Genomic DNA, 57,105 nt, shown 5'->3' with positions numbered 1-57,105 from the left:
GCGTAGCCCAGCTGGGTGGGCGTCCACTGGTCGGGCAGCGCGTTGCTGGAGACCTGGTCGAGCAACTGCGGCTCGAGGAACAGCTGGAACCCGTAGGCCAGGTTCATCAGCGCGGCGTAGCCGATCCAGGGCTTGATGATCGGGAGCTTGACGTGCCAGGCGAGCTGCCAGGCGTTCGCGCCGTCGAGGCTGGCCGCCTCCAGCGTCTCCTCGGAGATGCCGTTGAGGCCGCCGTTGACCACGATGATCCAGGAGCCGACGCCCTGGAAGAACATCATCGCGGTGAGGATGAAGGGCAGGTGCCCGGGCGTGGCCACGGCCTGCTTGATCGTCTCGATGCCCAGCGCGTTCCAGAAGCCCTCGATCGGCGACTGGGCGGGGTTGAGCAGGTAGACCCAGAGGACGAAGTTCGCGATGCCGGCCAGCGCGCCGGGGATGTAGTAGACGAAGCGCATCGTCGAGCCGAACCGGCCCGGGCTGGCGTGGATCAGCAGGGCCAGGCCGACGATGCCGAGCATCATGATCGGCAGCCAGACCACGAGCGTGGCGAAGACGTTGGTGAAGGTGTCGAGGAACCGGTAGTCGGTGAAGACGGTCTTGAAGCTGTCGACGCCCCCGAAGCCCGTGGTCGGGTCGAGCGGCGTGGGCGAGCGCTCGAGCGAGGTCTTCACGGCGTACCCGACCGGGATGATGCCGCCGATCATCAGCAGCACGACGTACGGCGCCATGAGCGTCCAGGCGCCCCGGGTCTCGCTCGGCCGCGACACCCGTCGGGTGCGTGGGCGCTTGGCCGGTGGGGTCGGCGCAGGGGCGCCGGCCGCCCGCTCCTCGGTGAGCGCGGTCGTCATGCTGGGGTCTCCTCGCGTGGTCGTGCGGGCGCTGCCCGGCGGGCGGGCCGGGGCTGCGGGGTCTCCGCCGCCCCGGTCCGCCCGGGTGAGGTCACTTGACCGTGTAGCCCATGGCCTTGGCCTGGTTCAGCAGCTCGGTTCCGAAGTCGCTCCAGGCGGCGTCGAGCGGCTGGCCGTCGACGAGGGCGGGCGCGATCGTCTCGGTCCAGACGCTGCCGGTGTTGTAGAGCATGTAGGCGTGGTCCGGCTTGACGTGGCTGATGGCCGCCTTCATGGCCTCGAACGTCGTGTCGTTGTCGGCGAAGTACTTCGCCTCCGCCTGCTTCTCGGCCCAGGCGTCCTGGACCGGCCCGTACGCCGGGAGGCCGGTGGAGAGCTCGACCTGCCAGGCCGGGTCGGTGGCCACGAAGCGGGCGAACTCCAGGGTGTTCTCCAGCTGCTTGCCCTTGATGTGGGACGAGACGCCCCACAGGCCGCCGCCCTCGTTGCCGGTGGACGGCGAGTCCTCACCCTCCCAGGCCAGCGGCTCGACTGCGGTCATCTCGCCGGCCGGGATCTTCCAGGTGGTGCGGAAGAGGTAGTCGCCCCACCAGGCGGCACCGGGGCTCATGACCAGGTCCTTGCCGACACTCGCGGCGTCGGCGTCGAAGATGCCGAGCGGGGAGGCCGCGTCGGCCTCGACCATCGTGGTGAGCAGGTCCTTGGCGCGGACGCAGGTCGGGTCGTCGAGGTCGATGACGACCTCGGTCTCCGACTGGCGGGCGTTGGTCGGGCAGCCGGAGGCCCACAGGTAGCGGTCGGGGGCGTAGGCGTCACCGGTGAAGCCGCTGATCTTGCCCGGGTGCTCCTCGGCGATCTGCACGGCCAGGTCGCCGTACTCCTCCCACGTGGTGGGGACCTCGTAGCCGTTCTGCTCGAAGAACTTCGCGTTGTACCAGAACACGTCCGGGGCGGCGTCGTTGCGCAGGCAGCGGATCTCCCCGTCGATCGCGCAGGGGGCGATGACCGCCTCGTCGTAGCCCTCGATGACGTCGGGCAGCAGCTCGGTGAGGTCGGCGGCGTAGTCGATCTGGGCGCCGCTCGCCCAGGCGATGTCGTCGTTGGAGGGGAAGAAGATCGCGTCGGGCCAGCCCTTGCCGGCCTGGTTGAACTGCGCGAACTGCTGCTGGAGCGACTTGCCGCCCACGGTGCCGTCGATCTGGTTGATCGTGATGTCGATGTCCGGGTGGGCCTTTTCGAAGGCCTCGGCCGCCGGCACGCGCGGCGGGTCGACCCACACCGTGATCGCGCCGCCGGAGTCGGTCTGCGAGTCGGCGGCGGACGCGCCGCCTCCGTCGCCGTCGCCGCCGCCGCATGCGGCGAGCAGCGAGAGCGCGGCCAGCAGGGAGACAGCTCCCGCAGCACGCTTCTTCCCGAGACGAGCACCGGGTGACTTCATGGGCCTTGCTCCTTCGCGATTTCGGGGGACTCCGCGCGCTCGGGGCGACGTGACGTCCGCAACTGCTCAAACGTTAGACCTGACACATTCGGTTGGTCAATCGTTTGACGTGATCGCGTTCACTCCGGGACCGGCGCCGCTGATCGAAACGTTTCAAGAGCGATCCGTCAAGGGCTCCGTCGGAGCGCGCCCGTCTGGACCAGACTCTCCGGGCGACGGTCCGGGGTCGCCTCCGAGGGCTCGGGCGAGGACCGGGGACGGGACCGGGGACGGGACCGGCGCGTCAGGCCGGCGGTGCGGTGGACTCGCGCACGACCAGCTCGGGCGCGGGGTCGGTGATCGTCGCGTCGACCATCTCGCCGTGCTCGATGCGCGCGATGACGCTGCGGACCGCGGTCCGGCCCATCGCGTAGAACTGCATGCGCACCGCGGTCAGCGGCGGCCAGGTGTTCTCCGCGGTCCAGGAGTCGTGCACGCAGACCACGGAGAGGTCGCGCGGCACCGCGATCCCGGCAGCACGCGCCTCGGCGAGCATGCCGACCGCGGCGTTGACGTTCGCGGCGACCACGGCGGTCGGCCTGGGCTCGAGCGCCAGCAGGCGGCGCAGCGCCGTGCGCCCGTTCTCCGCGGTGTAGCCCAGCCGGGTCTCGTAGCCGCGGGGGACCGCGAGGCCCGCCGCCGTCATCGCGGCCTTGTAGCCGACCCGTCGGCGCTTGGCCGTGAACGAGCGCGGCAGCCCGTTGGCGAAGGCGATCCGCTCGTGCCCGAGGGAGAGCAGGTGCTCGGTCGCGATCCGGGCGCCGGTCTCGTCGTCGAGCGCCACCGAGCCGACGTGGCCCGGGTAGGCCGAGTTGATCAGCACGATCGGCGCCTGCGAGGCGAGCAGCTCCCCGAGGCCGGCCGGCGGGACGCCGTCCCCGACCTGGACGACCATGCCGTCGACCCGGCCCTCCCCGATCAGCCGCGCGATCACCTCGCCGCCCGGGCGCACGTCGTCGGAGCGACCAAGGAGCACGGTGTACTTCCGCTCGGCCGCCTCGTCCTCGGCGCCGTGCATCAGCTCGGTGAACAGCGCGTTCGTGAGGTCGGGGACGACCAGGCCGATGACCTGGGTGCGCGCGGACTTCAGGGCACGGCCGGCGAAGTTCGGCCGGTAGTGCAGCTCCTTGGCCGCGTCGAGGATGCGCTGGCGCGTCCCCTCGCTGACCCTGGCGGAGGGTGCGTCGCTGAGCACCCGGGACACCGCGGAGATCGACACGCCGGCACGCGCGGCGACGTCGCCCAGGGTGGCCATGGATCGCACCCTACTGCCGCCCGCGACGCCGATCGCCGGCTTCGGCGAGCTCTCCGGGCCGGCCGGGGTCGCGGGTGTCGCCCGTCGACCGGGCCCGTCCACGCGCGTGCCGCCTAGCCGTCGCCGTGCGCGGCGAAGGGGTCGGCGAAGGGGTCGGCGCCGTCGGCGAGACGACCCTGGGCCCCGAGGCGGGGTGCCGCGCGCCCGGAGGTCAGCACCTCGCCGTCGATCCGGATCGGGCTGCGCGTGGTGGTGAGCCGCACGGGCTCGCCGCCGGGCTCGGCCGGCGGCCGCTCCACCACCTGGGTCATGCCCACCGCCTCGAAGGCAGGGTGCTCGATGAGCTGCTCGAGGGTGAGCACCGGCGCGCACCACACATCGGCGGCGTCGAGCACCTCCAGCCACCGGCGCGTCGGCGCGGTCCGCAGCCGGTCGGCGAGGAGCCGCTCGATGCGCGCGCGGTCGTCCCACCACGCGGCCGGGTCGGCGCGCGCGGCCAGCTCCTCGACCCCCAGCAGCCGGCCGAGCCGGTCGACCGGCGCCATCGCGATCGCGAGGTGGCCGTCGGCGGTCGGGTAGAGGCCGTACGGCGCCGGGAGGTAGCCGTGCGCCGAGTGCGGCCCGCGGCCCGAGGCAAGCGCCGGGTCGTTGAGCCGGGCGGTGAGGAGCTCGACCTGCAGGTCCAGGACCCCCTCGAGCAGGCTGGTCTCCACCAGGCCGCCGCGACCGGTCCGCGCCTTGCGGACCAGCAGCGCGGTCACGCCCTCGGCGATGTGGCAGCTCATCAGGTGGTCGGCGATCGCGAGCCCGACGGGCACCGGTCGGTCGCCGGTCGCGGTGACCCACGGCAGGGCCGCGACCGACTGGGCGAGCAGGTCCTGGCCGGGACGGCCGGCCCACGGGCCGTCGGCGCCGTACCCCGACGCACTGGCGTAGACCAGCCCGGGGTTCAGCGCCATCGCGGCGGCGGGATCGAGGCCGATCCGCTCCATCACGCCCGGACGGAAGTTCTGGATGAGCACGTCGGCCCGCGCGACGAGCGCCTTGACCCGGGCCAGGTCGCCGGGGTCCTTGAGGTCGGCCACGACCGCCTCCTTGCCACGGTTCATCGCGTGGAAGGACAGCGTGTCGCCGTCCTTCCAGCGGCCGGCGAAGGCGAGGGTCCGGCCGATCTCGCCGGTCACCGGCCTCTCCACCTTGATCACCCGCGCGCCGAGGTCGGCCAGGCGCAGCGCCGCCACCGGGCCGGCCAGGAACTGGCTGAAGTCGAGGACCGTCGTGCCCGCGAGGGGGAGGTCGTCCGGCTCGAGCACGACACCTCCTCCACCGCCGCGTCCCTTGACACGTGCTCAATCGTTTGCGCAACAATAGGCCCCCTGCCGCGTCCGGGGCAACCGCTTCCGCCAGACCCGCGGCCTCACCCCCAGGAGCAGCATGCTGACCGCGGCGTACGTCGGAGACCGGACCATGACCGTCGAAGAGGCGGAGCCCGCACCCCCGGGTCCGGGCGAGGTGCAGGTCGAGGTGGCGTACGTCGGCATCTGCGGCACCGACCTGCACATCCTGCACGGGTCGATGGACGCCCGGGTCTCGATGCCCGCGGTCATCGGCCACGAGATGTCCGGGCGGGTCGCCGCCGTCGGCGAGGGCGTCACCGGGTGGGCCACGGGCGACCCGGTGACGGTCATGCCGCTGGACTGGGACGGCACCTGCCCCGCCTGCCGGGCCGGGCACCAGCACGTCTGCCAGAACCTCGACTTCGTCGGGATCGACTCCCCCGGCGCCCTGCAGGGGCGTTGGAACCTCCGTGCCGACCTCCTCGTGCCGCTGCCGCGGGAGCTCTCCCTCGAGCACGCCGCCCTGGTGGAGCCGGTGGCCGTCGCGGTGCACGACGTACGCCGCTCCGGGCTCGGCGCCGGCGACCGCGTCGTCGTGCTCGGCGGAGGTCCGATCGGTGTCCTCATCGGCATCGTCGCCCGCCACGCCGGCGCGGAGGTGCTCGTCTCCGAGCCCGACCCGGGCCGGCGCGCGCTGGTCGAGGGGCTCGGGCTGGAGACGCTCGACCCGACGGCGGCCGACCTCGTCGGCGCCGTCGACGAGCGGACCGGTGGAGCCGGCGCCGACGTGGTGTTCGAGGTGTCCGGTGCCGCACCCGCCGTCCTCGCCGCCACCTCGGTCGCCAAGGTGCGCGGCACGGTCGTCGTGGTGGCGATCCACCCGCGGCCGGTCCCGGTGGACCTCCAGCGCGTCTTCTGGCGCGAGCTGCGCCTGCTCGGCGCGCGCGTCTACGAGCGGACCGACTTCGAGCGCGCCGTGGAGCTCCTGGCCGCCGGGGTCGTGCCGGCCGCGGGCCTGGTCACCGAGGTCGTCGGCATCAGCCGCGTCGCCGACGCGTTCGCCGCGCTGGAGTCCGGCCAGGCCATGAAGGTCCTCGTCGACTGCCAGGAGGCCGGCGCATGAGCACCGGTCCCTTCGACCTCACCGGCCGCCTGGCGGTCGTCACCGGCGCCCGCCGCGGCATCGGCCGGGCGATGGCCGAGGCCCTCGCCGCGGCCGGGGCCGACGTCATCGGGGTGAGCGCCCAGCTGGAGGAGGACCCGCAGGCCTCCGAGGTGGGCCGGGCCGTGACCGCGGCCGGTCGCCGCTTCGAGGCGGTCCGCTGCGACTTCGCCGACGCCGCGGCCGTCGAGGACCTCGGTCGCCGGCTCGCGGAGCGGGCACCCGACATCCTCGTCAACAACGCCGGCACCATCCGCCGCCAGCCGGCGGTGGAGCACGCCCGCGAGCTCTGGGACGAGGTGCTGCAGGTCAACCTCAGCTCGCAGTTCGCGCTGACCCAGGCCCTCGCCGGCCCGATGCTCGAGCGGGGCTCGGGGAAGGTGGTCTTCACCGCCTCGCTCCTGAGCTTCCAGGGCGGCATCAACGTCCCCGGCTACACCGCCTCGAAGTCCGGCGTCGCCGGGCTCACCAAGGCGCTCGCCAACGAGTGGGCCGGACGCGGGGTGAACGTCAACGCGATCGCGCCGGGCTACATCGCGACCGACAACACCCAGGCCCTCCAGGACGACCCCGACCGCTCGCGGTCGATCCTCGAGCGGATCCCGGCGGGTCGCTGGGGCCGGGCCGACGACCTCGCCGGCGCCACCGTCTTCCTGTGCAGCCGCGCCTCCGACTACGTCGACGGGATCGTGCTCCCCGTCGACGGCGGCTGGCTGGGGCGGTGACCGGCTTCCGCGACCTGCTCGCCCGCGACCGGGTGCTGCCGGTGGTGACCCCCGCGTCGGTGGACGACGCGCTCGCCGCCGTCGACCGGCTCGGGGCGACCGGCACCGGGACCCTCGAGGTGGCGCTGCGCACGGGCGTGGCCGAGGCGGCGCTCGCGCGGGCCGCCGGCGGTCCGGTGCTCGCGGGCGCCGGGACCGTGCTGGTGCCCGAGCAGGTGGACCGCGTCGTCGACGCGGGCGCCGCCTTCGTCGTCACGCCCGGGTTCAGCGCCCCGGTGGTCGAGCGCTGCCTCGCCCTCGGCGTCCCGGTCCTGCCGGGCGTCGCGACGCCCGGCGAGGTGATGGCCGCGCTCTCCCTCGGCCTCGACCTGGTCAAGCTCTTCCCGGCGCGCGAGCTGGGCGGGCCGGCCATGGTCCGCGCGCTCGCCGGGCCGTTCCCCGGGCTGCGCCTGGTCCCGAGCGGCGGGGTCACCGCAGCGTCGGCCGCGGAGTACCTCGCGCTCGACGCCGTCCTCGCCGTGAGCGGCAGCTGGCTCCTGGCGGACGCCTCGTGACGCCCCGGTCCGGCTCGTCCGTGGTGACGCTCGGGGAGACCATGGCGCTGGCCAGCTCGTCGACCGCGCTCCCGCACGCGGCGGCGCTCGAGCTGGGGATCGGCGGCGCGGAGAGCAACGTCGCGATCGGCGTACGCCGCCTGGGGGCCGCCGCCACCTGGGTCGGCCGGGTCGGTGACGACCCGCTGGGCGCCCGCGTGCTCCGCGAGCTGCGCGCCGAGGGCGTCGACCTCGCGGCGGTGCGCGACCCCGACGCGCCGACCGGGCTGATGGTCAAGGAGCGACGGTCCGCGGTGTCCTCGAGCGTCTGGTACTACCGCGCCGGCAGCGCCGGCAGCCGGCTCTCGCCCGCGGACCTGCCGCCGGGCCTGGTCGCCGGCGCCGACGTGCTGCACCTGACCGGCATCACCCCGGGCCTGTCCGCCTCGGCGGCCGCAGCCGTGGACGCCGCGCTGGCCGAGGCCGTGGCGGCCGGGGTCCCGGTCTCCTTCGACGTCAACCACCGCGACGGGGTCTGGCGCGGGCGCGACCCGCGCGCGTCGTACGCGTCCCTCGCCCGCGCCGCCTCGGTCGTCTTCGCCGGGGAGGACGAGACGCGGCTGCTCACCGGTACCTCGGCCACCGACCCGGCCGACCTGCTCGACGCCCTGGCCGAGGCGTCGGGCGGCGACGCGGTGCTCAAGCTCGGGGAGCGCGGCTGCGCGGCCGTGGTCGGCGGCGAGCGGCTGGTGGTGCCGGCGGTGGCGGTGCCGGTCGTGGACACGGTAGGGGCGGGCGACGCGTTCGTGGCCGGCTACCTCGCCGACCTGGTGGCCGGCCTGCCGGCCGCCGACCGGCTGCGGACGGCCGTGCGGTGCGGGGCGTTCGCGTGCACGAGCCCCGGTGACTGGGAGGGGCTGCCGACCCGCGACGACCTCGGCCTGCTCGACGGCGGGGAGGCGGTCCGGCGCTGAGGCCGGTCGCCGCGGGTCAGCGGTGGGCGCGGAAGAAGTCCTCGAGCAGGGCGGCCGACTCCTCGGCGAGGACGCCCCCGACGACCTCGGGGCGGTGGTTGAGCCGGCGGTCGCGGACGACGTCCCAGAGGCTGCCGACCGCGCCGGCCTTGGGGTCCCAGGCGCCGAGGACGATCCGCTCGACGCGGGCGAGGACGGCCGCGCCGGCGCACATGGTGCAGGGCTCGAGGGTGACCACCAGCGTGCAGCCGTCCAGCCGCCACTCGCCGCGGGCACGGGCGGCCTCGCGCAGCGCGACCACCTCGGCGTGGCCGGTCGGGTCGGCGTCGGCCTCCCGCACGTTGCGACCCGTGCCGACCACCGCGCCGGAGGGGTCGAGGACGACCGCGCCGATCGGTACGTCGCCGGTGGCCAGCGCGGCGCGCGCCTCGGCCAGGGCGGCGAGCATGGGCCCGCGCCAGCGCAGTGCTGCGGTCACGCCGAGGTGAGCCCCACGGCGTCGTCGAAGAGCTCGCCGAACCCGAGCCGCCGCGCGACGTCGGAGAGCACCTCGTCGGGGTAGAGGTCGGGGTCGTCGAGCAGGGCGGCCAGGTCCATCGCGGGCACACCGAGGTCGCCCAGCAGGTCGAGGTCGCCGGCCGGGACCTGGTCGTCCTCGTCCTCGGGCATCGGCAGGCGCAGGAACTCCACCGCGGAGGTGGCCAGCTCCCACTCGTCGGCCGCGGTGATGTCGGAGAGCAGCACGCGCGTGCTCGGGCCCGCCACGCGCACGACGAGGAAGAAGTCCTCGTCGACGGCGACCATGCCGACGGCACCGGCGTCGCCGGGCAGGCGGCGCAGCCCGCTCGCCAGGGTCGTGACGTCGTCGAGGTGGTCGTGGACGAGCTCGGCGACGGTCCACCTGCCGTCCTCGCGGTACGCAGCCACGGCGAAGTCGACGGCGTCGAGCTGGTCGAGCGGGTCGGGCATGTCGTTCCTCCTCCGGCGCGGCGAGGGTGCGAGGTCCTCCAGCGTCGCAGACCCCTGCCGTGCGGCCAACCCCCTTCCGGTGGGGACCTCTAGAGTTCGGCCCATGCGCACCCACGTCGTGGACCACCCGCTCGTCGCCCACAAGCTGACCGTCCTGCGCGACGAGCGCACCGACTCACCGACGTTCCGGCACCTCGCCGACGAGCTGGTGACGCTGCTGGCCTACGAGGCCACGCGCGACGTGCGCGTCCAGGACGTCGAGATCCGCACGCCGGTCTCGCCGACCACCGGCGTCGCCCTCGCCTCCCCCCGGCCGCTGGTCGTGCCGATCCTGCGCGCCGGCCTCGGCATGCTGGACGGGATGATGCGCCTGCTGCCGACCGCCGAGGTCGGCTTCGTCGGCATGGTGCGCGACGAGGACACCCTCAAGGCCTCGACGTACGCCGAGCGGCTGCCCGCCGACCTCTCCGGGCGCCAGTGCTACGTCCTGGACCCGATGCTGGCCACCGGCGGCACCCTCGCCGCGGCGATCAAGTTCCTCACCGACCGCGGCGCGGACCACATCACCGCGATCTGCCTGCTCGCCGCCCCCGAGGGCTGCGAGCGGCTCGAGCGGGAGCTCGCCGACCTCGACGTGCCGGTCACGGTCGTCACCGCGGCGGTCGACGAGCGGCTCGACGAGAAGGGCTACATCGTCCCGGGCCTCGGCGACGCCGGCGACCGGCTGTACGGCGTCGCGGGCTGACCCGGCAGGCCAGCCGCCGTCCCTCAGCCGTCGGCCGGCCCCAGGGGCAGCTCGGCGACGACCTCGTGGCGCGGGCGGCGTCGCGGCCCCTCCCCCAGGTGCGACTGCACGAGCGTCACCCGGTCGGCCGTCCAGGCCGGCCCCGCGTAGGCGTCCAGCAGCCGCACCCACCGGGTGACCTCGGCCGGGCGGCCGAGCCGGGCCAGCGTGACGTGCGGGACGAACCGCTGGCCGTCGACCTCGACCCCGCTGGCCACCGCGGCCGCGCGGCACCCGACGGCCAGCCGGTCCAGCTCGGTGGCGCCCGGGTCGTCGAGGTCGAGACCGGTCCACAGCACCCGCGCCCGGGCGGGGTCGGGGAAGGCTCCGCCCCCGGCCACCCGCGCCGCGAACGGGGTGCGCCGCGCGGCGGCCGTGCCCAGCCGCTCCACGAGCTCGTCGAGGCAGCGGTCGGGCACGCTGGCGTAGAACGCGAGCGTCACGTGCAGCTGCTCGGCCGAGGCCCAGCGGAAGCGGCCCGCGTCGCGCCGCGGCTCGAGGAACTCCTCGAGGTGCTCGAGGGCGTCGTCGGGCGGGACCAGGGCTGCGAACATCCGCACGCCGCGAGGGTACGACGGGGTGGCAGCCGCCTGCGGCCGGCGGCGCCGGGCGGCGTACGTTGAGGGGCGTGAGCGAGGGGGCCTGGGACGAGATCGTGCGGCGGTTCCTGCTCGAGCACCGCTTCGGCATGGACGAGGTCGTCACCAAGCTCTCGATCCTGCGCGACGAGTTCGCCCACCTGCACGACTACAACCCCATCGAGCAGGTCAGCTCCCGGCTCAAGTCGCCCGAGAGCCTGCTGGAGAAGATGGAGCGGCGCGGGATCGACCTCGACGGCCCCGACCCGCTGTCGCTGGTGCGCGAGCGGATCACCGACGTCGCCGGCGTGCGGGTGACCTGCAGCTTCGTCTCCGACGTCTACCACGTCGTCGACCTGCTGATGGCCCAGGAGGACGTCCGCACGCTCGAGCTGCGCGACTACATCGCCGAGCCGAAGCCCAACGGCTACCGCAGCCTGCACGCGCTGGTCGAGGTGCCGGTCTTCCTCTCCGGCGGCACCGTCCCGGTCGTGGTGGAGGTGCAGTTCCGCACCATCGCCATGGACTTCTGGGCCAGCCTCGAGCACAAGATCTACTACAAGTACCGCCGCGACGTCCCGGCCGAGCTGCTCGTCGGGCTCAAGGAGGCCTCGGACACCGCCTACGCGCTCGACGCGACCATGGAGCGGCTGCACCAGGAGGTGCAGGGCCTCGAGCCGCTGGCCGGTGGGCTGGTCGAGCGCCTCCGGTCCGGCCCGGGGTCGTTGCCGGCGACCGACCTGATCGACTCCCTGCGCCGCCTGGGGAGCGCTCAGACGTCGACGTCGAGGAGCGACCCGACCGCGTAGGTCACCGCCATCGCGAGCAGTCCGCCGCTGACGTTGCGGACGACCGCGCGGCCGGGCGGTGCGTGGCCCAGTCGCGCGCTGCTCCACCCGGTGAGCACCAGCGCCAGCGCCACCGCGAGGACGGTCACCGCCACCCGCGCGCCGGCCGGGACGAGCAGGATGGTGAGCAGCGGGAGCAGCGCCCCTACCGTGAACGCCGCCATCGAGGCGAGCGCCGCCCGCCAGGGGCTGGTCAGGTCCTCGGTGTCCAGGCCGAGCTCGGCCTCGGCGTGCGCGGCGAGCGCGTCGTGCGCGGTCAGCTGCTCGGCCACCTGGCGGGCGAGGTCCTCGGTCAGTCCCTTGCCGACGTAGATCCCGGCCAGCTCGGCCAGCTCGTCCTCGGGGTCCTCGCGCAGCTCGCGCTCCTCCAGGGCCAGCAGCGCCTCCTCGGAGTCGCGCTGGGTGGAGACCGAGACGTACTCCCCGGCGGCCATGCTCATCGCGCCGGCGAGCAGACCGGCGCTCCCGGCGACGACGATCGCGCCCCGGTCGGTCGTCGCGCCGGCGACGCCGACCACGATGCCCGCCGTGGAGACGATGCCGTCGTTGGCGCCGAGCACGGCGGCGCGCAGCCAGTTGAGCCGACCCCGCAGGCCCCCGCCGTGCGGCTCGCGCTCGTGCGGCCCGGGGGCGGGGGGCGGGGTGGGGCCCGAGGTGGGGCCCGGGGTGGGGCCCGGGGTGGGGATCGGCCGACCCTCGGTCACTCAGTCGACCGCCGTCGAGCGCGGCGCGCCGTACATCAGGTGGTGGTAGTCGGGGTGGCGACCGATCCAGCCCTTGATGAAGGGGCAGATCGGGAGCACCTGGCGGACTCCCTCGGCACGCACCTCGTCGAGCGCGGTCCGCGCCAGCGCCGACCCGACGCCGCGGCCCTCGAAGCGCCGGTCCACCTCGGTGTGGGTGAAGACGATGATCTCGTCGGTCAGCTGGTACTCCGCGAAGCCGGCCGACTCACCGTCGACCGTCGCCTCGTAGCGGCTCTTGCCCGGGTTGTGCGTGATCGCGACACCAGTCATGCCCCGAGCGTAGTGAGGGTCCGCCCGGGACGGACGGGTGCGGCTGGGTCGGACGGGTGCGGCAGGGTCGCCGGGCGGTGGCGGTTCTCCGGCCCGCGCCCCGCCCGGCACGCCCCAGCTCGCTCAGAGGCCGAGGTCGCGGCCGATGAGCTCCTTCATGATCTCGTTCGAGCCGGCCCAGATCCGCGAGACGCGGGCGTCGCGCCAGGCGCGGGCCACGCGGTACTCGTTCATGAACCCGTAGCCGCCGTGCAGCTGCACGCAGTGGTCGAGGATCCGGTTCTGGATCTCCGAGGTCCACAGCTTGGCCTTGGCCGCGTCGGTGGGGGTGAGCTCGCCCTTGTCGTGCAGCTCGACGCACCGGTCGATGAAGGCCTGGCTGACGTCGATCTGGGTGTCGATGTCGGCCATCAGGAACTTGTTGTGCTGGAAGGAGCCGACCGGGGCGCCGAACGCGGTGCGCTCCTTGGTGTAGGCGACGGTCTCCTCGAAGATCTGCTTGGCGTGCGCCAGGTTGCAGATCGCGCAGCCGAGCCGCTCCTGGGGGAGCTTCTGCATCATGTGGATGAAGCCGGAGTCGACCTCGCCGATGATGTGGTCGTCGCCGAGGCGGACGTTCTCGAAGAACAGCTCCGCGGTGTCGGACTCGGGCTGGCCGACCTTGTCCAGCTTGCGCCCGCGGCTGAAGCCCTCGGCGGTCGCCGGGATCGCGAACAGGGTGATGCCGCGCGCCTTCTTCTCCGGGCTGGTGCGCACCGCGGTGACGACCAGGTCGGCGGAGTAGCCATTGGTGATGAAGGTCTTCGAGCCGTTGATGACCCAGTCGTCGCCGTCGCGCACCGCGGTGGTCTTCAGCGCCGCGAGGTCCGAGCCGCCGGAGGGCTCGGTCATGCCGATCGCCAGCAGGATCTCGCCCGAGGCCACGCCCGGCAGCCAGCGCTGCTTCTGCTCCTCGGTGCCCAGCTCGACGAGGTACGGCGCGGTGATGTCGGCGTGGATGCCCCAGCACGACCCCAGCGCGGCGTTGACCTTGTTCAGCTCCTCCATCAGGACGGCGTTGAAGCGGTAGTCGCCCGCGCCCGCGCCGCCGTACTCCTCGGGGATCTCCAGGCCGAGGAAGCCCTGCTTGCCCGCCTCGAGCCAGAACTCCCGCGGGATCGCCTTCGCCTCGGCGTGCTCCTCCACGTGGGGGAGGACCGAACGCTCGAGGAACTCACGGACCGAGCCGCGGAACGCCTCGTGGTCCTCGTCGTAGATGTCGCGCTTCATGGCGGCGATCCTACTCGCCAGTAGCACGCCCGGACAGGTGACGGGTGACCCGTGGACGGAGTGGGTAACGGGAGCGCCCGGGGGTGCTTCTCCGCGCCCTGGGATTCGATCGATCCAAAGCCACCACCACGAAGGGCACCACATGACCGAGGTCTGGCCCGGCCAGCCGTACCCCCTGGGTGCGACGTTCGACGGCACCGGCACGAACTTCGCCCTCTTCAGCGAGGCCGCCGAGCGCGTCGAGCTCTGCCTCTTCGACGAGGACGGCACCGAGACACGCATCGACGTGACCGAGGTCGACGCGTTCGTCTGGCACTGCTACCTCCCGGCCGTCCAGCCCGGCCAGCGCTACGGCTACCGCGTGCACGGCCCGCACGACCCGGCCGCGGGGCAGCGCTGCAACCCCAACAAGCTGCTGCTCGACCCGTACGCGAAGGCCACCAGCGGCGACATCGACTGGGACCAGGCGCTCTTCGGCTACGACTTCGGCGACCCCGACTCCCGCAACGACCTCGACTCGGCCCCCCACATGACCAAGGGCGTGGTGATCAACCCGTTCTTCGACTGGGAGGGCGACCGGCCGCTGGGGATCCCCTACAACGAGAGCTTCATCTACGAGGCGCACGTCAAGGGCCTGACCCAGCTGCACCCCGACATCCCCGAGGCCCAGCGCGGCACGTACGCCGGCCTCGCGCACCCCGCCGTCACCGAGCACCTGCAGAAGCTCGGCGTGACCGCGATCGAGCTGATGCCGGTCCACCAGTTCGTGCAGGACAGCACGCTGCTGGAGAAGGGGCTGCGCAACTACTGGGGCTACAACACCCTGGGCTTCCTCGCCCCGCACGCCGACTACGCCTCCACGAGCGAGCCCGGCCAGCAGGTGCAGGAGTTCAAGTCGATGGTCAAGGCGATGCACGCCGCGGGCATCGAGGTGATCCTCGACGTGGTCTACAACCACACCGCCGAGGGCAACCACATGGGCCCGACGCTGAGCTTCCGCGGCATCGACAACCAGGCCTACTACCGCCTCGTCGACGACGACAAGCGCTACTACATGGACTACACCGGCACCGGCAACAGCCTCAACGTCGGCCACCCGCACTCGCTGCAGCTGATCATGGACTCGCTGCGCTACTGGGTGACCGAGATGCACGTCGACGGCTTCCGCTTCGACCTGGCCTCGACCCTGGCCCGCGAGTTCTACGAGGTCGACCGGCTGGCGACGTTCTTCGAGCTCGTCCAGCAGGACCCGGTCGTCTCGCAGGTCAAGCTGATCGCCGAGCCGTGGGACATCGGTCCCGGCGGCTACCAGGTCGGCGGCTTCCCGCCGCAGTGGACGGAGTGGAACGGCGCCTACCGCGACACGGTCCGCGACTTCTGGCGCGGCGAGCCCGCGCTCGGTGAGTTCGCGAGCCGCCTGGCGGGGTCCTCGGACCTCTACGAGCACTCCGGCCGGCGACCCTTCGCCAGCATCAACTTCGTCACCGCCCACGACGGGTTCACGCTGCGCGACCTGGTGTCGTACAACGAGAAGCACAACGACGCCAACGGCGAGGACAACAACGACGGCGAGAGCCACAACCGCTCCTGGAACCACGGCGTGGAGGGCCCGACCGACGACGAGGGGATCCTCACCGCCCGGGCGCGCGAGCAGCGCAACTTCCTGGCCACGCTGCTGCTGAGCCAGGGCGTGCCGATGCTGCTGCACGGTGACGAGATGAGCCGCACCCAGGACGGCAACAACAACACCTACGCCCAGGACTCCGAGATCGCCTGGATGCACTGGGACCGCGCGGACACCGCGCTGCTGGAGTTCACCGCGGCGATCGCCCAGCTGCGCAAGGAGCACCCGACGTTCCGCCGCAAGCGCTTCTTCACCGGGCGCGAGGTGCGCACCGGCGACGGCGAGCGCCTCAACGACATCGTCTGGCTGCACCCCGAGGGCCGGCCGATGGAGGACGGCGACTGGGAGGGCGGCCAGCACGTCATCGGCATGTACCTCAACGGCGACGGCATCGCCGGCAAGGACGAGCGCGGCCAGCGGATCGTGGACGACCACTTCCTGCTCTACTTCAACGCCGACGGCCCCACCGACGTGGTGCTGCCGGCCGACGAGTACGCCGACGCGTGGGACGTCGTCGTCGACACCGGTCGCGACAGCGACGCCACGGGCCTCCAGCCCGGGTCGACCCTCTCCCTGGAGACCCACAGCCTCGTCGTGCTGCGCCAGCACGCCGCCCCCGAGGCCGAGGTCGACACCTCCGTCGCCGCCTCCGTCGCGGCGCTGATCGAGAGCGAGCAGGAGTGAGCACGGAGGGCAGGCACCGCGACGCCGGACCGGCGGACGGGCAGCGGGTCCCGGTCAGCACCTACCGGCTGCAGATCAGCGAGGACCTCGACCTGTTCGAGGCGACCCGCCGGCTGGGGTACCTGCGCGACCTCGGCGTCGACTGGGTCTACCTCTCCCCGCTGCTCGCGGCCGAGCCCGGCAGCACCCACGGGTACGACGTCGTGGCGCACGACCACATCGACCCCTCCCGCGGCGGCGAGGCCGGCCTCGCCGCCCTCTCGGCCGAGGCCCGGCGGCTCGGCATGGGGGTGCTCGTCGACATCGTGCCCAACCACGTCGGCGTGGCGACCCCCTCGGAGGACGCCTGGTGGTGGGACGTGCTCAAGCACGGCCGCGAGTCCGAGCACGCCTCGGCGTTCGACATCGAGTGGGCGGCCGGCGACGGCCGGATCCGGGTGCCGGTCATCGGCGACGACGACCTCGAGGACCCGGCCGCGGAGGGTGGGCGGATCCGCAACCTCCGTGTCGTCGACACCCCCGACGGCGCCGAGCTGCTCTACCACGACAACCACTACCCGGTGGCTCCCGGCACGTGGACCGAGGGCGACGACGCGAACGACGTGCACGCCCGCCAGGCCTACGAGCTGGTCCACTGGCAGATGGCCGACGAGAACCTCAACTACCGACGGTTCTTCGCGATCAACACCCTCGCCGCGGTGCGGGTGGAGGACCCCGAGGTCTTCGCCGAGTCGCACAAGGAGATCCGCCGCTGGTTCGAGGAGGGGCTCGTCGACGGCCTCCGCGTCGACCACCCCGACGGCCTCCGGGACCCCAAGCGCTACCTCGACGACCTCGCCGAGCTCACCGGCGGCGCCTACGTCCTGGTCGAGAAGATCCTCGAGCCCGGCGAGGAGCTGCCCGAGACCTGGGCCACCGCCGGCACCACCGGGTACGACGTGCTCGCCCACATCGACCGGGTGCTCACCGACCCGGCCGGCCAGGAGCCGCTCGACGACCTGGAGGCCCGGCTGCGCGGCGGCCGCGTCGACTGGCACCGGATGATCCACGGCACCAAGCGGGAGGTGGCCGACGGCATCCTCAACAGCGAGGTCCGCCGGATCACCCGCGAGGTGCGGCGGATCGTCCCGGCCGGCCCCGACGCGACCACCGAGCGGGTGGTGGACGCGATCGCCGAGCTGCTGGCGTGCTTCCCGGTGTACCGCTCCTACCTGCCCGAGGGCCGCGAGCACCTCGACCAGGCCTTCGCCGCGGCGCGCGAGGAGCGGCCGGACCTGGCCGCGACGTTCGACGTGCTCCTGCCCGTGCTGGGCGACCCGTGGACGCCGCCGGCCCGGCGCTTCCAGCAGACCAGCGGCATGGTGATGGCCAAGGGCGTCGAGGACTGCGCGTTCTACCGGTACTCCCGGCTCACCTCGCTCAACGAGGTCGGCGGCGACCCGAGCGTCTTCTCCCTCGACCCCGCGACCTTCCACGAGCACATGACGGTGCGCCAGGGCCGCTGGCCGCACGCGATGACCACGCTCTCCACCCACGACACCAAGCGCGGCGAGGACGTGCGCGCCCGGATCACCGCCCTCGCCGAGGTGCCCGGGGCGTGGGAGCAGACGCTGGACCGGCTCCTGGGGCTGGTGCCGCTGCCCGACCCCGGTTTCGCCTCGCTCCTGTGGCAGGCCGTCGTCGGCGCCTGGCTGCCCTCCGACCCCGACCTGCGCGACCGGCTGCACGGGTACGCCGAGAAGGCGATGCGCGAGGCCGGCGACCGGACGACGTGGACCGACCCCGACGCGGCGTACGAGGCGGCGGTCCACGCGGCCGTCGACGCGGCGTTCGACGACGAGGAGGTCCGCGCGACCATCGAGGCGTTCCTGCCCCGCGTCGTCGGGCCGGGCTGGGTCAACGCGCTGTCGGCGAAGCTGCTGTCGATCACGCTCCCCGGCGTCCCGGACGTCTACCAGGGCAGCGAGCTGTGGGAGCAGTCGCTGGTCGACCCCGACAACCGCCGCCCGGTCGACTTCGACGCCCGCCGCACGATGCTCGAGATGGCCGAGTGGTCCCCGCTGGGCGAGGCGCTCGACGACCCGGGCTCGGCGAAGCTGCGCGTGGCCCACGCCGCGCTGACGCTGCGCCGGGACCGGCCCGAGCTGTTCGGCTCCTACGCCGCGGTGCCGGCGACCGGCTCGGCCGCCGACCACGTGCTCGCCTACGACCGCGGCGGCGCGATCGCCGTCGTCACGCGGCTGCCCGTCGGCCTGGCCTCCCGCGGCGGCTGGGGTGACACCACCCTCGACCTGCCGCCGGGCCGTTGGCGCGACGTCGTCACCGACCGGCCGGCCTCGCCCCGGCTGGCGGAGCTGCTCGACGGGTACCCCGTCGCCCTGCTCGTCCAGGAGGACTGAATGACCCGAGGCACGACCCCCACCCCCGCCCGGGGCCCCTTCGACCTGTGGGCCCCCAAGCCCTCCCGGGTCCGTCTCGCCCTCGGCCCGGCCGACGCCACCGAGGTCGTCGAGATGACCCGGGGCGACGACGGCTGGTGGACGCCGGCCGAGCCGGTTCCCGCGGGCGGCGAGGTGGACTACGGCTACCTCGTCGACGACTCCGGGACGGTGCTGCCCGACCCGCGCTCGCGCCGCCAGCCGCAGGGGGTGCACGAGCGGTCGCGCACCTACGACCCCGCGACGTACACCTGGGGCGACGCGGCCTGGACCGGCCGCCAGCTGCCGGGCTCGGTGGTCTACGAGCTGCACGTCGGCACCTTCACCCCCGAGGGGACCCTCGACGCGGCGATCGGCAAGCTCGGCCACCTGCGCGACATCGGCGTGGACCTCGTCGAGCTGCTGCCGGTCAACGGCTTCAACGGCACCCACAACTGGGGGTACGACGGCGTGCTGTGGCACACCGTCGCCGAGCAGTACGGCGGCCCGGCGGCGTACCAGCGCTTCGTCGACGCCTGCCACCAGGCGGGCCTCGGCGTCGTGCAGGACGTCGTCTACAACCACCTCGGGCCGAGCGGGAACTACCTGCCGGTCTACGGGCCCTACCTGACGAGCGGGCGCAACACGTGGGGCGACTCGGTCAACCTCGACGGCGAGGGCTCGGCCGAGGTGCGGCGCTACATCCTCGACAACGTGCGGATGTGGCTGCACGACTACCACGTCGACGCGCTGCGGCTCGACGCCGTGCACGCGCTCGAGGACACCTCGCCGGTCCACCTGCTCGAGGAGATGGCGATCGAGGTCGCCGCCCTGTCGGCGCACCTGCGCCGTCCGCTCACGCTGATCGCCGAGTCCGACCTCAACGACCCGAAGCTCATCACGCCCCGGGAGGCCGGCGGCTACGGGCTCGACGCCCAGTGGAGCGACGACTTCCACCACGCCGTGCACGTGGCGCTGACGCGCGAGACGTCCGGCTACTACGCCGACTTCGAGCCGCTGTCGGCGCTGGCGAAGGTGTGCGAGGAGGGCTTCTTCCACGCCGGGACGTGGTCGTCGTTCCGCGAGCGCGAGCACGGCGTGCCGATCGACACCGAGCACATGCCCACCTGGCGGCTCGTCGTCGCCAACCAGAACCACGACCAAATCGGCAACCGCGCCGTCGGTGACCGGATCGCCGAGGTGCTCGACGACGACCAGCTCGCCTGCGCGGCGCTGCTCACCCTGGCCGGGCCGTTCACGCCGATGCTGTTCCAGGGCGAGGAGTGGGCGGCCTCCTCGCCGTTCCAGTTCTTCACCTCCCACCCCGAGCCGGAGCTGGGCAAGGCGACGGCCGAGGGCCGGATCTCGGAGTTCGCCAAGATGGGCTGGGACCCCGCGGTCGTGCCCGACCCCCAGGACCCCGAGACGTTCCGGCGCTCCCAGCTGGACTGGACCGAGCTCTCCTCCGGCCGGCACGCCGTCCTGCTCGACGTCTACCGCCGGCTCGGCGAGCTGCGCCGTACCGTCCCCGCGCTGACCGACCCCGCGTTCACCTCGATCTCCTGCACCGCCGACGAGGGCACGCGCGTCTTCACGATGGAGCGGGCGGGCACCCTGATGGCGATCAACTTCGGCGACTCCCCCGCCGACCTCACGGTCGACCCGGACCTCGCCGTCCTCTTCGCCACCCCCACCGGCGCCGAGCTGCTTCCCGGCGGCGCGCTCTCGCTGCCCCCGCACGTCGGGGTGCTGCTGGGGTAGGTGGTGCTGGTGGGACGTGCAACATCCCAAGTTCACTTGGGATGTTGATGCTTCCCTGCCGTTGCAACAGCCGGGAAGCGTTGACATCCAAGGTTCACCTGGGATGTTGCAGCGGCCCTCAGCGCCGGACGAGCAGCTCGTCGACCCAGGCGGGGACGAGCTCGCCGGCGCGGCCGTGGCGGGTCTCGTCGAAGAGGGTGGTGACCTCGCTGGCCTGGAGGTTCAGCTCCAGGGTGCGGGCGCCGTACGTCGCGGCCTGCTGGACGAACCCGGCAGCGGGGTAGACGGCGCCGGAGGTGCCGATCGAGACGAACAGGTCCGCGGACTCCAGCGCGAGGTAGATGCGGTCCATCCCGTAGGGGATCTCGCCGAACCACACCACGTCCGGGCGCAGGTCGGGCACGCCGCAGCGGGGGCAGGGCGGCAGGTCGGAGAGGTCCTGCTCCCACCGCGAGCGGCCGCGGCAGGCGCGGCAGACCGCGGAGAGCAGCTCGCCGTGCATGTGCAGCACCCGCTGGGAGCCGGCCCGCTCGTGCAGGTCGTCGATGTTCTGGGTGACGACGAGCAGGTCGTCGCCGAGCTCCTCCTCCAGACGCGCGAGCGCGTGGTGGGCCGGGTTCGGAGTCACCCCCGACAGCGCGGCCCGGCGGGCGTCGTAGAAGCGGTGCACCACGAACGGCTGCGCGTCGTAGGCCTCGGGGGTCGCGACGTCCTCGACCCGGTGGCCCTCCCACAGCCCGTCGGCGTCCCGGAAGGTCGGCACCCCGCTCTCGGCGGAGATCCCGGCCCCGGTCAGCACCACGACCCTCATGACGACCTCAGCTCCATGCCTGGAGTGTGTCACCTGCCACGAGCGGAGCGGGGTCAGCCCACGAGCCGGTACCGCAGCCGGACGTCGAGCCCCTCCACCGCGCGGACCGACGCCTCGACCGGCGTGGGCCGGCCGCCGTCGGGCGGGGTCGCGGTGCAGGCGACGGACTCACCGACGACGCCGACCAGCTCGGACTCGCAGACCACCTCGCCCACGACGTACTCCTCGCGGGTGAGGCCGTCGAGCACGGTCCGCGCGACCTGGTCGGCAGGGAGCACCGGCGCGGTCTCGAACACGGGGCCGGCGTCGGTCTGCTCGACGACGGTCGCCCGGACCGTCGCCAGGTCCCGGCGCACCGCCACCCGGCAGTCCTGGGTGGCTCCAACCTCGGCTGCGAGCGGCCCGGCGCAGCGCACGTCGACGCGGACGCGCTCGTCGGCGGCCGGGTAGAGCGCGGCCACCTCGGACTCGAGCCGGTCGGTGGGCAGCTCGGCGTCCTCGCTCCCGCAGCCGCCGAGTGCAGGTCCGCCGAGGCCCGCGAGGAGCAGCGCAGGCAGGACGGCGGCGAGGGAGGGGCGCACGGGGGCTCGGTGACCGGTGCGGCTCAGTAGTACCAGGGGTAGGCCGACCAGTCGGGCTCGCGCTTCTCGAGGAACTGGTCGCGACCCTCCTGCGCCTCGTCGGTCATGTACGCCAGCCGGGTGGTCTCGCCGGCGAAGATCTGCTGTCCCACCAGCCCGTCGTCGATGGCGTTGAAGGAGAACTTCAGCATCCGCTGCGCCGTCGGGCTCTTGCCGTTGACAAGCCGCCCCCACTCCAGCGCGGTGGCCTCCAGCTCGGCGTGCGGCACCGCACGGTTGACGGTGCCCATCCGGACGCCGTCCTCGGCGGAGTACTCCTGGCCGAGGAAGAAGATCTCGCGGGCGAACTTCTGGCCCACCTGGCGGGCGAGGTACGCCGAGCCGAACCCGCCGTCGAAGGAGCCGACGTCGGCGTCGGTCTGCTTGAACCGCGCCTGCTCGAGGCTGGCGATCGTCAGGTCGCACACGACGTGCAGGCTGTGCCCGCCGCCGGCCGTCCACCCGGGGACCACGCAGATGACGATCTTCGGCATGAACCGGATCAGCCGCTGCACCTCGAGGATGTGCAGCCTCGCGAGTCGTGCCTTGTCCACGGTGACCCCGGCGTCGTCTCCCTCGACCCCGTCGGCCTTCTCGTACTGGTAGCCCGCGCGACCGCGGATCCGCTGGTCGCCGCCGGTGCAGAACGCCCACTTGCCGTGCCGCTCGCCCGGCCCGTTGCCGGTCAGCAGCACGCAGCCCACGTCGCTGCTGGTCCGGGCGTGCTCGAGCACCCGGAGCAGCTCGTCGACGGTGTGCGGGCGGAAGGCGTTCAGCACGTCGGGCCGGTCGAACGCGACGCGGACCGTCCCGTGCGCCCGCGCGCGGTGGTAGGTCAGGTCGGTCAGGTCCTCGAAGCCCGGGACGACGTCCCACAGCTCGGGGTCGAAGATCTCCGACACGCCGTCGATCGCACTCATGCGCCCGACCCTAGCCGCGGCGCGACGGCGCGCCGGAGCAGGACCGGGCGGAACAGGGTGTGCCCGGAATGGGTTCTGGTAGGTCATGGACCTCCTTGACGGCGAGTACGAGCCCAGCCCCGACCAGTGGGTGCGCGACCAGGTCGAGACCTACGAGCGCACCGGCGGCCGCGAGGCGCACACCCTGATGGGCAAGCCCGAGTGGCCGATCGTGGTGATCACCTCGCAGGGCGCCAGGAGCGGCAAGCTGCGCAAGAACCCGGTGATGCGGGTCGAGAAGGACGGCGTGTACGCCGCGGTCGCCTCCAAGGGCGGCGCGCCGGAGCACCCCAGCTGGTACGCCAACTTCCTCGCCCACCCGGTCGTGCAGCTCCAGGACGGGCCGGAGCCCGCGCTCTACCGGACGCGCGTCGTCACCGGCGCCGAGCGCGCGGAGTGGTGGGAGCGCTGCGTCGCGCAGTACGCGCCGTACGCGGAGTACCAGGAGAAGACCGACCGCGAGATCCCGGTCTTCCTGCTCGAGCGCGTCGAGGACTGACGCCCGGGCGGGTCAGCCCACCCGCGCCATCGTCTGGGCGAGCCCGACGAGGTGGTCGAGCCGGGCGAGCTCGGAGTCGAGGAACTCCGGGCCGCCGCGGCGGCCGATGACGACGATCTCGTTGCCGTCGAGCCGGACCGCGGCGTAGATCGTCACGTCGTCCCCGTCGACCTCGAGCCGCTCGGTGCGGTCGATCTCGACGAAGTCCAGGTCGTCGGGGGCCGCCTCGGTGCTGTGCCGGACGCCCAGGGCGCGGTGGATGCGGACCGCCCAGTCGCAGCGGAACGTCACCGGCAGCAGGTCCACGCAGCGGTCGACGGCCTTCGCCGGGTCGGCGGTCAGCTCCTCGACGGCCTCCAGGTCGAGCACCAGGTTGCCGCCGGCGGCGTACCGGCTGATCCAGACGACCTCCACGCCGTCGATCTGGTTGCAGGCCGAGACCACCGAGTCGGGCATGGCCCCGCCGGACATCTCGAGCAGCACGTCGTCGAGGGCGGTGCCGTCGTGGCGCTTCTCGACGATCTCGATGGCCTCGATGTCGCCGCCGGCCTCACCGATCGCGGTGGCCAGGCGCCCCAGCGACCCGGGGACGTCGGGCAGCTCGACGCGCAGCAGGAAGGGCATGCTCGCGACCCTAGTGCGCCGACGTTGCGCCCTGGTTTCTCCCGCTCACCCCTCGGGCCGGCGTGTCGCGCCGCCGCGGGCGGCCTGGAGCCGCTGCCGCAGGCCGGTGGCGCGCTGCGCGCGGGTCTCGACCGCGGCCCGCACCGCGGCCTCCGAGCCCACCACGCGCACGTGCCGCTGGGCCCGGGTCACCGCGGTGTAGAACAGCTCCCGGCTCAGCAGCCGCGACCCCTCCTCGGGCAGCAGCACCGTGATCCGCCGCGCCTGGCTGCCCTGGCTCTTGTGGATGGTCATCGCGTGCATCGTCTCGACCGCGTCCAGCCGCCCGGGGGCGAAGTCGTGCAGCCCGCCGGACCCGGCGATCCAGGCGCGCACGCGCCCGTCGCCACCGAGCACCACGGCGCCGGTCTCGCCGTTGTAGACCTCGAGCGCGTGGTCGTTGGTGGTCACCAGCAGCGGCCGGCCGACGTACCACTCCTGGTGCAGGTCCTGGCCGATCTCCTCGGCGAGCCACTGCTCGACGGTCCGGTTCCAGACACGCACCCCGAAGGGGCCCTCGCGGTGCGCGCAGAGCAGCCGGTGCTCGTCGAGGGCGCGTACGGCGGCGGCCGGGTCGCCCCGCTCGGCGGCCCTCCGCACGGCGAGCGCCGAGGCCAGCGTGTCCGCGCGCAGCACGCTCGCGGGGTCGTCGGTCTCGACGAACTCGAGCTCCGCCGAGGGCGCCCGCAGCGCCGCCAGCACCTCGTCGGCCGTGCCGGTGCGCAGCGCCTCGGCCAGGGTCTTGATGTCCTGGGTGGAGCGGTAGTTCTCGGTCAGGGAGACCACCGGCGAGGCCGGGTCGCCCTCGTGCCCCGCGACGAGGTCGGAGAGCACCGCACCTGCGCCGACCGAGGTCAGCTGGCGGGGGTCGCCGACCAGCAGCAGCCGGGCCTGGGGCCGGACCGCCTCGAGCAGCCGCGCCATGAGGGTCAGCTCGACCATCGAGGACTCGTCGACCACGACCACGTCGTAGGTCAGCCGGTTGGTCCGGTCGTGCCGGAACCGGGTCGCGTTGTCCGGTCGCCAGCCCAGCAGCCGGTGCAGCGTCATCGCGTCCAGGCGGCGCAGCCGGTCGCGGTCCTCGGCCGGCAGGCCGGCCAGCTCGGTCTCGACCGCCTCCTGCAGCCGGGCGGCGGCCTTGCCGGTGGGCGCACTGAGGGCCACCGAGAGCCGCTCGCCCCGGGCGGCCGCCTGGTCGGCCAGGACCGCGAGGATCCGGGCCACCGTGGTGGTCTTGCCGGTGCCGGGGCCGCCGGTCAGGACGGTCGTCCACTGGCGCACGCTGCGCTCGGCGGCCTCGCGCTGCTGGGCGCTGAGCCGGCCGGCGCCGACCCGCTCGAGCGCGGCGGCCAGCGCGGCCTCCTCGACCTCGGGCGGCCGCTGCCCGGCCCGCGCGAGCAGGTCGTCGCAGACCTGCTGCTCGAGGCGGTGGTAGCGGTCGAGGTAGAGCAGGCCGTGCTCGAGGCGGAGCGCGCCCTGCGCCACCAGCCTCGACCCCTCCACCGCGCGCAGCCACGCCCCGGGCTCGGGCCAGTCCAGCTCGGGCGCGATCTCCGGTGCCGTCGCCAGGTCGACCGCCACCGAGCCGTGGCGGACGGCGCGGACGGCGAGGGCCAGGGCCAGCAGCACCAGGTCGGCGTCCGGCCCGGCGTCGGGACCGGTCTCGCCGGCGAGGTCGGCCACCCGGGTGGCGACGTGCAGGTCGCCGGCCTCCAGCAGACCGGCCCGGTTGAGCTCGGCGAGCCGTCCGGTCGCCCCGAGCGCCAGGCGCGGGTCCTGCTCCCCCACGGGCTCGAACAGCTCGGTCATGCCCGGACCGTCCCGTCGAGGAGGTCGGACAGCTCCGCCACGAGCGCCACCGGCGGCCGCCAGGAGAAGATCCCGCACGGCTCGCCGTCGACCAGCGGGGTGTCCGCCCCGCACATGCCGCGCAGGTAGAGGTAGAGCACGCCGCCGAGGTGGACCTCCGGGTCGTAGCCCGGCTGGCGCCACCGCAGGAACCGGTGCAGCACCGCGGCGTACAGCAGCGCCTGGAGCGGGTAGTCGGAGTGGCCCATCGCGGCGTCGAGGGCCTCGGGGCGGTAGGCGTGCGCGGTGAGCGGCTCGTCGACCGGGCCGAGCCAGTTGGTCTTGTAGTCGACGACGACGTACCTCGGGCGCTCCTGCTCGTCGCGCAGGCGGAGCACGACGTCGACCGACCCGGTCAGGTAGCCGCGCAGGCTCTGACCGCCGAGCGCCGGCTGGTCGAGGGCGTCGGCGTAGGCCCGCACCGGGTCACCCTCGGGCAGGTGCCGGCGCAGCAGGGGTGCGAGGTCGCCGAGCCGGGCGTCACGTCCGGCGGCCAGGTCGCCTCCGGAGAGGGGGAGCTCGAAGTCCATCTCCCGGAGCCGGTCGCGCAGCGGCACCTGCCGCAGGGTGGTCGGCGCGAGCGGGCCCATCGGGGAGTCGCACACCGCGACCAGGGCGTCGGCGAGCTCCTCGGGGTCCAGCGGCACGGGCCACCGCACGAGCTGCTCGCGGACGTGGCCGAGCAGCTCCGCGCGCAGGTCCGGGGCGTCCGGGTCGGCGTGCTCGAGGACGGCGTGGACGAGGGAGCCGAAGGTCGCGCCCACCGGCAGCCCCGCCATCGGCGAGGGCAAGGAGCCCTCGGCCGGGCGCGGCGTCGGGACCGGGACGTCCGGCTCGTCCTCCTTCGCGACCACCTCCGGCTCGCTGGTCACCCCTCCCGGGCCGGCGGAGGCGGCGACCACGTCCACGCGGGTGAGGGCGGAGTACGACGTGCGCCGCCAGGCCACGTCGACCTCGCGCTGGAAGCGGCGGGCCGCCAGCGCCGGCAGCGCCGGGCGGACGGGGTCGGCGCCGGGGTCGGCGTGGACCGCCGCCTCGACGGTCGGGCCACCGGCCGCCTCCCAGCGCGCGAGGAACTCTGCGGCCTCGTCGTCGGTGCGGTTCGCGAACTCCGCCGGCACCTCGGCCATGCCCGGCCGGCGGCCCAGGACCATCCGGTGCAGCGGCGAGCAGGGGGTGTTGCGGGTGGGCGACCACCAGGCGACGACCTGCGACCGGGCGCGGGTGAGGGCGACGTACAGCAGCCGGAGGTGCTCGGCGGCCTCCTCCTCGGCCCACCGGCGGACGTGGTCGTCCCAGTCGTCCCCTCCGGGTCCGCCGACCGCGAGGCAGCGGCGTCCCTGGGCGTCGTGGAAGAGCGGCATGGACGGCTTGGGGACGTTGCGGTCGGCGAGGGCGGGCAGGTAGACGACGGGGTACTCCAGGCCCTTGCTGGCGTGGATGGTCACGAGCTGGACCGCGGCGGCGTCGGAGTCCAGCCGCCGGGTGCGCTCCGCGCCGCGGCCCTCCCGGGCGTCGGCGACCTGGCCGCGCAGCCAGGCCAGCATCGCGACCAGCCCGAGCCGCTCGGTGAGCGCCGCCTCGTGCAGGGCCTCGCCGAGGTGGCGCAGGTCGGTGAGCCGGCGCTCGCCGCCCACCTCGGCCAGCACCCGGGCCGGGAGGCCCGCGACCGTCGCGGCCTCCAGGACCGCGGCGACGCCGCGCCGGGTGAACACCTCGACCCAGGACCGCAGCGTGTCGGCGACGTCGTCGGTGAGCCGGTCGCCCCCGGCGTCCAGCTCGGTCGCGGTGTGGCCGAAGAAGCAGGTCAGGGCCGCGGTCCGGACCCGGGCGCTGCGGTGCGGCTGCTCGAGGGCCTCCAGCAGCTCGAGCCACTCGGTGGCCGCCGGGGTGGCGAAGACGCTCCCGCCCCCGGCGATCACGGCGGGGACGCCCAGCTCGTGGAGGGCGGCTCGGCAGGCGGCGAGGTCGGCGTGCCGGTAGCTGATGACGGCGACGTCCCGAGGCTCCAGCGGCCGGCCCTCGAACGTCGCGCCGGAGGCGAGGAGCCGCCGCACGTCGAGCGCGAGGTCGCGTGCCACGTGGGGGCGGGTCTGGCTGACGTAGAGCGGCGCGGTGCCGCGTCGGCCGAGCTGGTCGCGGCGCAGCACCCGGAGCCGGAACGGCGCGGTGCTCGGCGCCCCCGCGAGGCGCGAGCCGGGGTGGTGGTGGGTGACGTCGTGCACCACGATCCGGGGGTCGCCGAGCTCGGCCCCGCGCAGCACGGTCTGGAACGCGTCGAGGAGGTGCTCGTCGCTGCGCCAGTTGACCGGCAGCGTCTTGGTGGTGGTCGCGGTCGCCGCCGCGTGGAGGTACGTCGTGACGTCGCCGCCGCGGAAGGCGTAGATCGCCTGCTTGGGGTCGCCGATGAGCACCATCGTGGCGTGGCCGGTGAACGCCCGGTCCAGCACCTGCCACTGCACGGGATCGGTGTCCTGGAACTCGTCGACCAGCACGATCCGCCACCGTTGGCGCATCCGGGCTCGGGCCGGCGCGTCGGGGTGCTCGAGGGCGTCGGCGAGCTGGGCGAGCAGGTCGTCGTAGGAAAGGACCCCGAGCCTGCGCTTGCGCCGCTCCATCTCCGTGCGCACCGCGCGGGCGAAGGCGACGCGCCGGCCCGCCGGGGTCGAGCGGTCCTCCTCGGCCGGCTCGAGGCGGGCCTGGGGGTCCCTGACGACGGCCCGGGCGATTCCCATCGCCTCCGCCCGGCTGAACGCCGGGGCGGTGTCGGCGAAGGCGAACGCCCGCAGGTAGAGGTCGTCGACGACCTCGGTCAGCAGGTCGTCGAGGTCCTCGACGAGACGGGCCCGAGCGTCGGTGTCGCCCGCGACCCCGAGGGAGCCGAGCACCATGGAGCAGAACTGGTGGGTGGTGGCGATCGTGGCGCCGTCGAACCCGGCGAGCGCGTCGGTCACCCGGCGGTGCCGCAGCGCCCGCTCGTCGGCGTCGCAGTCCAGCAGCAGCTCGATGAGCGCGGACGGCTCGGCCGGCGCGAGGGTGGGGTCGTCGGCGAGCGCGCGCTCGGCCTCGACCAGCTGGCCGCGGACGCGCTCGCGCAGCTCCTGGCTGGCGGCCCGACCGAAGGTCACGACGAGCATCTGCTCCAGGGGGCAGACCCCCTCCGCGACGTACCGGGTCACCAGCGCACCGATCGTCCACGTCTTGCCGGTTCCGGCGCTCGCCTCGAGCAGGGTGGTCCCGGTGGGCAGCGGGTCGCGGATGTCGAAGGCCGTCGTGCTCACAGCGCGGCCACCCGCTCCCCGCCGGTGAGCAGCGGCTCCCAGACCAGCCAGGCGTACGTCGCCAGGCCGGCGTCGAGCAGGACCGACAGCGGCGCGCGCTCGCCCCACACCCGGACGTGGTGGGGGTCGGCGTCCTCCCCCTCGATGCCCCAGCTGTTGCCCGGGTCGGTGCGCCACGCCCGCTCCGCGGCCTGGTCGGGGGAGCGGTCGTTCCCCATCAGCTCCAGGACGCGTGCCTCCGCCCAGGCGTGGGCGGTCAGGACGGGGATCGGCAGCGGGCGGGTCAGCCCGAGGTCCATCAGCTCCACCAGCTCGCGGAGCCGGTCGACCGCGCGGTGGTCGACCGGGCCGGCGAGGGCGCGCTTGGGCCCGGCCTTGTCCCGGCCGACCGCGTGGGCGGTCCAGTGCTCGTCGGGCCGGCCGGCGCTCAGCGCGAGCAGTTCGACCCAGGAGGCCAGCCGCTGCTTGGCCTTCAGCCGGGAGTAGCTCAGCGTGACGATCCGGGTGCCGTGCACCCGCTGCACGACGCCGGAGAGCCGGCGGCCGTCGCCGAGCGGCACGTCGACGTCGAGGCTGCGAGCGGGGCCGGTGCGCAGGTCGGTGGTGCTGGCCCACAGCTTCTGGGACTCCTCGACGACCTGGGTCAGGGACGCGTGCCCGAGCCGGCCCGGTGGCAGCGAGCCGCGCAGCTGCTCGGCGGTCATCACCGCCGCGGCGTCCTGCCCGGCGAGCAGCTCGTTCAGGAGCCGGTCGCCGACCTCCCACGAGCGCAGCCCGTCGAGGTCGACCGGGATCGCGTCGCTGACCTCCTCGGCCGCGCGCGGCGTGCCGATGTCGAGCCGTCGGCGCAGGAAGGTGCGGACCGGGTGCCGCAGGAAGTCGTGGAGGTCGGCGAGCGCGACGTCGTCGGTGTCGCGCTCGGCCAGCGGGGCCGCGAGGAACACCGGGCGGGGGTGGCGCTCGCCGAGCGCCGCGCGGGCGCCGGCCAGCGCGGGCTCGTCGAACCCGAACGGCCCGGCCACGCCGAGCGCGCCGTCGGCGAAGTTGCGTGCGTCGTAGGGCTGCAGCGGGTGGCGCACCAGGACCTGGTCGCGGACCGGCGCGGCGGCGGTGCGGTCGAGCGCGTCGAGCACCTCGCCCAGCGGCACCGCGGGCGGGCGGGGGGCACCGGAGTGCTCGTTGGCGCCGGTGTAGGTGACGACCAGGGTCTCCGAGGCCGCCATCACCGCGTCGAGGAGCAGCTGGCGGTCCTCGCTGCGCGGGTCGCGCTCGCCGGTGCGCGGCCGACGGGCCAGCACGTCGTCGCCGTCGACGGACCCGGTGCGCGGGAAGACGCCGTCGTCGAGGCCGACCAGGCAGACCACCCGGTGCGGCACCGAGCGCATCGGGACCATGGTGCAGACCGTCAGCGTGCCGGTGCGGAAGTTCGCCCGGGTCGGCCGGCCGCCGAGGCGGGACTCCAGCAGCGCCCGGACGTCGGCCAGCCGCAGCGGCACGTCCGCGCCCGACCCCGCCGCCTCGACCGCGCGCGCCAGCTCGCGCTCGAGCTGGGGCAGCTGCCAGGCGTCCTCAAGCGGCACGTCGGTCAGCGCGCGGACGCCGTCGTGCAGCGCGGTCATCCACTCCCCCACGAGCGCCGCGGAGCCGAGCGCCCGCAGGCACTCCTCCAGGCGCGCCAGCAGCTCGGCGAACCGGCCAACGAGGTCGATGTCGCCGCTGCCCACGTCGTCCAGCGGCAGCCCGCGACCCAGGTGCCGGTGGTCGTCGCCGCTCATCACCACGCCGAGCAGCACCCGGTCGAGGCCCGCGCGCCACGTGTTGTGTGCGAACCCGCTCATCGCGAAGCCCGCGCGTCCCTCCGCGTCCAGGCCCCAGCGCACGCCGGCGTCGCCGACCCAGCGGGTCACCCGGGCCACGTCGTCGTCGGTGAGCCGGAACCTGGCGCGGACGGCCTCGGCCGAGACCAGGTCGAGCACCTCGCTGGCCGTCACCCGGCCACCAGCGAGCGCGACGAGCCGGGCGGCGACCGACAGCAGCGGGTTGGTGCTGGTCAGGGCGCGGTCGGCCAGCCGGACGCGCAGCCGGTGCGCGGGGTGCCCGTGGTCGTCGGGCACCACGTCGGCCAGGCCGAAGCCCGCCGAGACCAGCGGGGCGTAGGTCTCGATGTCCGGGCACATCACGAGGATGTCGCGCGGCTCGAGCGTCGGGTCGTCGGCGAGGAGGCCGACGAGCACCTCGCGGAGCACGTCGACCTGTCGTGCGGGTCCGTGGCAGGCATGGACCTGCACGCTGCGGTCGTCGGGGGCCGGCCGTCGGGCCGCCCGCTCCGCGGCGTCGGGGGCCGCGTTGGCGCGGAGGTCGTGCTGCAGCCAGCCGAGCAGGGTCGCGCCCGGGGCCCCCGCCGCCGCGGGGTCGGTCGCCGCTGTCTCGTGCTCCTCGGCGTCGGCGTCGGCCAGCGCGCGCCGCAGCTCACGGGTGTCGCGCCCGAGGGAGGCGAGCAGCGGGTGCCCCACCCGCAGCGCGGTGTCGTCCTCCGCGCGGGCGACGGGGCCGCCCACCCCGGCGAGGTCTCGCCACAGGGCGGGCGAGGGCTGCGGGAGCCACAGGTGCACCTCCCGGTCGGTGCCGAGGGCGGAGAGGAGCTCGACCTCGGTGACCGGCAGCCGGGTGTGGCCGAAGAGCGAGAGCCGGTCGGGCAGGTCGAGCCCGTCACCGCCGGCCCGGAGGGCGGCGAGCGTCGCCTCGTGGCGGACGTCCGGCGGGTCGACCGGGACCCGCTGGAGCAGGCGTCGCCACAGCTCGGGCTGCCAGCGCAGGTCCTCGTCAAGCGGCGCACCCGCACCGTCGGTGTCCCGCCCCACGCGCCAGTCGGCCACGAGCGAGGGTCGCTGGACGGCGTACGACGCGAAGAGCCCGGCGAGCCGGCGGGCGACCGACCAGCGCCGGTTGCGCCGCAGGGCCGCCTCCTCGCCCTCCAGGCGGTGGCCGAGGTGGGCGGCCAGCGTCGCGCACCAGGGTTCGTCGAGGCTGTCGTCGATCACCCCGAGGAGCGGCCACACCAGCCGGTCGGGGTCCCACGGGTCGTCGCGGTCGCGGTCGAGCAGCAGCCCCACCAGCGACCGCGGGCTGAGGAAGCGGACCCCCGCGCAGACCCCGTCCCCACCGCCCGGCGACGCGCCGAGCCGGTGCGAGAGGCGCTGGGTGAGCCAGCGCTCCACGCCCCTCGCCGGGACCGCGACCACCTCCTCGGCGAAGGGGTCCGCGAGCGGGCGCGACAGCAGGTCGCCGAGGGCGTCGGCGAGCTGGTCGGTCCGCGGCGCAGAGTGCAGGTGGAGGGGCACGCGGCGCAGCATGCCACCCGGCGCCGACAGGGCCGGCGCCGTGGCCGGGGTGCGCCGTCGGAACCGCGCAATTGAACGATTGCGGCGGGTCCCGAGGCCGGGAACCGGTCAGAACCGCGCAATTGAACGATTGCGGCGGCCCGCGACCCGCTCAGGCGACCAGGCTCAGCTCGTCGGCGGAGACGGCCGCCAGGGGGGCGGGGGTGGGCAGGCGGACCAGCCGGGCGTGCACGTGCGGCGGGAGGCCGACGCGGGTGAGGATCGCGAGCGAGCCGAGGGTGGCGACGGCGGCGTAGATGACGTTGGCCTCCACGCCGGCCAGCACGCCGTACGCACCGGCCAGCAGCGCGTCGACGACGAGCATGACCCAGCCCGAGACGGCGATGGCCGCGACGTCGTGGCTGCGCCAGGCGGTCAGGGCCGCGGGGGTGACCAGCAGCGCGACCGAGCAGCCGAGGACGACGGTCACCGGTCCGTGCCCGACCCACAGCGCGGAGAGGCCCGCGGAGACCACGACGACGGCCCACACCAGCGGGAGCCACAGCCGGTCGCGGGAGCCGCCGCGGCGCCAGGCGAGGACGAGCGCGCCCGCGGTCGCCGGGATGCTCACCGCCGCGGGGAGCGCGACCCACACGTCGCGCTCGAGGGTGCCGTACAGCGTCCACGCGACGTTGCTGATGCTGGAGCAGGCGAGCGCGGCGACGCTGACGCCCGCCGCGGAGACGGTGCGGCGCAGCTTGCGGAACTGCGGCACGGTGTAGCCGAAGGCGAGGAGGGTGGCGGCGAGTCCGATGAGGCTCGCGAGCTCGAGGGGCACTGCTGGTCCGTCCATTCCTGGCGCGCCTCGGGGCGCGCACGTACGACGCGGCCGCCTCGCGCATGGCGTGGCGACCGCGTGGGTCTGCTGTGTTTCCGGGTGGAGCTGGTGGCGGCACGCCGGCGGGTCGTCAGCCGGGCCTCTCCGACGGAAATCTTATCGTCTCGGCACGGGTGCTCCGGACGATCTGCAGTGTTCGCGACGTCCGCACACCGTGATCTCGCGCACAGGACGCGCCTAACGTCCGCTCGGCCGGGTCGTTGAGCCACCAGACCCCACCCGCCACCGCAGGAGCCGCCATGTCGAACCCCGTCCTCCGCCAGCTGCTCACCGCGCTGGCCTCCGTCGCCCTCGTGGTCGGATCCGTCGTCGGGGTCGGCGTCGCGCTGACCTCCGCGGGCACCACGAGCGCCGCCGCGGCCCCGCCCGGCTGCACCGCCGAGCAGAACACCTACGACGACGCCGAGGACCGGGTGGACCGCCTCGAGCGCGCGCTGGCCACGAGGTCGGCCAAGGTCGCGCAGGCCCGGAAGGCCTACCAGCAGGCACCGAAGGGCTCGAAGAAGCGGGCGCAGGCGAAGAAGGCGCTCGCGCAGGCGAAGGCCTCGAAGAACCGAGTCAAGGTGAACCTCGCCCGGGCGCGCAGCGACCGCGACGCCGCCCGCCGCGACCTCTCGGACTGCCGTGACCGGGCGACCTCCGCGCCGACCAGCACGGCCACCAGCACCGTGACGGCCACCGTCACGGCCAGCCCCAGCGGCAGCGCGACGGCCACGCCGACGGGCACCACCAGCCCGAGCCCGACCTGCTCGCCGAGCGCCACCACGAGCCCGCGCCCGACGTCGACGGCCACGCCGACGCCCGGCCCGGGCCTGCCGACCGGCCTGCCGACGGGCCTGCCCACCGGCCTGCCGTCCACCGACCCCTGCGCGGGCGGCCCGCTCGACCCGCTGTGCGACGTGCTCGGCCCGGTCCCGCTGCCGCTGCCGTTCTGCCCGACGGCCGGGGCCACCCGCCGCTGACGGTCCCGCTCCACGCGACAGGGGAGGTCCCCCGGCCACGAGCCGGCGGGCCTCCCCTGTCGCTGTCGGCGTCCCGGGCGCCCCGGGGCACCTCAGCCCTGCTGGCGGTCCGCCCGGTCGATGTCGCGCTCGAGCGCGGCGACGGCGTCGGGGCGGCCGTGGAAGCGGCGGTAGCTGTAGACGAGCAGCGCCAGCGCGACGATCCCGGACACGACCTGCGTGATCCCCGTGGCGATGCCGCCCGGCAGCCACCACGAGTCCGCGAACGGCCACCAGGCGGGGACGTCGGGCTTCCAGATCCACAGCACGCCGGCGGCGACCAGCACGAGCGCGACGCCGGCGGAGAAGACCACGCGGACCTTGGTCTCGACCGACTCCGCGGCGCCCTTGAGCGCGCGGTACTTCACCGGGTCCAGCCGCCGCTCGGCCCACTCGTACTGCTGGCTGAGGACCGCCAGGCCGCCGAAGAGCATCAGCAGCCCGGGGCCGGGCAGGATCAGCGCGGCGACGCCCGCGACCACCAGGAACCAGCCGACGACCTCGAGGGTCACCCGGCGCGCGGCACCCTTCACGACTCGCTCTCCGTCGCGCGGGCGGTGGCGGTGTCCATGGCGTCGAGCATCCCAGAGCGCGGCAAGCCCGTCACCGGTGACCGGTGCCGCCGGTGCTCGGCCACCAGCAGCGCGAACGCCGCCACTCCCGAGACCAGCTGCCCCACGCCGGTCCAGGTCCCGCCGGGCAGCCAGGGCCAGGCCGGCCAGATCCACAGCAGGCCGGCGAGCGCCAGCACCGCCGTGCCGCCGAGGCTCACGGCCGAGCGCAGCGGGGTGCTGACCGCCTGCCGGCCCGCGACCGCCCGCACCCGCTCGACGCAGCGCCCGGCCCAGTCGTAGCGCCGGGCGAGCAGGCCGAGGCCGCAGGCGAGGAGCACCACGCCGGGCCCCGGCAGCGGCAGCAGCACCAGGCCGGCGAGGACCAGCAGCCAGCCCACCGGCTCCACGAGCACCCGCACCGGGCCGGTTCTACCCGCGGCGGGGGAACCCCGCGTGAACGCCCGGCCTCAGCCGCCCGACGTGCCGCCGTACGTCGCGACGTACGCGCGGCCCTCGTCCCCGAGCCGGCCGTGCGCCTCGGCCACGGCCGCCCAGCGCAGCGTCGTGCGCAGGAACCGCAGCGGGTTGTAGACGTCCTCCTCGCCGGAGAAGAGCCCGTCCCCGGCGTAGGTCATGATCGTCAGGTTCGACTCCTCGTGCAGCGACCCGTCCCCCGGGTCGGGCATCAGGTTGCGCACCTCGCAGACCAGCCGCGAGCGCTCGAGGTCGACCGTCGACCAGGCCAGCGGGAACCCGGTCATCACGTTGCCCGGGAAGCTCGTCATCGTCCGCACCGACCACTCGCGGATCTCCTCGCGGCCGCGGAAGGTGCCGTAGGCGTGCTCGACGTACGTCGCGTCCTCGGTGAAGAGGTCCGCGTACCCGTGCCAGTCGCCGCTCGCGGTGAACCCCTCGACCCGCGCGTGGAACGCGGCGTAGGCCTCGGTGATCTCCTCTGCGCCGAAGGTCCCGGTCCGGTCGGTGCGCTGCAGGGTCATGCTCATCCCGTCCGCTCGGCGTAGGCGGTCGCGGCGGCGTGGACGGCCGCGACGTACTCCTGCGCGTGGTTGTAGGAGAAGATCGCCGCCGACCAGCCCTCCCCGGTGGTCAGGTCGTGCCCGTCGGCGCACAGGTAGCGGACCGCCGCGAGCGCGGCGTCGTCGAGGTCGTTGGGGTCCTCGGTCCCGTCGCCGTCGCCGTCGGCGGACCAGCGCCGCCAGGTCGAGGGGATGAACTGCAGCGGCCCGACCGCGTGGTCCCAGTCGGGGTCGCCGTGCCAGCGGCTGGAGGAGGGGGTGGCCGGGATCGCGGCCACCTTGCCGCGACCGTCGAGCGCGGGACCGAGGACCGGGCTGGAGGAGTGCCCGTCCTCCCCGAGGGCACGGCCGTCGATGGTGCCGTGCTGGGACTCCACCCAGCCGATGCCGGCCAGCGTCGTCCAGCCGACCGAGCACCCGTCGGGCGCCATCAGCGTGGCCCGGCCGTACGCCGCGACGGCGGGCGCGGGGATCCCGGAGCGGTCCGCCGTGGTCGCCGCCCACGTGGGGTCCACGGCCGGCACGCCGGACCCGGCCCGGACGCCTCCGCGGCTCCCGGTGGCCGCCCGGCCGGGGGCCTCCTCGGGCGCCGCGACCTCGGGGACGGCCGCCACCAGCGGCTCGGCCGTCGCGTCCGCGCTGCGCGTCCGGGCCGGGTCGAGCACCCGCTGCTGGGCCCAGAACGCGGTGCCGGAGAGCACCGCGAGGGCGAGCAGGAACCCGAGGACCGCGGGGAGCGCGCGGACGCGTCCGGTCATCCGAACCGGCCGTTGACGTAGTCGCTGGTGCGCTGGTCGCGCGGGGCCGAGAACATCGCGCCGGTGTCGCCGTGCTCCACGATCACGCCGGGCGTGCCGTGGGAGGCCAGGAAGAAGGCGCACTGCGTGGAGACGCGTGCGGCCTGCTGCATGTTGTGCGTGACGATGACGATGGTGACCTCCCGGGCGAGCTCCAGCATGGTCTCCTCGATCACGCGTGTCGAGGTGGGGTCCAGCGCCGAGCAGGGCTCGTCCATGAGCAACACCCGCGGCTTGACCGCGAGCGAGCGGGCGATGCACAGCCGCTGCTGCTGGCCGCCGGACAGGCCGCCGCCGGGCGCGTCGAGGCGGTCGCGCACCTCGGTCCACAGGCCCGCCTTGGTCAGGCAGGACTCCACCAGCTCCTCCTTGGCCGACCGCGAGGCGCGGGTGCCGGTGAGGCGCAGGCCGGCCAGGACGTTCTCCCGGATCGACATCGCCGGGAACGGGTTGGGCTTCTGGAAGACCATGCCGATCGCGCGGCGGGCGTCGATGAGGCGCCGGTCGGGGTCGTAGACGTCCTCGCCGTCGAGCAGCACCTCGCCCGCGAGCCGGGCCGAGGGCACCAGCTCGTGCATCCGGTTCAGGATGCGCAGGAAGGTCGACTTGCCGCAGCCGGACGGGCCGATGAGCGCGGTGATGCCGCCCGCCGGCATCGTGAGCGAGACCCGGTCGAGCACCTTGCGCTCGCCGAACCACGCGGTGATCTCGTGGGCCCGCAGCTCCGCGAGCGGCGCGAGCGGCGCGAGCGGCGCCACGGGGGCGGGCGGGCCGGCCGGGACGGCGGGCAGGACGGTGGTCTCGTCGGTGGTGCTCATGGTTCGGTTCCTCGCTGGTCGACCGCGCGGCACCGGGCGGTCGTCGTACGACGACCGCCCGGTGCCGGTGGTGCGGGCTACTTCTGGGTGATGGTGAAGGACTTCGTGGCGCCGACGGCGACGCCGTTGCCGCCCCAGACCGCCTTCAGGGAGTGCTTGCCCTTGGCCAGCTTCGGCAGCTTGACCGTGGCCTTGCCGCCCTTGAGGGCGACCGACTTGAGGGTCTTGGAGCCCTCCATGACCTTCACCGTGCCGGTGGCCTGGCCGCTCGCGCCGGTGAGCGCGACGGTGACGGTGCCGGCGGCCTTCTTGCCCTTGGCGACCTTCGCGGGGAAGGTCTCGGAGACGGCGGAGCCGGCCTTGACGACCACCGAGGCGGTCGCGGTCGAGCCCTCGAAGGCCGAGCCCTGCGCCGGGACGAACTCGGCGGCGAAGGAGCGGCTGCCGAGGTCCAGGCCGGTGGCGGTGTACGTCGCGCGGCCGGAGACCAGCGGGACGCCGGTGGCCAGCGTGGTGCCGCCGGAGGTGAAGGTGACCGTGCCCTGCGGAGCGGTGCTGCCGGTGACCTGGGCGACCAGGGTCGCCGACTTCGCGCGGGTGCTGGAGCCGCTCAGCGCGAGCGTGGTCCGGACCGACTCGTTGAGCGTGAAGTTGCTGGTCGCGCTCTGGGTGGCCTGGCCGCAGACGCCGCCCTGGGCCGGGGTGGCGAGCTGCTTGAAGCCGGCGCGCTCGATGAGGGCGCGGGCGTCGGAGGAGCAGAGGTAGCCCTTCTCGCCGAAGACCGACTGGACGGCGGCCGTGGCGAGGTCGGCGCCGCGGACGACGTTGTAGAGCGCGCGGTCGGCGCGGAAGCCGGTCTCGAGGCGCAGCGTCTTGCCGAGCAGGCCGGCGCGGCCCTCGGAGAACGGCGCGACGGCGTTCGGGTCGCCCTTGATCGCGGTGTCGTCGTGCTCCTGGACCTCGGCGACCGACTTGGCGAGCGTCACCGCGACGCCGCCGTTGGCGGCCTGCAGCTGGGCGGTGAAGAAGCTGCGGGTGCCCGAGCCGGCCTGGGGGATCAGCGGCTTGATGACGCCGTCCTTGCCGCCGACCTGCGACCAGTTGGTGACCGTGCCGTCGTAGATGTCGACGATCTGGTCCTTGGTGAGCGCGGCGGGCGCGTTGGAGGCGGTCGAGCCGGAGACGGCCATGACCAGGGTGTCGAGCGCGAACGGGAAGTTCTGCAGGCCGGCCTGGACCTCGGCGGTCGAGGGGCCGGAGGAGGAGCGGGCGAAATCCACACCCGCGTTGTTGCCGGCGCCGTAGAGCAGGGCCTTGCCCGCGCCGGAGCCGTTGGGCCGCCTGAGGGCGCCGGTGTGCAGGGTGACGTCGCCGCCGCCGGTGGCGGCGTAGGTGGCGAGCTTCGCGGCCGGCGAGGTGGCGTTCCAGCCGTCGGCGAGCAGCTTGAGGGCGTGCTGGCTGGTGTCGGACCCGACGCCGACCAGGTCCGCGGCGACCGGGGCGAACGTCGTGTCGTCGGGGTCGACGGCGGCGGTCGCCGGGGCGGCCGTGAGCGCGAGCACGGAGCCGGTCACGGCCGCGGCCGCGAGACCGGCGAGGGACTTGCGTACAGACATCTCGACATCGCTTTCTTGGAGGTGGGTGGTGCGTGGTGGTGGTGCGTGGTGGTGGTGCGGGTTGGTTCAGAGGACGTTCGGCAGGAGCCGGACGGCCACGTCGGTGGTCGCCCAGGACAGGGCGAGGGCGAGCGGGGTCGCGACGACCCAGACGAGGACGGTCGACCAGCGCTGGCGCGCGGCGACCACGGCGAGGACGAGCGCCACGAGAAGCGCCAGGTGCAGGGCCAGGAGCGGTACGGCGCCGTCGTCGGCCGCCATCGCCTTCTCCGACTCCGGCACGGCGGCGGGCCGGCCCGGGGGCGCCGGGAAGCCCTCGGGGGCCTCGGCGTCGACGTAGACCGCCGAGCCCGGGGAGACCGCGGCGAACCGGCCCTCGCCCTCGGCGGTGACGAGGGTCAGCCGGGCGGCGCCCTCCTTCGCCGGCGCGGGCAGCGGGTCGCCGCCGCGGCGGACGCCGAGGACGGAGAAGGTGACCGCGCCCTGCGCACCGGTCACCTCGACCGCGTCGCCGACCCGGAGGTCGGGGAGGTCGCCGAACGGGCCGCCGTACGTCGCGGCGCGGCCGTAGACGACCGACGTGCCGACCTGGCCGGGCAGCACGGTGTCGCGCCGGTGGCCCGGCCCGTCGAGGGTGTCGCCGGAGGCGGTGCCCTCGACGACGACCTCCTCGACCCCGAGGCTCGGGATGCGCAGCAGCGCGACCGGGTCGCCGACCGGGACAACGGGCCCGACCGGGGCGGTGGCGGAGGCGATCTGGGTGCGGAGGTCGCGGTAGAGCAGCTCCTGGGCGCGCTCGTGGGACAGCGAGCCGAGGAAGAGCAGCTGCGCCGCCGTCCAGAGGCAGACCAGCGCGAGCATGGTCAGCGCCGAGGAGGCGACCGCCGTGCGCTCGTCCGGCTTCGTGGCGGGCCGCGCGGGCCGGGCCGGGCCGCGGAGGCCACGCAGGACGCCGGCCAGGCGGGCCGGGACCAGCGGACGGGCGCGGCCGGCGGACGGCGACCCGGTGTCCGTGCCCGCCGCCGCGCCCGCCTCGGGGGCGGGGCGGTCGTCGAGGGCGGTCACCGCGGCACCCGCACGAAGAAGCGCAGGCCGCTGGCGCCGAGCACCGAGACCAGCCCGACGAGCACCAGGGCCGGCAGGAGGCCGCCGCCGAGGCGGGAGCCGACCGGCTCGGTGGCCGGCATCACCGGCGCCGCGGTGGCCGGCGGGGCCGGCTCGTCCGCGCCGGGCGCCTCGTCGGCGCCGGGGACCTCGCCGGTGGGCACGTCGCCCACCGGGACGTCGCCGCCGGGGAGCCCGGTGCCGCCGCCGGAGGTGTCGCCTCCGCCGCTGCCACCGCCGGAGGTGTCCCCGCCACCGGCCGGCTCGCGCTGCGCCGCGACCGCGTCCGCGACGCGCTGTGCGGAGCGGAACAGCTTCGCGGTCACGCCGGTGCGCCGGATCGGCAGGTAGCCCTCGGGGAGCTCGCCGTTGCCGCTGCCGGGGCGCTGGCCCTCGGTGGTCGAGACCCGGATGAACTGGGCGACCTTCGTCGCGTCGGCCTTCGGCAGGTTGCGCAGGCGCGCGGCGGTGTAGACGACCATCGTGCCCGGGTAGGCCGCGCCGTCCTTGCGCACGTCGGCCTGGTCGAGGACGAACGGCTGCATCGGCTCGGCCTGCTCGGCCAGCCGCACGGCGGCGCCCAGCGAGGCGTCGGTCGGCGCGACGTACCGGCCCGGCTTCGTCTCCAGCGCCGCCGAGCGGAGGCCGTAGCGCGCCGCGTCGCCGAGGCTGGTGATGCCGAGCATGAACCGCGACCCGAAGGACTGGCGGTCGACCCGGCCGAGCTTGTACTGCTGGGCGGACTGGTCGAGCTCGCAACGGGTCTGCACGTTCGGCCAGGCGTCGAGCAGCGCCTCGGAGATCTTGCGCAGGGTGGTCACCGGAGCCGCGAGCTGGGTGAAGTAGACCGCGGGGTTCTCCTGGCGGCAGGTGTTCTCGGTCTCGGGGACGTAGGTGTCGAGCAGCGGCCACTCCGAGCGGGGCACCTCGATGCCCTCGTACTCGGGGTTGACCTTCATGCCCCACTTGTCGGGCTTGCCGGAGAGGAACGCCCGGGCGTCGGGGTCCTCGGCGAGGTACGCAGTGACCTGCTCGACCACGTCGGAGGAGTTCGACAGCGACAGCAGCGCCGCGCCGGCCTCTTGCGTGGTGGTGCTCAGCCCGGGGTTGAGCTGCTGGAACTCCGGGTCGTTCATGATCGCCAGCGGGTTGCCGCCGATGCCGGGGTGGCCACGGCCGAGGTCGGAGCCGAGGTAGCTCTGGGTCATCAGCTTGGCGACCAGCCGGGCGTTGAGCCGCAGCCGGGAGTACTCCCCGCCGTTGTCGGGCTCGTCGACGACGTAGGCGATCGAGAAGCCGGTCACCGCCGTCGGCGCGTAGCCGACCGGGTCGGTCCCGCGCCGCTGGTGCTCGGAGGAGACCGCCGCGGCCGCGCCGCCGCCGCTCTCCATCAGGTTCCAGCCGGCCTCGTCGGACATCTGGTTGAGCTGGTACTTGAACCGGTCCTTCGCCAGGCAGTACGCCGGGGACCACTGGGTCGCGGCCTGGGCGAGCAGCTCGGAGCCGTAGAAGCCCGTCGGAGGGCGCGGGTCGCGGATGTCGCAGGTGTCCGGCGGCAGGCCGAAGGTGATCGGGATCGCGAACCGGTTGCGCCAGTTCGACTCCGCCCACCACAGCGCCGGGCCGACGGCCTGGTCGATGCCCTCGTTGCTGTAGTTGCTCGAGCCCGGCGCGAACCGGCCGCCCTTGCGGCACGCCTGGTCGCCGGCGGTCGCCGGCTCCGACGGCGCGTCGCAGCTGAGGCCGACGATCGGGATGACGACGACCGAGCAGGCGACCTCGTGGTTGCAGCCGAGCGACTCGTTCTCGGTGTCGCTGCGGACCTCCAGCTGCACGCTGCCGGTGCCGTCGGGCTCGGTGAACGCCGCGATCTCCGCGGGCGGGAAGGCCGCGCCCACGGCCGCCTCGGGCGGCATGTGCTCGGCGTCGCAGGCCAGGTAGGTGCGGCCACCGCGGGCCACGAACGGCGTCAGCCGGGTGGCGTAGGGGTCGATGTCGGCGGTGGGGCACTCCTCGGCGCCGGGGAACGGCGCGACGCCGGAGACCCGCGCCTTGTCGGCCGCGTCGGCGTACAGGTCGTGGCGCCAGGTCGCCTCGCCCTCCGAGCGCGTGACCTGCGAGCGCTGGGCGACCGAGGCCGTCCAGCAGGTCTCCGGCCGCAGCCGCCTGCCGGCCGCCACGGACGGGTCGTCGACGCCGCGGCACTGCAGCACGACGACCGGGTACTCCTGGGCCAGGCCGTTCTCGCCGTACGGGTTGCTCGCCCGGCCGCCGCTGGGCTGGGCGCCCTTCCAGCTGATCCGGATCCGCTGCCGGCCGCGCAGGTTCCTGGTCTTGTCGGCGGTGACGGTCACCCGGTGGGTCGGGAAGGAGTACGAGGTCCCGTCGGCGTTGGCGAAGACGCGCGTCAGCTCCTTGGTGGCGCGGTAGCCGTCCTTCGCCTTCCCGGCGGCCGAGGCGGCCGAGGCGGCGGACGCGGCCGGGGCGGCCTGCGCGGGGGCGCCGAGGCGGCCGGGGACGGCGAGGCCGAGCGCCACGAGGGCCAGCGCGACGAGGACCAGGCCCGCCCGGCGCGTCACCGGACGCTCCGGCGGCGCTTGAGCGAGGCGACGTACAGGCCCGGGAGCAGCACGAGCGCGACCAGCTCGACGGCGGCCAGCCACCCGAACGCGCGGGTGTCGGCGGCGCGGTCGGCGGCGAGCTCGGTGGGGTTGGCGTAGATCGCCTCGCCCCCGGTCGCGACGACGTCCCCGCCCCCGACGACGGCACCGGTCTCGGGGTCGATGACCGGGGCGGCGTCACCGCCGGGCACGCCGGCGGCCCCGCCGCCCGCTGCCCCGCCGCCGCCCGTCCCGCCACCGGCCGCGGTCCCGGTGCCGCCGCCCTGGCCGCCGGCGGCGCCGGTGCCCTCGTCCGTCGACGGCGTGCCCGTGCCGGTCGCGGTGCCGCAGGGTCCCGCACCGACCTTGTCGCACGCCGCGGGCTGCGGGGCGATCTGGGCCAGCTTGTTGCCCGAGAGGTTCTTGCCGTCGAAGGTCGGGTTGTTGCACGAGGTGACGTCGCGGTCGGTCAGGTCGACCGCGCTGTCGGCCTGCTTGAGCTGCGCGATCTGCTGGAACCCGGCCTGCACGAGGTTGAGCGGCAGCGGCGAGTAGCCGTACGGCCCGGCCTTGGCCTGGCCCGCACACAGCGAGTAGTAGAGGAAGTCCGCGAGCGTCTGGCGCTTGGCCGTCGACATCCGCGGGTCGCTCTTCCCCGTCGGGATGATCATGTAGCTGTACGACGACAGCGGGTAGGCCCGCGGGTCGGTCGCGGTGTAGACCCCGTCGAGGACCTGGGTGAGGTAGAGCGCGGAGCCCTTGTCCTGGTTGATCTTGGCCTTGGTCAGCGCGACCGCGACGTTGTACTGCGTCGGCTCGACGAAGTAGCCGCCCTTGTTGAGGACCTTGACGACCGGGTAGTCCTTGTTGACAGGGTAGGAGTACTCGACGTAGCCGATCGTCCCGTTGCCGGCGAAGCCCGCGATCGTGTTCATCACCTGGTCCGAGCCGGCCTGGCCGACCGCGCGGCCCTTGCGGGGGTAGTACGACGTCAGGCCGGAGCGGCCGAAGAACGGCCGCCAGATCGACGGGTACTCGTGGTCCATCCAGGTGGTGAACTGCGCCGTCGTGCCCGAGCCGTCGGAGCGGACGACCGGCGTGATCGGCAGCGAGGGGAACGCGCGGCCGTTGTTGTCCTTCGCGATCGCCGGGTCGTTCCAGTTGGTGATCTGGTTGGTGAAGATCTTGGCGAGCGTCTCCCCGGAGAGCCGGAGGTTGCGGACCAGCTCGTTGCCCACCTTGAGCTGGTAGGTGAACGCCGTGCCGCCGGCCACGATCGGCAGGTAGGCGAACTCGCGGCCGCCGCTGGTGTCGGCGTTCCCGGCCTCGTCGACGCCCTGGTAGGGGATCTCGGAGATCGCGAAGTCGGTGCTGTCCTGGGAGAAGTCCTTGCGGCCCTTGGAGGAGCCGCCGCCGGTGTAGACGACCTTCATGCCGTTGGCGTCGACGTCGGAGATCCACTGCTGGACGATCAGCTCCGACCAGGTCGACCCGGTGCCCTCGATCTGGGCGTACGCCGCGGCGTGGGCGGCGCCCGGCAGCGTCGCGACGCAGCCGAGGGCGATCAGGAAGGCGATCCAGCTGCGGGTGCAGCGACGGACCGCTCGGGACGCGGTTCTCAACGGTTCTCCTGCGAGATGGAGGGCGCCTGGCGCAGGCGCGTGACGAGACGGGAGCGGAGGGGTGGCCGCGTGCCGCGGGGCCGGGCCAGCAGGCGAGCGACCACGAAGAGCAGCAGGACGAGGCCGAGCAGCACCGCGGCGGCGCCGTACGCCCGGGTGATGGCGGTCGGCTCGCCGGAGCGGACGAGGGAGAAGATGTAGAGCGGCAGCGAGTTCATCGCTCCCTCGGTGGGGTCGGCGACCATGAACGCCGCCGCGCCGGAGGTGAGCAGGACCGGGCTGGTCTCGCCGATGCCGCGGGCGACGCCGAGGATGACCGCCGTCGCCAGGCCGGGGCGCGCCGTCGGCAGCACGACGCACCACACGGTGCGCCAGCGGCTGGCGCCGAGCGCGAGGCTGGCCTCGCGCAGGCCGGAGGGCACGACGCGCAGGACGACGTCGGCGGCCCGGGCGATGATCGGGAGCATCATCACCGCGATCGCCATCGCGGCCGCGAGGCCCGAGCGCGGGTAGCCCAGCGCGCGGATCAGCACGGTGTAGACGAACAGCCCGGCGACGATCGAGGGCAGGGCGGTCATCGCCTCCACGACCGTGCGGACCAGCGTCGCGAACCGGCCGCCGACCTCGGTCATGAAGACCGCGGTGCCGATGCCCAGCGGCAGCGTGACCACCAGCGCGATCCCGAGCTCGATGAGCGAGCCAACCACCGCGTGCGCGACGCCACCGCGGTCGAAGGAGTCCTTCGGGCCCACGCCGGACATGTCGTCGAGGAAGAAGTTGAGGTGGGTCAGCGGGCGCCAGCCCTGGGAGAACACGTCGTAGACGGTGGTCACCAGGACGCCGGCGACGACCACGGCGCCACCGGTGACGACCGCCTCGGCGAGCCGGTCGCGCACCTCGGTCGAACCGCCCGACATCGCCGCGGTCGTGGCGGTCAGGACCAGGCCGAGGCCGAACCACACGATGACGAACCAGGCCGGGCCGGCGAGCGGCAGCAGCCGCTGGGTCACCAGCCAGGACAGGCCCAGCGCCGCGGCCCACGGACCGAGCCGGGAGAAGCGCTCGTCGGGGCTCAGCCGGCCCAGGCTCGCGCGCGGGACGGCGGGCGCCGCGTCCTCGTCGTACGTCGGCAGGTGGGTGGTCGGGGGCGCCGCCGCGTGCGCGCCGGGGTGGAGGCCGGGGGCCTCGGGCGGGAGCGTCGCGGTCATGCGTCGGTCCCCGCTCCGGACCGGCTGCGTCCGACCACGACCGCGGCGAGGGTGTTGACCACCAGGGTGATCAGGAAGAGCACGAAACCGGCGGCCAGCAGCGCGGAGAGCTGGGCGTCGCTGGCCTCGCCGAAGCGGCCGGCGATCAGCGCGCTGACCGTGCTGGTGCCGATCTCGAGGACGTTCCACTTCATCTCGAAGGCCGGGGAGACGATGAGGAAGACCGCGATCGTCTCGCCGAGCGCGCGGCCGAGGCCGAGCATCGTGCCGCCGATGATGCCGCCGCGGCCGAAGGGCAGCACGACGGTGCGGATCATTCCCCAGCGGGTGGAGCCGAGCGCGAGCGCGGCCTCCTTCTCACCGGGCGGGGTCTGGGAGAAGACCTGGCGCATGACCGCGCACGACATCGGCATCACCATCGCGGCGACGGCGATGCCGGCGCAGAACGCGCTGGCGGTGTAGCGGCTCGCGTCCCAGACCGCGGCGTCGGGGTCGGACCCGCGGACGTCGAAGAACGGGATCCAGCCGAGGTTGCGGTGCAGCCACAGCGCCAGCTCGGCCGCGTGCGGCATCACCAGCGAGAAGCCCCACAGCCCGTAGACGATCGAGGGGATCGCGGCCATCAGGTCGACGAGCGAGACCAGCGTCGAGCGCAGCCGCGCCGGGGCGTACTCGCTGATGTAGAGCGCGGTCAGCAGCGCCAGCGGGAACGCGAAGGCCATGGCGACCAGCGCCACGGACGCGGTGCCGGCGAGGACCGCGGCGATGCCGACGACGTCGGCCTCGGGCTGCCACTGGCTCTCGGTGAAGAACGACCAGCCGTACCGGTCCAGGGTCGGGTAGGCCTGCCAGGCGAGGAAGAGGCCGACGCCCCCGGTCACCACGAGCACGGACGCGCCCACGGCACGGCTCGCGTGCTCGAAGACCGCGTCCGCGCCGGTGGGGCGTCGGGAGATCCGGCGGGGACGCACGTCGTCGTCGGTGCCGGGCAGCGGGAGGGTGGTCACGGTGGTCCTGATCTGGTCGGGCGCGCGGACGAGGTGTCCGCGCGCCCTGAATGCTCAGGACCCTCCGGGAACGGATGCGCCGCCTCCGGTGAACGGCCGGGGAACTCGTCCCCGGCCTTTCCCGAACAGGTCAGGCGCCGCCGTTTCCGCTGGTCACAACGGACTACGCAGGTCCTCCTCGGCATGGCCCGAACGGGCCAGGGGTGCCTCGGCGCCGTCCTGCGGACCGGTCCGGACAGGCTGCTCCCGGTCCGCCCGGTCCGCCCGGCGGGAGGCGAGCAGGCTCGTGGTGACCGTCACCGCGAGCACGCCGACGATGACGCCGAGCGAGGCGAGCGTGGGGATCTCGGGGACCGACGGCCACACCAGGTGGGCCCAGTGCAGGACGAGCTTGACGCCGATGAAGCCGAGGATCGCCGCCAGCCCGTAGGAGAGGTGGGCCAGCTTCGCCAGCGCGCCCTCGAGGACGAAGTAGAGCGCCCGCAGGCCCAGCAGCGCGAAGGCGTTGGTCGCGAAGACCAGGTAGGGGTCGCCGGTGATGCCGTAGACCGCGGGGACCGAGTCGATCGCGAAGACCACGTCGGTGGCGAAGACCGCGATCACGACCAGCGCGAGCGGCGTGAGGGCGCGGCGGGTGGTCCGGCCCACGGCGGTGCGGGTGAGCATCCGCGGGCCGTCGTACTCCTCGGTGACGGGGACGACCCGGCGCACCAGGCGCACGACGCGCATGTCGTCCACGTCGGTGGTGTGCTCCTGGCCGCGGACGGCGTCGCGCAGCAGCTTCAGGCCGGTGAGCAGCAGCACCGCGCCGAAGACCAGGAACACCCAGTCGAACGCCGCGAGCGCGGCGGCGCCGAGGGCGATGAAGATGCCGCGGAGGACGAGCGCGCCGACGATGCCGTACAGCAGGACGCGCTGCTGGAGCTCGCGCGGGACGGCGAAGGCCGCCAGGAGCAGCATGAAGACGAACAGGTTGTCGACGCTCAGCGTCTTCTCGACCAGGTAGCCGGTGTAGTACTCCACGCCGGTCGTGCTGCCGTGCTGCGCCCAGATCCAGGTGCCGAAGGCGAGCGGCAGGGCGACGTAGAACGCCGACCAGCCCAGTGCCTCCTTCATCGAGACCTCGTGGGGACGACGGGTCAGCAGGAAGTCGACGAGCAGGAGGACCAGGACGGCACCGATGGTGACCGTCCACAGCAGGGGTGTGCCGATGGTGGGCATGCAGGACTCCTCGAACGGGTGTCGTTCGAGGTCTCCCCCACCCGGCGGTCCGGACGGGGCCGGGCCGGGCGGCCACCGGGACGCCGCAGGGGACGTCGTACTGACCGGTGGCACTGAGCGGGGTACTCCCCTCGGGGTGAAGCGTAGAGGGCAGCGCCAAGGCCGAGCGTCGGGACGGGCGCGGCGGGCGGCGTCGCGTCCGCGATGATCCCCCGGTGACGACGTCGACGGTCCTGCTCGCCGTCGCGGTCGCCGTCGAGGCCGTGGGGCTCGGGGTGCTCCTCGGGCTGTGGCTGGGCGGCCGGCGGCGGGTACGGCGCCTGCGCGCGGAGGTCGCGGCGCTGCGGGACGGCCGCAAGCCGCCGCGGCGGCTCGTGCCCCGGCCCGACGAGGTCGTCAGGGCGGTCTGGGAGACCGCGACGCTCGTGCGCGACAAGGGGCTCGGCGGCGCCCTGCGCAGCTCGGTCGAGGACCTTGCCGGCTGGGCGCAGGTCGAGCGGCCCGACCTCGTGCGCCTCGCCGGCGTCGACGGCACGGTCGCGATCCTCTTCTCCGACATCGAGGGCTCCACCGCCCTCAACGAGGAGCTCGGCGACCGGGCGTTCGTCAAGCTGCTCGCCCGCCACGACCAGCTCGTCCGCAGTCGGGTCGAGCGGCACGCCGGGCACGTGGTCAAGACCCAGGGCGACGGGTTCATGGTCGCCTTCTCCACCGCCGAGCAGGCCGTGCGCTGCGCCACCTCGGTCCAGCGCGCCCTCGACCGCGGCCGGCGCGGGGGACGCGTGCCGGTCGCCGTCCGCATCGGCATCCACCAGGGCGACGTCGTCCACCGCGACAACGACATCTTCGGCCGCAACGTCGCCCACGCCGCCCGCGTCGCGGCCCTCGCCGAGGGCGGCGAGGTGCTGGTCAGCGAGCCGGTCGCGGCCGCCCTCGCCGACGCCGAGGACCTCGTCCTCACCGAGCCGCGCTCCGTCCGGCTCAAGGGGCTCTCCGGCGACCACCTGGTCTCGGCCGTCGAGTGGTCGGTGGACTGAGCCGTCCCTCGCCGGGTCCGCGTCCTCGGGCCGTCGCAACCGTTCAACTGCTGGGTCGTGACGGCGCGCAAGCGCTTGCACACGGTCAGGACCGCGCAATTGAACGATCGGTGCGCCCGCGACCCCGGTCCGACCCGCGACCCGGGCACGCCGGGGCGGGGCGGATCGGCGACGATGACGCCCATGCCCGAGCTGCGTGCCGATGTCGTCGTCGTGGGTGCCGGTCTCGCCGGCCTGGTGGCCGCCGCGGAGGCGGCGGACGCGGGCCGCAGCGTGCTGCTGGTCGACCAGGAGGGCGAGCAGAACCTCGGCGGGCAGGCGTTCTGGAGCCTCGGCGGGCTGTTCCTGGTCGACAGCCCCGAGCAACGGCGGATGGGCGTCAAGGACAGCCTCGAGCTGGCGCGGCAGGACTGGTTCGGCAGCGCGCAGTTCGACCGGCCCGAGGACCGCTGGCCCCGGGCGTGGGCCGAGGCCTACCTGCACTTCGCCGCCGGGGAGAAGCGCTCCTGGCTGCGCGGGATGGGCCACCGGATCTTCCCGGTCGTCGGCTGGGCCGAGCGCGGTGACGGCACGGCCACGGGCCACGGCAACTCGGTCCCCCGCTTCCACATCACCTGGGGCACCGGCCCGGGCGTCGTGGAGCCGTTCGAGCGCCGGGTCCGCGAGCACGTCGCCTCCGGCCGGGTCCGGCTGGCCTGCCGCCACCGGGTCGACGAGCTGCTCGTCGAGGGCGGCGTCGCCGTCGGCGTGCGCGGCGGCGTGCTGGAGCCCACCGACGTCGAGCGCGGCCGGCCGAGCAGCCGCACGGTGGTCGGCGAGTTCGAGGCGCGGGGGTCGGCCGTCGTCGTCACCAGCGGCGGCATCGGCGGTGACCACGAGCTGGTGCGGCGCAACTGGCCGGCCCGGCTGGGCACCCCGCCGAAGCGGATGGTCGCCGGCGTCCCGGCGCACGTCGACGGCCGGATGCTCCGGATCACCCAGGACGCCGGCGCCACCGTCGTCAACCCCGACCGGATGTGGCACTACGTCGAGGGCCTGCGCAACTGGGACCCGATCTGGGACAACCACGGCATCCGGATCCTCCCCGGCCCCTCCTCCCTGTGGCTCGACGCCGAGGGCAACCGCCTCCCGGCGCCGTTCTTCCCGGGGTTCGACACCCTCGGCACGCTCCAGCACCTGCGCGCGACCGGTCACGACTACTCCTGGTTCGTGCTGACCCAGCGGATCATCGAGAAGGAGTTCGCGCTCTCCGGCTCCGAGCAGAACCCCGACCTCACCGGGAAGGACGTCAGGCTGCTCCTCTCCCGGGTCAAGAAGGGCGCGGCCGGGCCGGTCGAGGCGTTCAAGCAGCACGGCGAGGACTTCGTCGTCGCCGACACCCTCGAGGAGCTCGTCGCCGGCATGGACCGGGTCGCCGACGAGGGCGTCGCGCCGATCGACGTCGAGCGCCTGCGCACGCTCATCGAGGCCCGCGACCGCGAGATGGACAACGACTACAGCAAGGACGCCCAGGTCACCGCGATCCGCGGCGCCCGACGGTTCCTCGGCGACAAGCTGATCCGGGTCGCGAGCCCCCACAAGCTGCTCGACCCCGCCGCCGGCCCGCTGATCGCCGTACGCCTCAACATCCTGTCCCGCAAGACCCTCGGCGGGCTGGAGACCGACCTGGAGGGCCGCTGCCTGCGCGCCGACGGCACCCCCTTCCCCGGCCTGTACGCCGCGGGCGAGGTCGCCGGCTTCGGCGGCGGCGGGATGATGGGCTACAACGCACTCGAGGGGACGTTCCTCGGCGGCTGCCTGTTCTCCGGCCGGGTCGCGGGCCGCGCCGCGGCGGCGGCCGTCTAGGCCGGCCGGTCGGGTTCCCCGGCGGGCAGCCTCTGCCCGCGGGCGAGGTCGACCAGGTCCGCGATGGAGTCGACGACCCGGGTCGGGCGGTAGGGGAAGGTCTCGACCTGCTCCCGGCGGGTCGACCCGGTCGTCACGAGCACCGTCCGGATGCCCGCCTCGAGACCGCTGATGATGTCGGTGTCCATCCGGTCGCCGATCATCACCGCCGACTCCGAGTGCGCGTCGAGCCGGTTGAGCGCCGAGCGCATCATCAGCGGGTTCGGCTTGCCGATGAAGTACGGCGTCCGCCCGGTCGCGGTGCTGATCAGCGCGGCGACCGACCCGGTCGCGGGCAGCTTGCCCTGCTGGCTCGGCCCGCTCGGGTCGGGGTTGGTGGCGATGAACCGCGCCCCGTCGTCGATCAGCCGGATCGCCCGGGTGATCGCCTCGAAGGAGTAGGTCCGGGTCTCCCCGAGCACGACGTAGTCGGGGTCGCGGTCGGTCAGCACGTAGCCGATGTCGTGCAGCGCGGTCGTCAGCCCGGCCTCCCCGACGACGTAGGCGCGCCCCTCCGGCCGCTGGTCGGCGAGGAACTGCGCGGTCGCCAGCGCCGAGGTCCAGATGGACTCCTCCGGCACGTCGATCCCGCTGGCCAGCAGCCGCGAGCGCAGGTCGCGCGGGGTGAAGATCGAGTTGTTGGTGAGGACCAGGAACTTCCTCCCCGACTCCTTCAGCGCCTCCAGGAACTCCGCGGCGCCGGGGATCGGGTCCTCCTCATGGACCAGCACCCCGTCCATGTCGGTCAGCCAGTACTCGATCGGGCGGTCCTCGCTCATGGCCCGAGTCTGGCAGCAGCCGGCGTCGCCGCCGCTACTCCGCGAGCGCCGCCCGCACGACCTCGCGCACCTCGGCCGGCGGCAGGCCCGCCGCCCGGGCCGCCCGCACCGCGGCCAGGAGGGCCTCGACCTCCGGTGGCGGGCCGTCCTGGTCGGGGCCGAGCGCGTGCTCGCGGACCAGCCGGGCGACCTCCTCGGGCGCCTCGGCCGGCGCCAGGTGCGCGACGCCGTCGAGCTCCGCGAACCGCCCGTCCGGCACGCCCTCGGCCAGCGCCCGCAGCAGCCCGGGAGGCGTGGGCACGTCGTGGGAGCCCGCCACCGCGAGCACCGGCACCGTGACCTCGCCGAGCCGGTCGCGGACGTCGAAGGCGGCGAGCGCACCGCACACCGCGGCGTACGCCTCGTCGTCGGCGGCGGTGAGCGACCGGAGCAGCGCGGCCGCGCTCTCGGCCTCCCGCTCGACGAACCCCGGCCCGAACCACCGCTCCGTGGAGGCCTCGACCAGCGCCTCGGTGCCGCGCTCGCGCACGGTCCCGGCCCGCTCGGCCCACGACTCGGGGGTGCCGATCCGCGCGCCGGTGCACAGCAGCGTCGCCGACTCCACGCGGGCCGGTGCGTCGAGCAGCAGCTGCAGCCCGACCGCACCGCCGACGGAGTCGCCGGCGTAGTGGAAGCCCGGCGCGTGCAGGCCCTGGGCCATGGTGTCGACCAGCGCGAGCACCCCGGCGGCGAGGTCGGGGACCGTCAGCGGCTCCTCCGCGGTCGACGGTACGGCGGCGTTCGTGCCGTGGCCGGGCAGGTCCCAGGCCACGACCTGGAAGTCGCGCGCGAGGTGGCGGGCGCAGTCGCGCCACAGCGCGGTCGCCGAGGTGCCCAGCGAGGGCCCCAGCACGAGGAGCGGGAGGTCGGGGCGGCCGCCGAGGCGGACGGCGGTCAGCGAGGCGGTCACGCCGACCAGTCTCGCGTGCCGGCTCGTGACGCCCCGCAACGACGCGGCAGGGGCCCGCGACCAGCGGTCGCGGGCCCCTGCCGAAGTGTTCCGGCCGCCGTCAGAGGACGAGCAGCGCCAGCACGACAGCAGCGATGATCAGGGCGATGATGGCGATGGTGCGGGTGTTCATGTCGTCACCTTTCTCGGGGGTGATGGGACGGTGCCCGGCGACGCCCGCCACAAACGGCCAGGTCAGTGCTGGTCTGCTCCAGTGCCGGCGGCGGGGCCCGCCTGGACGACCAGGGCCAGCACCTGCCCCATCAGGTCGTCGGGCACCGAGCCGGGCTCGACCAGCCGCTCGATCGCCAGCCCGTTGGACAGCGCCATCAGCAGCGTCGCCATCGAGGTCGCCGGCAGCGGGAGCTCGGCGCCCGCCTGCTCGGCGTGGGCGGCGACGGCCCCCGCCACCGCGGCGTGCAGCTCGCGACGGCGCTGCACGAAGGCCCCCTCGGTCCGGCCGCTGCGCACGGTCCGCTGCCACAGCTCCAGGAAGAGCAGGTGCCAGTCGTGCTGCTCGTCGGTCGCGGCGGTCAACCGGTCGCCGAGCGCGCGCGCCCGCTCGGCCAGCGTGGCGCCGGGGTCGTTCTCCACCGCGGCCAGGCCGAGGTCGAGGTACGCCGAGACGCGGTCGTCGACGAGGGCGGCGACCAACCCCTCCTTGCTGCCGAAGTTGCTGTAGACCGCGCCCTTGGTGAACCCGGCCGCGGCCGCCACGTCGTCGAGGCTCGCGCCGTCGATGCCCTGGCGGGCGAAGGTCCGGGCGGCCGCGTCGAGCAGCGCGCGCCGCACCTCCTCGCGGGCGGGGCGCCTGCGGGCCTCGGCCGGCGCGGGCGGGACCGTTGACATGGCGAGGACGATACCGGAAGGTATCGGATACCGGCCGGTATCCAACCGGCTCCGCTCCCGACGCCCAGGAGGGCCCGTGCTGCTCCGGACCGCGACCCACCCGCTCGTGCCGAGAGCCGACGCCCTGCGCTCGGCCGCGCGCCCCGCGGTCCGCTGGGGCCTGGGCCACGCCCTGCCCAAGACCGTCATGCGAGCGGCCGCCCGCCGCGGCGACCTGCATGCCCGGCTCATCGTCACCAGCAGCACCAGCAGCGACGTGCCGGTCGACCTCTTCGACGAGATCCGGGCCAGCGGACCGCTGCACCGGTCGCGGTACGCCTACGTGACCGCCACCCTCCCGGTGGTGCGCGAGGTGCTGGCCTACCCCGACGTGCGCGCGGGCGTGGACCTCGGTACCGGCGCGGGGCCGCTCGGGCGGATCGGGCGCTGGGCCCACGAGACCACGCCGATGGGCCCGCTGACCCCTCCCTCCCTGCTGGTCACCGAGCCGCCGGACCACACCCGGATGCGCAAGCTGGTCACCCGGGTGTTCTCGGTCAAGGCCGTGCAGCGGCTGCGCGAGCGGACCGAGCAGATCGCCGACGAGCTCCTCACCGACCTCGCCCGGCAGTCGGCGGGCGGCCGGCCGGTCGACCTGGTCGAGGCCTACTGCGCCCTGCTGCCGGTCACGGTGATCGCCGAGATCCTCGGCGTCCCGGACTCCGAGCGGCACACGGTGCTCGAGTTCGGCACCGCGGCCGCCCCGAGCCTCGACCTCGGCCTCTCGTGGCGCCGCTTCCGCACCGTCGAGGGCGCCCTGTCCTCCTTCGAGGCCTGGCTGGTCGACCACATCGAGAGCAAGCGGCGCCGGCCGGGCGACGACCTGCTCAGCCAGATGGTCGCGGCCCGGGACGACGACGGCGTGGCGCTGACCGACAAGGAGCTGGTCGCGACCGCCGGGCTGGTGCTGGCCGCCGGGTTCGAGACGACGGTCAACCTGCTCTCCAACGGCATCGCGCTGCTCCACGAGCACCCCGACCAGCTCGCCGCGCTGCGCACGGACCCCGGCCTGTGGTCGAACGCCGTGGAGGAGGTGCTCCGGCTCGACCCGCCCGTCCTCCTCACCGGTCGCACCGTCGTGCGCGACACCGAGGTCGCCGGCGTCCCCGTCCCCCGCGGTGCGGTGGTGACCACGCTGCTCGCCGGGGCCAACCGCGACCCCGACGTCTTCGCCGACCCGCACCGCTTCGACGTCAGCCGGGAGAACGCCGGCGACCACGTGTCGTTCTCCGCCGGCCGGCACTTCTGCCTCGGCGCCGCGCTGGCCCGGATGGAGGGTCAGGTCGGCCTGCAGCGGATCGTCGAGCGCTACCCGGACCTGCGCCTCGAGCCCGGCGCCGCCAGGCGCGACACCCGCATCCTGCGGGGGTACCGGGTGCTGCCCGCGCGGCTGGGCTGACCCTCCGGGAGCGGTGCGGCGCGGTCCCGCGACGGGCGGCCGTGCACCCCGGCGGCGACGTGCGTCACCGCCGTGACCGTTCGGCGACGGCACCCCTGCGGCGTGTGGGATCGTTCGGGGCAACCGACCTTCTGGAGGTCCTGCACGTGTCCCAGCCCGACCCTGGGGAGCGCGGCGCCGTGCTCCCCCGTCGGGGAGGCGCGTCGAGCCCCGCCGACCCGCCGGTCACCGCCGACCAGGCGCGGCTCGTCGCCCGCCTGCTCGACGGCCTCGACCAGGTGCCCGACGCCGCCTGGCGGGTGGCGGTCGACGCGGCCGGGATCGGGGCGTTCGACTGGGACCTCGTCGACGGCCGGCTCCGGTGGGACGACCGGCTGCTGGAGCTCTTCGGGCTCGACCACCGCACCTTCGCCGGCACCATCGAGGCGTTCAGCGCGTGCGTCCACCCCGAGGACCGCGACCGGGTCTCGGCCGCGCTGGCACGGGCGGTCGACGAGTGCGGCGAGTACGAGGCGGAGTACCGCGTCGTCCTCCCGACCGGCGAGGAGCGCTGGATCACCGCCCGCGGCCGGGCGCTGCCCGGCCCCGACGGCGGCGCCGTGCGGCTGCTCGGCGCCGCCCACGACTCGACCTCGGTGCGCGGCGAGGAGTCCCGGGTCGCCCGCGTCCTGGAGTCGATGCCGACGGCGTTCTACCAGCTCGACCGGCAGTGGCGGTTCAGCTACCTCAACGCCGAGGCCGAGCGGCTCCTGGGCCGGCGACGCGAGGAGCTGGTGGGCGGCTCGGTGTGGGAGCTCTTCCCGGCCACCGTCGGCACGGCGTTCGAGGAGCACTACCGCCGGGCGGTCCGCTCCGGCGAGCCGGTCGCCTTCGAGGCCTACTACCCCGCGCCCCTCGACGGGTGGTACGAGATCCGCGGCTGGCCCTCCCCCGACGGGCTCGCCGTCTACTTCGTCGACGTGAGCGCGCGCCGGCGGGCGCAGTCCGACGTCGACCGGGCCACCGCCCGCGCCGGCCTGGTCGCCAGCGTCACCGAGGCGCTGACCGACACCCTCGACATCACCGAGGCGGTCCAGCGGCTGCCGCGCCTGGTCACGCCGGTGATGGCCGACTGGTGCATCATCACGCTCCTGCGGGAGCCGGCGCCCAGCAGCGCGCGGACCCGTCGCGGCGTGACCGTCGAGGGCGCGCCCGAGGTCGACGTCGACCCCGGGTGGCGCGAGAACCTGCGCGACGCCGGCTACTGGCACCACGACCCCGCGCTGCGGCGAGCGGTCGACGACTACGCCACCACCCGGCTCACCGCGCTCGCCGACAGCGCGCCGCTCGCCCGCGCGGTCGCCGAGCAGCGCCCCGTGCTGCACCGGACCGACGCCACCGAGGCCCTGCTCGCCGCGCTCGCGCCCGGCCCGGCGTACGACGCGATCCAGGTGCTCCGGCCGAGGTCGGGCGCCTTCGTGCCGCTGCGGGCGCGCGGGCACGTCGTCGGCCTGCTGTCGGCGTTCCGCGGCCCCGAGCGGGGCGCGTTCGGCGAGGACGACGTCACCGTGCTGACCGACATCGGCAACCGGGCGGGCATCGCCATCGACAACGCCCGGATGTTCGGGCGGCAGCGCGAGCTCGCCGAGACCCTCCAGCGCAGCATGCTCACCGAGCCGCCGCAGCCCGACGACCTCCAGGTGGCGGTCCGCTACGCCCCGGCGGCGCACTCCGCGCAGGTCGGCGGCGACTGGTACGACGCGTTCGTGCAGGACGACGGCGCGATGGTCGTGGTGATCGGCGACGTCGTCGGCCACGACGTCGACGCCGCGGCGGCGATGGGCCAGCTGCGCAGCCTGCTGCGCGGGATCGCCGCGCACACCGGCGACGGCCCGGCCGTGGTGCTCGCCGGCGTCGACCGGGTCGTCGAGGCGCTCGCCGTCGACACGATGGCGACCGCCCTGGTCGCCCGGTTCGAGGAGATCCCGGAGGACCGCCGCGCCGGGGTGACCCGGCTGCGCTGGTCGAACGCCGGCCACCTCGACCCCGTCGTCGTCGCCCCCGACGGCACCGTGTCCGTGCTCGCCCCCTCCGAGCGGCACACGCTGATCGGCGTGGTCCCGGACCAGGAGCGCACCGACGACGTGGTGGACCTGCCGCGCGGCAGCACCGTGCTCTTCTACACCGACGGGCTCGTCGAGCGGCGCGGCGAGGCACTGGACCGCGGCATCGACCGGCTGGTGCGGGAGCTGACCGGGCTCGTCGCCGACGGGCTCCCCCTCGACGAGGTCTGCGACGGGCTGCTGGAGCGCCTCGTGCCGGAGGGCGCCGAGGACGACGTCGCGCTGCTCGCCGTCCACCTGGGCCCGAGGACGGACCCCGCGACCGGCCCGAGCGGGGCCTGAG

The 57,105-nt window shown here is 74.5% G+C and carries 49 protein-coding genes (1 of these 49 cut by a window edge); 15 read left to right on the top strand and 34 right to left on the bottom strand.

The window, feature by feature from the left end; genetic code table 11:
* From OSR43_RS01095 to OSR43_RS01080, 4 genes are all read right to left on the bottom strand, one after another.
* Nucleotides 1-848: the 5' portion of a carbohydrate ABC transporter permease gene (locus tag OSR43_RS01095; protein ID WP_302269094.1), read on the bottom strand. The gene continues 127 nt to the left of window position 1, outside the view; 848 of the gene's 975 nt are visible here — the first part of the coding sequence; the start codon lies at nucleotides 846-848; its stop codon lies off the left edge, out of view.
* A 91-nt stretch (nucleotides 849-939) separates the two neighbouring features.
* Complete coding sequence (locus OSR43_RS01090; RefSeq protein WP_302269093.1) at nucleotides 940-2,286, bottom strand: ABC transporter substrate-binding protein; 1,347 nt, start codon at nucleotides 2,284-2,286, stop codon at nucleotides 940-942.
* 283 nt (nucleotides 2,287-2,569) lie between these two features.
* Entirely contained in the window at nucleotides 2,570-3,580 is a 1,011-nt protein-coding gene (locus tag OSR43_RS01085) for a LacI family DNA-binding transcriptional regulator (protein WP_302269092.1), read from the bottom strand.
* 113 nt (nucleotides 3,581-3,693) lie between these two features.
* Entirely contained in the window at nucleotides 3,694-4,893 is a 1,200-nt protein-coding gene (locus OSR43_RS01080) for a CaiB/BaiF CoA-transferase family protein (protein WP_302269091.1), read from the bottom strand.
* A gap of 154 nt (nucleotides 4,894-5,047) precedes the next feature.
* On the opposite strand from OSR43_RS01080, the gene OSR43_RS01075 reads away from it, so the two are divergent.
* From OSR43_RS01075 to OSR43_RS01060, 4 genes are read left to right on the top strand one after another with little or no spacing between them, the layout of a single operon-like run.
* Complete coding sequence (locus OSR43_RS01075) at nucleotides 5,048-6,040, top strand: zinc-binding dehydrogenase (RefSeq protein ID WP_302269090.1); 993 nt, start codon at nucleotides 5,048-5,050, stop codon at nucleotides 6,038-6,040.
* Entirely contained in the window at nucleotides 6,037-6,804 is a 768-nt protein-coding gene (locus OSR43_RS01070; RefSeq protein ID WP_302269089.1) for an SDR family oxidoreductase, read from the top strand. The genes OSR43_RS01075 and OSR43_RS01070 overlap by 4 nt, the downstream gene beginning before the upstream one ends.
* Nucleotides 6,801-7,358, top strand: coding sequence for a bifunctional 4-hydroxy-2-oxoglutarate aldolase/2-dehydro-3-deoxy-phosphogluconate aldolase (eda, locus tag OSR43_RS01065; RefSeq protein ID WP_302269087.1), 558 nt, complete (start codon nucleotides 6,801-6,803; stop codon nucleotides 7,356-7,358). Before OSR43_RS01070 ends, eda begins: the two co-directional genes overlap by 4 nt.
* The gene (locus tag OSR43_RS01060; protein WP_302269086.1) at nucleotides 7,355-8,311 is read left to right on the top strand and encodes a sugar kinase; all 957 of its coding nucleotides are present in this window, start codon (nucleotides 7,355-7,357) and stop codon (nucleotides 8,309-8,311) included. Before eda ends, OSR43_RS01060 begins: the two co-directional genes overlap by 4 nt.
* Nucleotides 8,312-8,327: 16 nt before the next feature.
* Here OSR43_RS01060 and OSR43_RS01055 read toward each other — a convergent pair whose 3' ends face one another.
* Entirely contained in the window at nucleotides 8,328-8,759 is a 432-nt protein-coding gene (locus OSR43_RS01055) for a nucleoside deaminase (RefSeq protein ID WP_302271758.1), read from the bottom strand.
* Nucleotides 8,760-8,785: 26 nt separating this feature from the next.
* Nucleotides 8,786-9,280: a tRNA adenosine deaminase-associated protein gene (locus OSR43_RS01050; protein WP_302269085.1), complete on the bottom strand. Its 495-nt coding sequence runs from the start codon at nucleotides 9,278-9,280 to the stop codon at nucleotides 8,786-8,788.
* Nucleotides 9,281-9,383: 103 nt separating this feature from the next.
* Here OSR43_RS01050 and upp point away from each other — a divergent pair, with 103 nt between their 5' ends.
* Entirely contained in the window at nucleotides 9,384-10,025 is a 642-nt protein-coding gene (upp, locus tag OSR43_RS01045; protein WP_302269084.1) for a uracil phosphoribosyltransferase, read from the top strand.
* Between the two features lie 23 nt (nucleotides 10,026-10,048).
* On the opposite strand, the gene thpR is transcribed toward upp, so the two are convergent.
* Complete coding sequence (gene thpR / locus OSR43_RS01040; protein ID WP_302271757.1) at nucleotides 10,049-10,618, bottom strand: RNA 2',3'-cyclic phosphodiesterase; 570 nt, start codon at nucleotides 10,616-10,618, stop codon at nucleotides 10,049-10,051.
* 74 nt (nucleotides 10,619-10,692) lie between these two features.
* Between thpR and OSR43_RS01035 the strand changes: the two genes are divergently transcribed.
* On the top strand, nucleotides 10,693-11,451 hold the full coding sequence (locus OSR43_RS01035) for a GTP pyrophosphokinase family protein (RefSeq protein WP_302269083.1): 759 nt from the start codon (nucleotides 10,693-10,695) through the stop codon (nucleotides 11,449-11,451).
* On the opposite strand, the gene OSR43_RS01030 is transcribed toward OSR43_RS01035, so the two are convergent.
* From OSR43_RS01030 to OSR43_RS01020, 3 genes are all read right to left on the bottom strand, one after another.
* Nucleotides 11,415-12,194 carry a VIT family protein gene (locus OSR43_RS01030; protein WP_302269082.1) on the bottom strand — a complete coding sequence of 260 codons (780 nt, stop codon included), beginning with the start codon at nucleotides 12,192-12,194 and terminating at the stop codon, nucleotides 11,415-11,417. The two genes, OSR43_RS01035 and OSR43_RS01030, sit on opposite strands and share 37 nt — an antisense overlap.
* Nucleotides 12,195-12,506 carry a GNAT family N-acetyltransferase gene (locus tag OSR43_RS01025; RefSeq protein WP_302269081.1) on the bottom strand — a complete coding sequence of 104 codons (312 nt, stop codon included), beginning with the start codon at nucleotides 12,504-12,506 and terminating at the stop codon, nucleotides 12,195-12,197.
* Between the two features lie 123 nt (nucleotides 12,507-12,629).
* Nucleotides 12,630-13,775 (bottom strand): acyl-CoA dehydrogenase family protein, encoded by a 1,146-nt coding sequence (locus OSR43_RS01020; protein WP_302269080.1) that lies wholly within the window; start codon nucleotides 13,773-13,775, stop codon nucleotides 12,630-12,632.
* A 142-nt stretch (nucleotides 13,776-13,917) separates the two neighbouring features.
* Between OSR43_RS01020 and glgX the strand changes: the two genes are divergently transcribed.
* Genes glgX through treZ form a run of 3 tightly spaced genes read left to right on the top strand, consistent with a single transcriptional unit; the run spans nucleotide 13,918 to nucleotide 20,261 of the window.
* A complete protein-coding gene (gene glgX, locus OSR43_RS01015; RefSeq protein ID WP_302269078.1) occupies nucleotides 13,918-16,083 on the top strand; it encodes a glycogen debranching protein GlgX in 2,166 nt (721 codons plus the stop codon).
* Nucleotides 16,080-18,482, top strand: a complete 2,403-nt coding sequence (treY, locus tag OSR43_RS01010; protein WP_302269077.1) for a malto-oligosyltrehalose synthase — start codon at nucleotides 16,080-16,082, stop codon at nucleotides 18,480-18,482. The genes glgX and treY overlap by 4 nt, the downstream gene beginning before the upstream one ends.
* A complete protein-coding gene (gene treZ / locus OSR43_RS01005; protein WP_302269076.1) occupies nucleotides 18,483-20,261 on the top strand; it encodes a malto-oligosyltrehalose trehalohydrolase in 1,779 nt (592 codons plus the stop codon).
* Between the two features lie 118 nt (nucleotides 20,262-20,379).
* Here treZ and OSR43_RS01000 read toward each other — a convergent pair whose 3' ends face one another.
* Genes OSR43_RS01000 through OSR43_RS00990 form a run of 3 tightly spaced genes read right to left on the bottom strand, consistent with a single transcriptional unit; the run spans nucleotide 20,380 to nucleotide 22,612 of the window.
* The gene (locus tag OSR43_RS01000; RefSeq protein ID WP_302269074.1) at nucleotides 20,380-21,072 is read right to left on the bottom strand and encodes an NAD-dependent deacylase; all 693 of its coding nucleotides are present in this window, start codon (nucleotides 21,070-21,072) and stop codon (nucleotides 20,380-20,382) included.
* A gap of 53 nt (nucleotides 21,073-21,125) precedes the next feature.
* Nucleotides 21,126-21,653, bottom strand: a complete 528-nt coding sequence (locus tag OSR43_RS00995; protein WP_302269072.1) for a DUF4333 domain-containing protein — start codon at nucleotides 21,651-21,653, stop codon at nucleotides 21,126-21,128.
* A gap of 23 nt (nucleotides 21,654-21,676) precedes the next feature.
* Entirely contained in the window at nucleotides 21,677-22,612 is a 936-nt protein-coding gene (locus OSR43_RS00990; RefSeq protein WP_302269071.1) for a 1,4-dihydroxy-2-naphthoyl-CoA synthase, read from the bottom strand.
* Between the two features lie 85 nt (nucleotides 22,613-22,697).
* Between OSR43_RS00990 and OSR43_RS00985 the strand changes: the two genes are divergently transcribed.
* Complete coding sequence (locus OSR43_RS00985; protein ID WP_302269070.1) at nucleotides 22,698-23,150, top strand: nitroreductase family deazaflavin-dependent oxidoreductase; 453 nt, start codon at nucleotides 22,698-22,700, stop codon at nucleotides 23,148-23,150.
* A 12-nt stretch (nucleotides 23,151-23,162) separates the two neighbouring features.
* On the opposite strand, the gene OSR43_RS00980 is transcribed toward OSR43_RS00985, so the two are convergent.
* The 5 genes from OSR43_RS00980 to OSR43_RS00960 form a co-directional block, all read right to left on the bottom strand.
* Nucleotides 23,163-23,774 carry an ACT domain-containing protein gene (locus OSR43_RS00980; RefSeq protein WP_302269069.1) on the bottom strand — a complete coding sequence of 204 codons (612 nt, stop codon included), beginning with the start codon at nucleotides 23,772-23,774 and terminating at the stop codon, nucleotides 23,163-23,165.
* Between the two features lie 45 nt (nucleotides 23,775-23,819).
* Complete coding sequence (gene recD, locus OSR43_RS00975; RefSeq protein WP_302269067.1) at nucleotides 23,820-25,622, bottom strand: exodeoxyribonuclease V subunit alpha; 1,803 nt, start codon at nucleotides 25,620-25,622, stop codon at nucleotides 23,820-23,822.
* Nucleotides 25,619-28,942 (bottom strand): UvrD-helicase domain-containing protein, encoded by a 3,324-nt coding sequence (locus OSR43_RS00970; RefSeq protein ID WP_302269066.1) that lies wholly within the window; start codon nucleotides 28,940-28,942, stop codon nucleotides 25,619-25,621. Before OSR43_RS00970 ends, recD begins: the two co-directional genes overlap by 4 nt.
* Nucleotides 28,939-32,283 carry an exodeoxyribonuclease V subunit gamma gene (recC, locus tag OSR43_RS00965; protein WP_302269064.1) on the bottom strand — a complete coding sequence of 1,115 codons (3,345 nt, stop codon included), beginning with the start codon at nucleotides 32,281-32,283 and terminating at the stop codon, nucleotides 28,939-28,941. Before recC ends, OSR43_RS00970 begins: the two co-directional genes overlap by 4 nt.
* A gap of 151 nt (nucleotides 32,284-32,434) precedes the next feature.
* Nucleotides 32,435-33,115: a SemiSWEET family transporter gene (locus OSR43_RS00960; RefSeq protein WP_302269062.1), complete on the bottom strand. Its 681-nt coding sequence runs from the start codon at nucleotides 33,113-33,115 to the stop codon at nucleotides 32,435-32,437.
* 284 nt (nucleotides 33,116-33,399) lie between these two features.
* Between OSR43_RS00960 and OSR43_RS00955 the strand changes: the two genes are divergently transcribed.
* Nucleotides 33,400-34,122, top strand: coding sequence for a hypothetical protein (locus tag OSR43_RS00955; RefSeq protein ID WP_302269060.1), 723 nt, complete (start codon nucleotides 33,400-33,402; stop codon nucleotides 34,120-34,122).
* A gap of 92 nt (nucleotides 34,123-34,214) precedes the next feature.
* Here OSR43_RS00955 and OSR43_RS00950 read toward each other — a convergent pair whose 3' ends face one another.
* The 12 genes from OSR43_RS00950 to OSR43_RS00895 form a co-directional block, all read right to left on the bottom strand.
* On the bottom strand, nucleotides 34,215-34,694 hold the full coding sequence (locus tag OSR43_RS00950) for a PGPGW domain-containing protein (protein WP_302269059.1): 480 nt from the start codon (nucleotides 34,692-34,694) through the stop codon (nucleotides 34,215-34,217).
* Nucleotides 34,691-35,134 (bottom strand): PGPGW domain-containing protein, encoded by a 444-nt coding sequence (locus tag OSR43_RS00945; RefSeq protein WP_302269057.1) that lies wholly within the window; start codon nucleotides 35,132-35,134, stop codon nucleotides 34,691-34,693. The genes OSR43_RS00950 and OSR43_RS00945 overlap by 4 nt, the downstream gene beginning before the upstream one ends.
* A 48-nt stretch (nucleotides 35,135-35,182) precedes the next feature.
* Nucleotides 35,183-35,713, bottom strand: a complete 531-nt coding sequence (locus tag OSR43_RS00940) for a nuclear transport factor 2 family protein (protein ID WP_302269056.1) — start codon at nucleotides 35,711-35,713, stop codon at nucleotides 35,183-35,185.
* 2 nt (nucleotides 35,714-35,715) lie between these two features.
* Complete coding sequence (locus OSR43_RS00935) at nucleotides 35,716-36,510, bottom strand: lytic transglycosylase domain-containing protein (protein WP_302269055.1); 795 nt, start codon at nucleotides 36,508-36,510, stop codon at nucleotides 35,716-35,718.
* Complete coding sequence (locus tag OSR43_RS00930; RefSeq protein WP_302269054.1) at nucleotides 36,507-37,367, bottom strand: phosphate ABC transporter ATP-binding protein; 861 nt, start codon at nucleotides 37,365-37,367, stop codon at nucleotides 36,507-36,509. The genes OSR43_RS00935 and OSR43_RS00930 overlap by 4 nt, the downstream gene beginning before the upstream one ends.
* A gap of 77 nt (nucleotides 37,368-37,444) precedes the next feature.
* Nucleotides 37,445-38,983: an Ig-like domain repeat protein gene (locus tag OSR43_RS00925; RefSeq protein ID WP_302269053.1), complete on the bottom strand. Its 1,539-nt coding sequence runs from the start codon at nucleotides 38,981-38,983 to the stop codon at nucleotides 37,445-37,447.
* Nucleotides 38,984-39,049: 66 nt separating this feature from the next.
* A complete protein-coding gene (locus OSR43_RS00920; RefSeq protein WP_302269051.1) occupies nucleotides 39,050-40,048 on the bottom strand; it encodes a sortase in 999 nt (332 codons plus the stop codon).
* Complete coding sequence (locus OSR43_RS00915; protein WP_302269050.1) at nucleotides 40,045-42,666, bottom strand: hypothetical protein; 2,622 nt, start codon at nucleotides 42,664-42,666, stop codon at nucleotides 40,045-40,047. Before OSR43_RS00915 ends, OSR43_RS00920 begins: the two co-directional genes overlap by 4 nt.
* On the bottom strand, nucleotides 42,663-44,309 hold the full coding sequence (locus OSR43_RS00910; protein WP_302269049.1) for a phosphate ABC transporter substrate-binding protein PstS: 1,647 nt from the start codon (nucleotides 44,307-44,309) through the stop codon (nucleotides 42,663-42,665). Before OSR43_RS00910 ends, OSR43_RS00915 begins: the two co-directional genes overlap by 4 nt.
* Complete coding sequence (gene pstA, locus OSR43_RS00905) at nucleotides 44,306-45,517, bottom strand: phosphate ABC transporter permease PstA (RefSeq protein ID WP_302269048.1); 1,212 nt, start codon at nucleotides 45,515-45,517, stop codon at nucleotides 44,306-44,308. Before pstA ends, OSR43_RS00910 begins: the two co-directional genes overlap by 4 nt.
* On the bottom strand, nucleotides 45,514-46,524 hold the full coding sequence (pstC, locus tag OSR43_RS00900; RefSeq protein ID WP_302269047.1) for a phosphate ABC transporter permease subunit PstC: 1,011 nt from the start codon (nucleotides 46,522-46,524) through the stop codon (nucleotides 45,514-45,516). The genes pstA and pstC overlap by 4 nt, the downstream gene beginning before the upstream one ends.
* 153 nt (nucleotides 46,525-46,677) lie before the next feature.
* On the bottom strand, nucleotides 46,678-47,745 hold the full coding sequence (locus tag OSR43_RS00895) for a TerC/Alx family metal homeostasis membrane protein (RefSeq protein WP_302269045.1): 1,068 nt from the start codon (nucleotides 47,743-47,745) through the stop codon (nucleotides 46,678-46,680).
* Between the two features lie 215 nt (nucleotides 47,746-47,960).
* Between OSR43_RS00895 and OSR43_RS00890 the strand changes: the two genes are divergently transcribed.
* The gene (locus OSR43_RS00890; RefSeq protein ID WP_302269044.1) at nucleotides 47,961-48,782 is read left to right on the top strand and encodes an adenylate/guanylate cyclase domain-containing protein; all 822 of its coding nucleotides are present in this window, start codon (nucleotides 47,961-47,963) and stop codon (nucleotides 48,780-48,782) included.
* A gap of 183 nt (nucleotides 48,783-48,965) precedes the next feature.
* Entirely contained in the window at nucleotides 48,966-50,627 is a 1,662-nt protein-coding gene (locus tag OSR43_RS00885) for an FAD-binding dehydrogenase (RefSeq protein ID WP_302269043.1), read from the top strand.
* Here the strand turns inward: OSR43_RS00885 and OSR43_RS00880 are convergent.
* The 4 genes from OSR43_RS00880 to OSR43_RS00865 all read right to left on the bottom strand — a co-directional run bounded on the left by OSR43_RS00880 (nucleotide 50,624) and on the right by OSR43_RS00865 (nucleotide 53,282).
* A complete protein-coding gene (locus tag OSR43_RS00880) occupies nucleotides 50,624-51,445 on the bottom strand; it encodes an HAD-IIA family hydrolase (RefSeq protein ID WP_302269042.1) in 822 nt (273 codons plus the stop codon). The genes OSR43_RS00885 and OSR43_RS00880 overlap by 4 nt on opposite strands.
* Before the next feature lie 34 nt (nucleotides 51,446-51,479).
* Nucleotides 51,480-52,394: an alpha/beta fold hydrolase gene (locus OSR43_RS00875; protein WP_302269041.1), complete on the bottom strand. Its 915-nt coding sequence runs from the start codon at nucleotides 52,392-52,394 to the stop codon at nucleotides 51,480-51,482.
* A gap of 100 nt (nucleotides 52,395-52,494) precedes the next feature.
* Nucleotides 52,495-52,617, bottom strand: coding sequence for a hypothetical protein (locus tag OSR43_RS00870; RefSeq protein ID WP_302269040.1), 123 nt, complete (start codon nucleotides 52,615-52,617; stop codon nucleotides 52,495-52,497).
* An 11-nt stretch (nucleotides 52,618-52,628) separates the two neighbouring features.
* The gene (locus tag OSR43_RS00865; RefSeq protein ID WP_302269039.1) at nucleotides 52,629-53,282 is read right to left on the bottom strand and encodes a TetR/AcrR family transcriptional regulator; all 654 of its coding nucleotides are present in this window, start codon (nucleotides 53,280-53,282) and stop codon (nucleotides 52,629-52,631) included.
* 76 nt (nucleotides 53,283-53,358) lie between these two features.
* On the opposite strand from OSR43_RS00865, the gene OSR43_RS00860 reads away from it, so the two are divergent.
* Both OSR43_RS00860 and OSR43_RS00855 read left to right on the top strand, forming a co-directional pair.
* The gene (locus OSR43_RS00860; protein WP_302269037.1) at nucleotides 53,359-54,720 is read left to right on the top strand and encodes a cytochrome P450; all 1,362 of its coding nucleotides are present in this window, start codon (nucleotides 53,359-53,361) and stop codon (nucleotides 54,718-54,720) included.
* A gap of 146 nt (nucleotides 54,721-54,866) precedes the next feature.
* Nucleotides 54,867-57,104, top strand: a complete 2,238-nt coding sequence (locus OSR43_RS00855; protein ID WP_302269036.1) for a SpoIIE family protein phosphatase — start codon at nucleotides 54,867-54,869, stop codon at nucleotides 57,102-57,104.
* The last annotated feature ends 1 nt before the right edge of the window (nucleotide 57,105 follow it).

It is taken from the genome of Nocardioides sp. Arc9.136, assembly GCF_030506255.1.
Taxonomy (GTDB): domain Bacteria; phylum Actinomycetota; class Actinomycetes; order Propionibacteriales; family Nocardioidaceae; genus Nocardioides.
The sequence above is the reverse complement of the archived record's forward strand: the minus strand, read 5'-3'. Positions and strand labels throughout refer to the sequence as shown.

Bases quoted from the DNA above. Each gene is read 5' to 3' on its own strand.
- OSR43_RS01090 (WP_302269093.1), bottom strand. From the start codon at position 2,286: ATGAAGTCACCCGGTGCTCGTCTCGGGAAGAAGCGTGCTGCGGGAGCT.
- OSR43_RS01085 (WP_302269092.1), bottom strand. From the start codon at position 3,580: ATGGCCACCCTGGGCGACGTCGCCGCGCGTGCCGGCGTGTCGATCTCC.
- OSR43_RS01075 (WP_302269090.1), top strand. From the start codon at position 5,048: ATGACCGTCGAAGAGGCGGAGCCCGCACCCCCGGGTCCGGGCGAGGTG.
- OSR43_RS01070 (WP_302269089.1), top strand. From the start codon at position 6,037: ATGAGCACCGGTCCCTTCGACCTCACCGGCCGCCTGGCGGTCGTCACC.
- OSR43_RS01055 (WP_302271758.1), bottom strand. From the start codon at position 8,759: ATGCTCGCCGCCCTGGCCGAGGCGCGCGCCGCGCTGGCCACCGGCGAC.
- OSR43_RS01050 (WP_302269085.1), bottom strand. From the start codon at position 9,280: ATGCCCGACCCGCTCGACCAGCTCGACGCCGTCGACTTCGCCGTGGCT.
- upp (WP_302269084.1), top strand. From the start codon at position 9,384: ATGCGCACCCACGTCGTGGACCACCCGCTCGTCGCCCACAAGCTGACC.
- thpR (WP_302271757.1), bottom strand. From the start codon at position 10,618: ATGTTCGCAGCCCTGGTCCCGCCCGACGACGCCCTCGAGCACCTCGAG.
- OSR43_RS01025 (WP_302269081.1), bottom strand. From the start codon at position 12,506: ATGACTGGTGTCGCGATCACGCACAACCCGGGCAAGAGCCGCTACGAG.
- OSR43_RS01020 (WP_302269080.1), bottom strand. From the start codon at position 13,775: ATGAAGCGCGACATCTACGACGAGGACCACGAGGCGTTCCGCGGCTCG.
- glgX (WP_302269078.1), top strand. From the start codon at position 13,918: ATGACCGAGGTCTGGCCCGGCCAGCCGTACCCCCTGGGTGCGACGTTC.
- treZ (WP_302269076.1), top strand. From the start codon at position 18,483: ATGACCCGAGGCACGACCCCCACCCCCGCCCGGGGCCCCTTCGACCTG.
- OSR43_RS01000 (WP_302269074.1), bottom strand. From the start codon at position 21,072: ATGAGGGTCGTGGTGCTGACCGGGGCCGGGATCTCCGCCGAGAGCGGG.
- OSR43_RS00990 (WP_302269071.1), bottom strand. From the start codon at position 22,612: ATGAGTGCGATCGACGGCGTGTCGGAGATCTTCGACCCCGAGCTGTGG.
- OSR43_RS00985 (WP_302269070.1), top strand. From the start codon at position 22,698: ATGGACCTCCTTGACGGCGAGTACGAGCCCAGCCCCGACCAGTGGGTG.
- OSR43_RS00980 (WP_302269069.1), bottom strand. From the start codon at position 23,774: ATGCCCTTCCTGCTGCGCGTCGAGCTGCCCGACGTCCCCGGGTCGCTG.
- recD (WP_302269067.1), bottom strand. From the start codon at position 25,622: ATGACCGAGCTGTTCGAGCCCGTGGGGGAGCAGGACCCGCGCCTGGCG.
- OSR43_RS00960 (WP_302269062.1), bottom strand. From the start codon at position 33,115: ATGGACGGACCAGCAGTGCCCCTCGAGCTCGCGAGCCTCATCGGACTC.
- OSR43_RS00955 (WP_302269060.1), top strand. From the start codon at position 33,400: ATGTCGAACCCCGTCCTCCGCCAGCTGCTCACCGCGCTGGCCTCCGTC.
- OSR43_RS00940 (WP_302269056.1), bottom strand. From the start codon at position 35,713: ATGACCCTGCAGCGCACCGACCGGACCGGGACCTTCGGCGCAGAGGAG.
- OSR43_RS00935 (WP_302269055.1), bottom strand. From the start codon at position 36,510: ATGACCGGACGCGTCCGCGCGCTCCCCGCGGTCCTCGGGTTCCTGCTC.
- OSR43_RS00930 (WP_302269054.1), bottom strand. From the start codon at position 37,367: ATGAGCACCACCGACGAGACCACCGTCCTGCCCGCCGTCCCGGCCGGC.
- OSR43_RS00925 (WP_302269053.1), bottom strand. From the start codon at position 38,983: ATGTCTGTACGCAAGTCCCTCGCCGGTCTCGCGGCCGCGGCCGTGACC.
- pstA (WP_302269048.1), bottom strand. From the start codon at position 45,517: ATGACCGCGACGCTCCCGCCCGAGGCCCCCGGCCTCCACCCCGGCGCG.
- OSR43_RS00895 (WP_302269045.1), bottom strand. From the start codon at position 47,745: ATGCCCACCATCGGCACACCCCTGCTGTGGACGGTCACCATCGGTGCC.
- OSR43_RS00885 (WP_302269043.1), top strand. From the start codon at position 48,966: ATGCCCGAGCTGCGTGCCGATGTCGTCGTCGTGGGTGCCGGTCTCGCC.
- OSR43_RS00880 (WP_302269042.1), bottom strand. From the start codon at position 51,445: ATGAGCGAGGACCGCCCGATCGAGTACTGGCTGACCGACATGGACGGG.
- OSR43_RS00865 (WP_302269039.1), bottom strand. From the start codon at position 53,282: ATGTCAACGGTCCCGCCCGCGCCGGCCGAGGCCCGCAGGCGCCCCGCC.